We start from the raw sequence: 47012 nt of genomic DNA, 5'->3' as shown, positions 1-47012 counted from the left end.
CAAGGCTTCCTCCTAAAAGAAAGCCTTGAATCACGTTCAATCTGATTTGAGAATCCCAAGAGTCCACACGGCCTAGACCCCTTTTCCCGAAAGCAGGCCTTGCGGCCGGAATTTGATGAACACGATGGCAAGCACGAAGACGAGGATGTCGGCGATCACCGGCGCCATCACCCACGGCAGCGCCGCGCTCAGCGTGCCGATCACGGCCGCGCCCGCGACCGGGCCGATGAACGACCCGACGCCGCCGACCATGACCGCGACAAAGCCCTGGATCAAAAAGCGGATGCCGAGATCGGCGAACAGGCTGAACACCGGCACCAGCAGCGCGCCGGCGAGCCCTGCAAGCGCCGCACCGAAGGCAAAGGTGGTGCCGTACATCGCGGCGGTGGAAATGCCGGAGGCTCGCGCCAGCGCCGGATTCTCCAGCGTGGCACGCACCCGGAGGCCGAAAGTGGTGCGCGAGAGCAGGAGATAGCAGCCGATCATCACCAGGATCGTGATCACGACGATGGTGAAGCGCCATGCCGAGATGTGGACGGTGCCGAGATCGATCGAGCCACCGATCGGCTCCGGCACCGAGAGATAGAGCCCGCCAATCAGGCCGCGCACGCATTCGCGGATAATCAGGCCGAGCGCATAGGTGCCGAGCATCGCGACGATCGGGGCTGCGTAGAAGCGTCTGATGATCAGCGCCTCGAGCACGAAGCCGAGCGCGCCGACCAGAAACGGCGCGGCCGCCATGCCGACCCAGACCGGGAGGCCATGGCTATAGGCGAGATAGGTGATGTAGGCACCCAGCAGGACGAACTCGCCCTGCGCAAAGTTGAAGATGCCCATCATGCTGGCGATGATCCCGAGCCCCAGCACGACCAGGACGATGATCGCGCCGAAGCTCAGGATTTCGAAAGCGGCGACGAATGCACTACCCATGCATCGCGATCCGGCCGAAGTGCAACGCTAGCTCCCTCACATCTTCTTCCAGTCGCCGGACTGCTCGAAGGCATGCGCAGCGCGGTAGATGGTGGATTCCTCGAAGTGGCGACCGACCAGCATCAAGCCAACCGGCAGGCCATCGACCATGCCGCACGGCAGCGACATCGCGGGGTGGTGGCTGATGTCGAACGGCGCGGTGTTGGAGATCATCTCCAGCGCACGCGCCACATACTCCTCGCGGCTCGCGTTCGCCGGCGGCAGCGGCGTCGCCTTCATCGGCGTGGTCGGCAGCAGCAGGAGATCATAGTCCTTGAACACCGCGTCATAGGCGGCCGTCAGCCGGCGCGAGATGTTGACCGCCTTGCCGTAATAGCGCGGGCCGAAGGTGTTGTTGATGTAGGTGCCGAACAGCAGCAACAGCTTGGTGGTTTCCGAGAGCGAATCCGCCTGCCGCCGCCAGCCGCGGTGGAAATCCATCAGCGAGGTCGAGTAGAGGTCCGGACGGCTCAGGCCGTAGCCGTCGCCGTACATCATGGTCTGCGTCATGCCCTCGGTGCCGATCGGCATCCAGATCGCGGGGCCGAGCAGGTGCATCGGAATGGAGACGTCGCTGATCGATGCGCCGAGGTCCTTGAAGCGCTTCGCCGCCTCGCGGACGCTTTCGTTCACCGCAGGCTCCGCTCCGGCCTGCTCAAAACCTTGCTTCAGCACACCGATCTTCAACCCCTTCACGCCCTGGCCGAGCGCCTTGGTATATTCATCGACCTTCGGCGCCTTGATGCGGGGATCGTAGCCGTCGTCACCGGCGAGCACTTCGAGCAACAAGGCATTGTCTTCCACCGTCGCCGTCATCGGGCCGGTGTGATCGACGAAGACCTCGATCGGCATCACGCCCGTATAGGGCACGAGCCCCCAGGTCGGCTTCATGCCATAGGTGCCGCAGAACGAGGACGGCATGCGGATCGAGCCGCCCTGGTCGCCGCCGATCGCCATGTCGACCTCGCCAAGCGCCACCACGACGCCGCTGCCTGACGACGATCCGCCGGCCGAATAGCCCATCTTGTAGGGGTTATGCACCGGCCCGGTGGAATTGGTGTGGCTGCCGCCGGAGATGCAGAAGGATTCGCAATGCACCTTGCCGGCGATCTCCGCGCCGGCATCCAGCATGCGCGTCACGATCGTGGCATCGAAATCGGGGACATAGCCCTCGAGCGTTGCCGAGCCGTTCATCATGGGCACGCCGGCGAGCATGATGTTGTCCTTCAGCGCGACCTTCTTGCCCTTGAGCTTGCCGGAGTCTGCGCCCTTCACCGTCGCCTTGCGGTACCAGGCGTTGCGCGGATTCTCTTCCGGGCTCGGCCGATAGCCGGGCGTGCGCGGATATTTCACAGGCGGCACCTCGTCGGGCATCGCGGCGACAAGGTTGTAGGCGTCGACCGAGCTTTGCATCAGCCCGCGGAACGAAGCGACGTCTTCGTCGGAAAGCGCGAGGCCGCATTGCGCGGCGACCGCGCGAAGTTGCGTTGGGGTCGGAAGCACGACGGACAAGACACTCTCCCTGGAAGTTTGATGTTGCGCGCGGCCACGGAATGCATGCGAAGACGATGCGGTCCCACCCGAAGCCGCCGCAGTATTACTGACGGAAATATTTTCCTTTTCAAGGATTATTTTATAAGGCGGCGCGCGGGCGCAATTCCGTCCGTGCGTCAGATCGTCTTGATCAGCTTGAAATCGAGGCCGTCGGCTTCGGCGAGATACATCGGCATCTCGGCGCGGCCGCTCCGAATGGTCACCGGCCCGCGCGCGCCGGTATAGACGATGTTGCGCCCCGCGGTGAGCAGCGGCTTGAACGCCAGCGAGCCCGCGCGCTCGGCCGCGGTCTGCAGGAACCGCAGGCCCTCGTAATTGGACTGCGCAACCGAACCGATTGGCGGCGCGGTGGGGCCGAAGGTGGCGTGATACTGACTGAGGAAGTCGTCGTTGGCGCGCGAGCCGATGCCGATGAAATAGCCGGAAGCGCAGAACAGGTTCTCGGTGTTGTCGGCGCCGATGCCGAGCAGCACGGTCTCATCCATCGCGCCGGCCAGCCTGAGCGTCGTTGCCGCCAAGCCACTCTCGGCAAAGGCACGGTTGAAGGTGATGCTGTCGGTTCCGATTAGCGAGATCAGCACGACATCCGGACGCGCGGCACGGATGCGGTCGAGATGGGCGAAATGATTGTCCTCGCCAACGGGGACGAACTCCTCGCCGACCACCTGCCCGCCGGACTCGGCAATGTATTTCTTGACCGCGCGATGCGATTGCCACGGCCAGACATAGTCGCTGCCGATCAGATACCAGCGCGAGGCCTTCTTGACGTCGGCGAGCCAATGGATCGCGGGTCTGCTCTGCCAGCGCGGCGTCTCGCCGATCGCCATGACGCCCGGCGTGCGCTCGCCCCCTTCATAGACCGGCGTGTAGATATAGGGCACCCGGCCGCCGGTGACCTTGCGCAGCGCGACGCGGACCGCGCTGATATGCGAGCCCATGATCACATCGACCTCGTCGAAGGCGACCGCCTCTGCGGCACGGCGCACGACGTCCTCGATCGGGCCGCCCGCATCCAACATCGTCAATTCGATCTCGCGGCCCAGAATGCCGCCGCGACGATTAATCTCGGAGACTGCGAGCAACACCGCGTTGGTGGTGGCCGGCCCCCAGATTCCCGGCGAACCGGAGAAGGTGAGGAAGTTCGCGACCCTCAATTTGTTGTGCGCGCCACCTCGCTTGCTGAAGCCGACATCAGCGGGATGCCAGGACGGATCGGTCGTCGGCGCCGACAGGCCTTTGAACACGAAGGGCGGCATGGGGGCGCCGCCGCTGTTGACGCTGACTGTTGAGAGCACGCCCACTCCTGTCCGACACTTCGCCCGTCTTTTGTTCGAGCATGATCTTGTCGGAAAACCGGTATCCACTTTTCCGGATCATGCTTCGAGCACGACGCATCGATGCGCCCGCCGCCGGTTTCCACCCGTTCGACAAATATCCTAGGCGAAAATATTGAAACTTCAACAATTGCCATGCATATAGAACGGGCAATCAGCGCCAGTCATTCACTCATCAGGGTCAAAACAAAGTCTTCAATCGTGGCCAAACCGCCAAGCCAAGATACCCCTCTCACGGAACATCTCGCCTACCTGCTCGCGCAAGCCAACCGGGAAATCAACCGGCAGCTTGAATCGCGGCTGGCCAAGGAGGGTGTGCCGGTCGAGCAGTGGCGAATTTTGAAAGTCCTGTTCGACGGCAACGGACGTTCGATGGGCGAGCTCGCCGAAGCCGTGCTGCTCAACCACCCGACGCTGACCAAGATCATCGACCGCATGGTGTCCGACGCTCTCGTCTACCGCGTCCAGGATCCGAAGGACCGCCGCAAGGTGCTGATGTTCTGCTCCGAGCGCGGAAAAATTCTGTGCCAGCGATTGAACTCGCTCGCGATGAGCCAGGAAGCGCATATCGTCGAGAACTACGGCAACAAGTCCACCAACGAGTTGAAGCGGCTGCTCGAAAACCTGATCGACAGCGCGAATTGATGCGCGAACTTGTAGGGTGGGCAAAGGCGCGTCAGCGCCGTGCCCACCATCAAGCGCTCCGCTTGTAACGGTGGGCACGCTTCCGCCGTCAGGTGTTGATAGGTTTTAGCCAGAAGTCGCTTTGCCCACCCTACGAAACTACAAAACTCACGGCCGAAGATGCGGCGTCGTATTCGGCGCGGGTGCCTGCTCGAGTTCGCTCTCTTCCGGCAGCTTCTCGCCGTGCACGGTGAGTGGCCGGCCGATCCAGAGCGGATCAGCCAGATGGTCGCGGCGCGGATTGCTCGTGTTCGGATGCACGAGGATGCTGAGGCTGCCATGGTTGAGCATCAGCCACGGAACGAACTCGGCAAACACCTCCGTGGCGAAGGCGACCTGGTACATGGCCTGATCGTGCGGCCCGACCTTGACGTCGTGCCATCGGCCGAGCGTGACCGAAAAGCGCTCGCCAATCCATGTCCGCAAGCGCTCGGCCTCCGGCCGCGTCGTCGCCGGATCGTAGTAGACATGGGCGTGATAGCTCGCGATCCCACCGGCCGACCGCGGCGCCGCATCTTCCTGCAAATCGCTCATTCGATTCACCTCGCCTGTTCAGTCAGGGTTATCTAAGCGTTCTTCAGGTCCAGTGCCATGGGCCGCCCCGGCGCGGGTTCTGATGAGGCCAACGAGCATGGTCGATTCAATGATCAGAGGGTCGAGAGGACATGCGGACGCGCAGCCACGTCCACAGGCATATGATCACCGGCACGGCGACGGTCACCCATGAGAGGTAGCGGCCGAAATCGCCCCACATCAGTGCAGCCAGAAGCCCGATCAACGTCAACACGGCGACAAGGATCGGCGCGCCGAATACGCTGAGCCAACGGGGCGAGCGGTCAGTGCGACTAGTCATCGCGACGCGAGCGCCACGGAACCATCCGCCCGCGCGGTAGCGGCATGCGCCTTCCTGCTGCGTCGCGCGAGCCAGAGATAGAGACCGCTGCCGATCACCACGATCGTCAGCACGTCGAGCACCGCCCAGATGATCTTCAGCGGCATCCCGCCATAATCGCCGAAATGCAGCGGTTGCGAGACCAAGAGCGCCTGGAGATAGGTCGGCAGCGCGCGGGTATCGGCAACCGCTGCGGTCTCGCCGTCGAGCAGCACCGGCTTCAACAGGCGCGAGGTCAGCGGCGTGTCGCCGCGCATGAAGGCCGCAAAATGATGCGACGAGGTGAAGGGCGTGCCGGGATACGCGATGAACGCGATCTCCATGCCCGGCGCAGCCTTGGTCGCCTGCGCAACGACATCGTCCAACGACGCGAGACGCGCCGGCGGCGGCTTGCCGGCATAGGGCGCCACCATCGCGGCGAGCTCGGTCGACTTCCACTGCGCCAGCATCAGTTCCGCCCAGGTGTTGACGACGCCGGTCAAGCCGACCACGAGCGCCCAGGCGATGGTGACGACGCCGATCAGATTATGCCAGTCGAGCCAACTGACGCGACGCGAGCTGTTCTTGCGAATGGTCGCAAAGCTCAAACGACGCGTGAACGGCCAGTACAATACAACGCCCGAAATGATCGCGACCGCGAACAACAGCCCCATGCCGCCGAGGAACAGCTTGCCGGCCTGGCCCGCGAACATATCGGTGTGCAGCTTCAGCACGATCAGCATCGGGCCGGTGCCGACCGGGCCAAGCAGCTTGGTCGAGACCGCGTCGAAGGCGCGCACCGTCGCATTGTCCGGCTTGCCGTCAACGGCATCGTTGGTGAAAGCCATCACGAGCCCGGGGTCATCCTTGTCCCAGGAGACGTACTGCATCACCCGGCCGGCGTCGGCGCCGAGTGCAGCCTCAACGATCCGCTGCGGAGGCACTGGCCGCAGGCCGGCCGCGGCTTCTGGCTGCGGCGCGTAGCCCAGCACCTCGTCGATCTCGTGGTGAAAGATCAGCGGCAGGCCGGTAAGGCACAACAGCAGCAGGAACAGGGTCGAGACCAGGCTGGTCCAGGTGTGGACGAGCGACCAGAGCCTGACGGTGCGCGCCTTCAGCTTCGTACTCCTTTACCATTTGTAGGAAAGGCTTGCCGTGATCCGACGCCGGTCGCCGTAAAAGCAGGCGGTCGGCGACGAGCAGCTTGCAACGTAGATCTTGTCGGAGACATTGACGACATTCAAGGCGGCCCGCCAGTTCTGCCATTCATAGTGAACCGCCGCATCGCCAAGGAAGACGGCTGGCACAGTCAGCGTGTTGGCAGTGTCGGCAAAGGATTCGCCGATGTATCTCAGGCCGCCGCCAAAGCCAAACCCGCGCAGCGGCCCATCCTGGAACGTATAGTCCGCCCAGGTCGACGCCACATTCTGTGGCGTATTGGTCGGCGCCTTGCCGATCAAAGCGGGGTTCAGGTCCTTGCTGATGAATAGATTGTAGGTGGTGAAGGAGCCGGTCACCTTGAGGCCCGGCATGACATTGGCGACGACTTCGGCTTCGACGCCGCGCGAGGTGACCTCACCATTCTGGGTCTGCAGCCGAGTGTTGTTTGGATCTGTCGTCAGCGCATTCTGGCGTTTCAGATCGAACAAGGCGACGCCGAAATGGCCGTTGAAGCCGAGAGGCTGGACCTTCAAGCCGATCTCGGTCTGCTCGCCCGTTTCGGGCAAGAGCAACTGGTTCGCGGCGTTGAGGCCGACAATCGGATTGTAGCTGGTCGCATAAGCGACATAGGGTGCGAAGCCGCTGTCGAAATTATAGATCAAGCCGACACGGCCGCTGAACCGGCTGTCGTCACGATTCTGAGCCAGGCCAATATGATTGTCGTTGTTGGTTGCAACCCAATCGTTGCGGCCGCTCAGCACAAGCGTAAAGCGGTCGAGCTTGATCTGATCCTGTATATAGGTGCCAAGCTGCTTCTGAGTCAGCGCCGCATCCTGGTAAGGAGCTCCGTTGAAGGGTGCAGTCGGCGTGTAGACCGGGTTGACCAGGTTGAGCGGCATCGCGGCGCCAAAGCCCTGCCAATCATCCAGGCTGTAATGCTTCAGGTCGAGCCCGAACAGCATAGTATGGCGAAGCGGCCCGGTGGCGAAACGATATTCGAGCTGGCTGTCGAGATCAGCCTGGTTGGCGATGCCCCGGGTCACAAAGTTGCCGCGCGCGAGATTGGCTGCGGCAGGCGTGGTGGCATAGCCGAGGCCGTATAGCGTCGCCAGAGTGACGTCGACATGGGCGAAGCGTGCATTCTGCCGGAACGTGACGCTGTCGGAGAGATTGCGCTCGAACTGATAGCCGAGCATTTCCTGTTCCCGCTTGAAGGTATCCATGCTGGGATCGCTAGCGAACAGTTGTGTCGGAATGCGGCCGAACGGCGCGTCGACGACGGTGCCGACGTAAGGCAGAAAGTTCTGGCTGCGCGTCTGGTTATACGAGGCTGATGCGAGCACGGTGAAACTGGTGTCGGCATCGGGCCTCCACGTCACGGACGGCGCAATGAAGTAATTGTTGTTGGGGGTGAAGTCGACCTGCGTACCGCCATTTTGGACCTGGCCTACCACGCGATAGAGTAATTGGCCGTTACTGGCCTGCGTTTGCACCGGCCCACCGAAGTCGAAAGCAACATAGGCGTTGCCGAAATTGTTGACGCCGGTTTCAAGATAGCGGATCGGTTCGGCTGGCGGCATCTTGCTGACGGCATTCACGATGCCACTCGGACTTGAGCCGCCGTAAAGCACCGCCGAAGGCCCGCGCAGGACTTCGACCCGCTCCAGGTTGAACGGCTGCAGCTTCCAGCTCGCGTAAGATGTGTAGAACAGTTGCAAGCCATCGAGGAACAGGCCGATATCGTCGGACTTGAAGCCGCGGATCAGGAACCAGTCGTTGCGGTTATCCGCGCCGAAGGTACTGGCCACAACTCCCGGCGCGTAACGCAGAATCTCGTCGAGCTTGCCCGGCTTCTGGTCGCGGATCTGCTCGCTGCCGATCACCGAGATCGCCTGCGGCGTCTGCATGATCGGGGTGTTGGTCTTGGTGCCGGTCATGCTGCGCCCGGCAACATAGCCCTCGATCGGCCCGCGCGGATTCTCGACCACGGTCGCATTGCGACGTGGCGGCTGCACCTGGCGCGGCGGCGTGATCTGCGTGGCGCGCTGAACACGGCGCTGCGCCACGGGCGCCGCGCGGCGGCGCGTTTCTAGCGCCCGAACTTCGACCGGCGGTAGCGGCTGCGTAGTTTGCGAAGAACTCGACTGCGCGAACGTTACCTGGGGCACCAATGCAAGAGACGATACCGTCGCCGACGCGGCGACAGCCAACCCACGAAGAACCTTCAATCCACTACCCCGACTGCAGCTTGACCCCTACGCGCCGCAATGAGCACGGCGCGCCAGCGCGATCACGCTTAGGCGAGGAGTGGAGGCCGCCGCCAATAGAACACCTCTATAACTTTCAAGAATCGTTCCAAGAATGATTCTTAAAATGCAAGCATCGATTGCATCGAGAAACATCATCTCGTGAGCTGTGCGACATCGCGCATGTACGCGAGATCGATCATGCGTCCGTGGCTGACGACTGCGGCCGGAGGCGCGTGAAAGCGAAGCACATTCGTGACATCGGGATGATCAAGCACGACGAGGTTGGCGGGGTAGCCCGCCTCGATGCCATACTTGGCCAGATTGACCGCCGCTGCCGGGCGCGACGTGATCATGTCATGGAGCGTATCGATGTCCTGTTCCTTCGTCATCCACAGGAGATGCGCGGCGAGGAACGCCACTTCGGGCATGTTGTTCCGGCCGAATGGATAGTAGGCATCGGAGATATCGTCCTGCCCGAGGCAGACGTTGACGCCCTGTTGCAAGAGTTCCTTGACCCGCGCGTGCAATGGACCGGTGTGGGGATCGCTAACGATACTGACGCGCGCCTGCCGCAACAGCTCAGTCAATTCGCCGAAATAGGATTCTGGATAGAGCGCCATCGCCCGGCAATGATGCGCCAGCGCGCGTCCCTGATAGCCGCGCGCGATCGCCTGGCGCGCCATCGCTTCCAGCGTCTTCATGTTGGGATCGCCGACATCGTCCAGCAACATCGAAATATCAGCGTTGAACTCGGCGGCGAGATCGAAACAGAAATCGATGTGGGCCTGCATGTCGTCTGCGCTGGATTCGATCCAGGGAATCCCGCCGACGACGTCGGCGCCCATCGCCATCGCCTCCCGCATCAATCGGTCGGCACCCGGCTCGCGCGCAAGCCCGTCCTGCGCGAACGCCACGACCTGGAGATCGACAATGCCACGGAATTCCTCGCGGACCGCCACAAGCGCCTTGACGCCCTCGAGCCGCGCCTTGGTGTCGACATCGGCGAACGCACGGATATGCAAATTGCCATGCAGCGCCGCCAGCGCGACCGCACGCCTGGCGTTCGGAATGATCCAGGACGCGTCGTATTTCTCCTTCACCGCGGCGGCGAGATCGATCGCCTTCGCCGCCTCGCTCATGCCGCCGCCGTGATAGGCCTCAAGCGCCGCTTCCGACATCATCGGCAGCGTCCAGACTTTGCAGAGGTGCAGATGCGCGTTGACGTAAGGCGGCGTGACCAGGTTTCCACCGACATCCAGCGTCAGGCGGGCATCGCTGCCGAGGCGCGGTGCGATCTCGGCAATGACGCCATCCGAAATCGCGATGTCCACAAGCGCGTCGCCCTGTCGCAGCAAGCGGGCATTTCGGATCAGCAGGTCAGTCATCGGGAATTCCAGTCAGAAAGGAGAATCGGGAAGCCAGGCCTCGTTTCGAGGGCCGCAATGCACATCTGATGCAAGAAGGATACCGTTCTGGCGCGGCCGTTCACGCCTGCCCACCCGGGCAGTTTCCAACGGCGCGGGAGCATGCCCAGATTGGGGAAAATCCAACGGAGTTTTGCCAACGGAGTTTGCCATGTCCGATCCCTCAGTGCTTGCCACATTCTCCGGCGCGATGGCCGACGTCGTCGCACGCGCCGCACCTGCAGTCGTCTCCGTGCACTCGCACCGCTCGCGCGCCTCGGGCTTTGTCTGGAAAGCGGGTCTGGTCGTCACCGCCGATGAGGCGCTGGCCGAAGAGGGCGAGGTCATCGTCCGCTTTGCCGACGGAACGGAGCGGTCTGCGACCATCGCGGGACGCGATCACACCACCGATGTCGCGCTGTTGCGGGTCGAGACCTCCAACGTCGCGTCGATCAAGCTTTCATCGGCGGTGCCAGCGCTCGGATCGCTGGCGTTGGTCGTCGCCGCTGAGCGTGGCGTGCCCGCGGCGGCGCTCGGCCTGATATCGCTGGTCGGCGGCACCTGGCGCAGCCTGCGCGGCGGCGACATCGATGCGCGCATCGAGCTCGACGTTCGCCTGAGGCCCAGTCACGAGGGTGGGCTCGCGCTCAATGCCTCCGGCGATGCCATCGGCATGGCCGTGCTCGGCGCGCGGCGCGTTCTTGTCATTCCGGCCGCGACCATCGAGCGCGTGGCGAGCCGGCTGGAGACCCATGGCCGGATCGCGCGCGGCTATCTCGGGCTCGGCCTGCAGCCGGTCAAGCTCGACGACGGCATCGGCGCGATGGTGATGAGCGTCGACAAGACTGGTCCCTCCGCGGCCGCCGGCATCCGGCAAGGCGACGTGATCGTCGGCTGGAACGACGAGAAGATTTCCGGCGTACGGGCGCTGCTCAGGGCGCTCGGGCCCGACAGCGTCGGCGCCACCGTCGACGTCGCGGTGCAGCGTGGCGGCGAGCCGGTGCGGGTCAAGCTGACGGTCGGGGAAAGGCCGGAGACGTGAGCGAACAGACCTCGCCTCCCCTCGTCATCGCCATCGACGTCGGCGATCCCGCGCTGGCGGACCGGCTCGCGTCGCTGCTCGGCGGCGTCGCAGGCTTGCGCCTTGCCGCGCCGGGCGAAGCGGCGAGCCTCGCGCTGGTCTCGCGGGATCAGCCTGCGAGCGAACGATCCGAGATCGAGCTGACGCCGCGCGAGCGCGACGTGCTGGCGCTGATGGCCGAGGGCGCCTCGAACAAGGCGATTGCGCGGCAGCTCGGGATCTCCGTGCACACCGCCAAATTCCACGTCAGCTCGTTGCTCGACAAGCTCGATGCCACCGGCCGCACCGATGCGGTGGCGCATGCGGCGCGGCGCGGGGTGATCCATCTCTAGTGGCGCGAGGTGCCGCATCGCCAAGCGATGCTGGCGATGCTAGTGGTGCCGGCGAACTCCGCCGCGGGGCCCTATGCTCGACCGTATCAAGACCTGGGCGCGCACGCTCAAGCGCGACAGCCGCGCCGTCTATCTCGCCGCCCGCGACCCGCGGGTGCCGTGGTATGCGAAGCTGCTTGCCGTTGCGGTCGCCGGATATGCGCTCTCGCCCATCGACCTCATTCCCGACTTCATTCCGGTAATCGGCTATCTCGACGATCTCGTGCTGGTGCCGCTCGGCATCTGGCTCGTGATCTCGCTGGTTCCGAAGGAGATCGTGGTCGAGTGCCGCGACAAAGCGAGCGAAGCCTCGCCTCCGGCCAGCCGCACCGCGATGGCCGTCATCATCCTCGTCTGGGTCAGTGCGGCGCTTGCCCTTGGTTGGGTGGCCTGCAGGTATTGGGGTTAGAACGTCGCCCGCATTCCCGCATAGAAGGCGCGCGGACGCGCCGGGCTGACCGAGGCTGGATCCGTAAACGCTACGCCGCCAGCGGCGAAATTGGGCACATTGTCGGTCTGGAAGAAGGTGCCGTAGGTCGCATAGCGGCTGTCGAGCAGATTATCGATGCGGCCATAGATCTGGACGTTCTTAGTGAGCTGGTAGGAGGCGTGGGCATTGAACACAGCGTACGACGCGAGCTTCGGCGCTTGGTTGGAGTCGTCGCCGACAAAATACTGGCCACTGACGTAGATCGCGTCGGCGCCGACCTTGAACTGATCAGTGAGCGCATAGTCGAAGCCGGCCTTGATGCGATGGCGGGGAACTGCGGGAACCTGGTTGCCGGGCAGGATCTGGACGTTGCCGTTTTCATCGGCGAAGGGGCTATTGGAGCCGATCTGCAGCGCGTCCAGGAAGCGGGCGTCGACGAAGGCATAGCTCGCATACATCTGCAGTGCGGATGATTTCACCTGGATCTCGGCCTCGACGCCCTGGCGCCGCGTCGAGCCGACGTTCTGGAAGTAGCCGAAGCCCTGTATCACCGGGCTCGGGATCGCGAGAATGTCGTCGTTGTTGGTGGTGCGGAAGCCGCCGACCTTCCAGGAGAGCGTGCCGATGTTCAATTCCTTGGTGCCGCGCAGGCCGGCCTCGACGGTGCGTGACACCACCTGCTGCAGCGGTGGATCGGAGACCAGGAAGGCGCCGACGATGCAGGGGCGCGCGGGATCGGCGCAGCCAAGCTCCAGCGGTGTCGGCGCGCGGTTGGCTTCGGAATAGCCGGCATAGGCGGTCAGCTCCGGCGTGATCTTGTAGGTGCCGCCGATGAGCGGATTGAAGCGGTCATAGGTGCTGTAGCCGTTCAGCTCGGTGCCGATCTGGTCTTCAAGCCTGATGCGCGCATCGTTGAAGCGGCCGCCCGCGGTGATCGAGAATGCCTTCGTCACGTCGAAGGTGTCGAGCGCATAGATGCCGGTATATTGATTGGTGGTGCGCAGCGAGACCGGGCCGATCGAGACGGGATCGCCGGACTGGCCGAGAAAGATGCCGCTGCCGCTGACGACGTAGTTCGGGCCGATGGTGCCGAGCTCCGCACTCGCGGTGAAGTTCGTGACGCTGGTGTCGAAGCTGGCACCGATCGTGAAGCGGTTGTCATGGCCGAAGAGTTGATCTGCGTTCGTCGCCTGCAGTTGCATGCCGGCAGTGGTCGACTTCGTCGTGGTGCGGTCGTTCTCGCCAAGCACCGCGCCCGCTGGAAACGGATTGGCGAGCTGGGCGCCATTCAATCCGTTCGCGGGAACATCATCGCTGTTGAAGCACAGTAGCCCGGCATCGGCCTCGCAGGGCTGCGTCTCCGTCGGGTTGCCGTCTTGCGTCTTCTGTTTGTAGAACCGCAGATGCGCGGCGCCCTCGATGGTCCAGGTCGGGGTCGCCTCCACCTTTCCCGTCAGGTTGAAGTAGCCGACCTTGTTGGTGGAGGTTTGCGGTGTGGTGTAGGTCGCACCCCAATATCGCTGCAGCAATTCAACCGGCACCGTTGCCGCCGCGCCGAACTTGTTATCGGCGAGGCCGATATTGAGATGGAATTCGCTGACGTCGTTCTTGTGGGCGACATCGCCGTAGAAGCGGCGGACGTCGGAAGGAGAGAAGTTGCGAAAGCCGTTGTCGTGCAGACCTTCCAGCGCGCCATAGACGGCAAAATTGTCGATCTGCTTGCCCCATTGCGCCGCCCCCTGGATGCGGCCGAACGAGCCGCCCATGGTGTTGATCTCGGCGCCCTGATAGGAAAAACCATCCTTCATCTGTACGACGACCGCGCCGCCCAGCGCGTTGAGACCGAAGGCCGGATTGTTGGTCACGACATCGATGGACCTGACCGCGCTGGTCGGGATCAGGTCCCAGTTGACCGCGTCACCGAAGGCTTCATTGACCCGTACCCCGTTCTGGTAGACCGCAAGACCCTGCGGCGTGCCTGCCACCGGAGACGCCACGAAGCCGCGGAACTGGACGTCCGGCTGGAAGGGATTGCCGGCGACCTCGTTGACGATGATGCCCGGCACGCGCTGGTCGAGCGCAGTTGTGATATTGAGCGAATCGGTTCGTTGGATTTCCTTGGTGTCGACGACATTGACCGCCGCAGGAATCTTGTCCGCTTCGATCGCAGCGGCCGAATCCGAGGTCGGCGTCGGCGCGGTCGGGACATACACAACTCTTGGCGATCTTGCCCGCGCGCGTACAGGAGCCGCCGGAGGACGGCCGCGCCTGGCGCGGTCCGCAGGCGTCACCTCCACCGGCGGCAATGTCTCGACTTGCTGCCCCCCGCTCTGGGCGAATCCCGTTTCGTTCCCGACGACAACGACAACACCTGCCGCAATCGATGCGACAAGCAGCACCCGCACGCCCATTTGTCCACCCGTTCCACCCACCGTCCGGCCGTTGTCGCCGGTTCGAGCGATACTAGAGTGCAGGACGAGCAGTCCGCTACCTGCAAGTGTTCCCGAAAGTTCCGGGAAAATTCCCGACCCGCTTCGGCCGGCGCCATCGGCCATCGGCAATATCTGCTATACGCCGATCCTCTCGAAGTCCTCTCTGGATGCACCAATGAAGCCAATCCCCGGCACCCAGCCGAAGCCGTCCGATGCCGCGCCACTCGTTACGCCCACGGAATTGCGCCGGCGCTGGCGGGCCGGCGAGGAGGTGGCGCTGCTCGACGTGCGCGAGGAAGGCCCCTATTCGCTGGCGCATCCCTTCTTCGCCGTCTCCCTGCCGCTTTCGCAGATCGAGTTGCGTGTTCTCGATCTGATCCCCCGGCTCGGCGCCCCCATTGCCGTGTACGACGACGGCGAAGGATATGCCGAGCGGGCGGCGAAACGCATTTCGGCACTCGGCTATACCGATGTCTCGATCCTCGACGGCGGCCTGGGAGCCTACCGGACGGTCGGTGAAGTCTTTCGCGACGTCAACGTGCCGAGCAAGGCGTTCGGCGAACTGGTCGAGGCGATCCGCCACACGCCTTCCCTGTCGGCGAACGAGGTCAAGGCCCTGATCGAGACGGAGCCCGATCTGGTCGTGCTCGACGCCCGCCGGTTCGAGGAATACCGGACCATGAGCATTCCGCGCGGCGTCAGCGTTCCCGGCGGTGAGCTCGCGTTTCGCGCAAGGGAAATCGCACCCGCGCCGGGCACCACCATCATCGTCAATTGCGCCGGCCGGACGCGCAGCATCATCGGCGCGCAGTCGTTGATCAATGCGGGGCTCCCGAACAAAATCTTCGCGCTGCGAAACGGCACGATCGGCTGGACCTTGGCCGGGCACGCGGTCGAACGAGGCCGGACCGACCGGTTCCTTCAGCGCCCCGAAGCGACTTATTCCGCGACACGAGCCAGCGCGGCGCAATGGGCGGAGCGCGTCGGCGTTCCGGTGCTTGACCGCAGCACATTCGATCGCTTTCTCGCGCAAGCAAATGAACGTACGCTCTATTTGCTCGATGTGCGGACGCCTGAGGAATACGAGCGCGGACATCCGCCCGGCTTCGCCTCGGCACCGGGAGGGCAGCTCGTACAGGCCACGGATGAATGGATTGCCGTACGCGGATCGCGGCTCGTGCTGTTCGATGACGACGGCGTTCGCGCCCGCATGGCCGCATCCTGGTTGATCCAGATGGGCTGGGAGGCTCACGTCGTCGGGCCGGACGTGATTGAGGCGACCGAGGCCGGCACTCGACCACCGCGCCGTCCAGTGCCGCCAACCTCCGGCGGCGCGATCGACGTGGCGGAGCTGATCGCAAACCGCGACAACTGGACCGTCATCGATCTGGCGCGCAGCCCCGCCTATGCCGCGGGCCATATCCCTGGCGCACATTTCGTACTGGCCTCGCGCTTCAGCGAGGATTTGCCGCGGCTGCCCGGGGAGAGAGCGATCGTTCTCACCAGCGCCGACGGCGACGAAGCGATGTTCGCGCTTGCGGATGCGACCGCCTCGACCCAGCGCAAAGTGGTCGTGCTGAAAGGCGGAACGCGCGCCTGGACCGGCAGCAATCAGCCGCTGGAGCGGGACCGGCATTCCTGAATCTCGAAACCTGAGGATGTCTACAAGCGCCCGTATGAGGGAACAGACAATGCGGCGGCTGCAATGCAGGCCTATATCGATTGGGAACTGCACCTTGTCGCCCAGCTCGCAAACGATTCAGTGTCCAACTTTCACGTCGTGTAGAGCATGATCCGGAAAAGTGGAGACCGGTTTTCCGAAAAAGATCATGCTCAAACAAAGAGCTAGAGCGGGATGACGATTCGAAGAAAAGTCATCACGCTCTAGGAGCGCGCGCCCGTAGGGACCAGCGCTTCCACCGTCACGCCATCAGCGGACGAAACCGTCAGCGAGCCACCCAATGCCAACAGGCGTTCGCGCATGCCGGTCAGGCCGAAGCCGAACTGGTGATCGGCGCTCAAGCCGCGTCCGTTGTCGCGGACCCGCACCCGCACGCAGCCGCGATCTCCTCGCAGACTGTCCGGCTGCTCCGCCGGCTCGACGCTGACCTTGACCGCGGTCGCGCCAGCGTGGCGGAAGGCATTCGTTAGCGCCTCCTGGACGACGCGGTAGACCGTGAGATCGGCGGTCTCCCCGGTCTCGCCAAGTGCAGGCGAAATGCTGGTTTCGATCACCACCTCCGGATGCGATTCCTTCCACAGGCGGAACAGGGCAGAAAGCGCCTCGTGAAGTCCGAGCTCGGCGAGTCCGACCGGCCGTAGCTTCTCCAATATCCGGCGCGTGAACTGCTGCAGCGCATTGACCTGCTCCAGCATCGCTCCGCCGTGCTTTCGCACCTGGTCCGGACTTGCCTCGCGTGCATCAGGTAGCCGCATCAACGCACTTGCATGCGCCCGCAACGCGAACAAATGCGGGCCGAGCTCGTCGTGCAGTTCGCGCGCGATCTCCTTGCGCTCCCGGTCCTGCAGCGAAAACGCGCGTTCGGCGAGCTGCCGCTTGTCCTCGATCGCCTCGCCCAGCGTGGCCGCGAGGTGATTGAGCTTGGCGCAGATCGCAGCCAGTTCCGGCGCACCACCCGGCGTCACCCGAACATCGTATTGCCCGGCCTCGATCTTCGCCATGGCTTGCGAGAGCGACTCGAGCGGCGCCAGCGCGCGGCCGACAACGCTCCTGATGATCAGGAAGAGCACGACGACGATCGCGGAACCGACCGCGAGCTGGGTGATGATGCCGTCCCAGATCTCCGCCATCTCGTCATTCGGATGCGATGTGATCACGAGCGATTCCGATTTTCCGCGGATCGAGATCGGTACGCTAACGGAAGTTGTCTCCGGATGGACGAGCGCGACGAACCAGGCCGGCGGCGATCGCGCTTCGTCGCGGCTGTCAATCGCCTCGTCCTGCTCGGACTTTGCGGTCGCGCCATCCTGCCGCGCGATGCTGACGTGACGCAGCCGGCTCAGATCGCGAACGATCTGGTCGAGCCGGGCATCGGGATCCGGCGCCTCGTTCAACCCGGCAACGATCGTGGTGACGAATTCCCGCGCCAGGCGAATGACGCTCTGGTCTTCGGCCTGGACCCGGGGCCCGGCCTCGACGACGAGCCGGGCGATGTTGATGGCGAGACCGAGCGCGAGGACGAGCGCCAGCAGCAGGTTGATCCGCCCGCGCAAGGAAAGTTTCTGCCACATCGCCTTTGCCCACGATCACCCGCGTTCGGTTCCTCAATCAAGAGGAGCGTTGACAGACAAATACCGCGTCTGTCTAATCGAAGGGTACAGCAATCGCGCTGGAGATGCATGAGCGAGCCCGCGGGCGAGCCGCGCTCGTGTATTCTGATGCGGTGCAGCAACGGACTGACGCAGCTATCCAGGGCTTCAAGCATGCGCGTGCTGATCGTTGACGACCATCCGATCGTCGCTTCCGGCTGCCGCACCGTGTTCGCCGACGAACCGGAGATCGAATTGCTTGAAGCATGCGACGCCGAAAGCGGCGAACGCGTCTTTGTCGCCGAACGTCCCGATATCTCCGTGGTCGACATCAACTTGCCGACCGTTTCCGGCTTCGAACTGGCACGGCGGATGCTGGCGCGGGACGATTCCGCGCGCATCATCATGTTCAGCATGAACGACGATCCGGTGTTCGCCGCCCGCGCCATCGAGATTGGCGCCAAGGGCTATGTGGCGAAGACCGGCGATCCTAACGATCTCGTCGAGGCGATCCGCGAAGTCGGCAATGGCGGCGTCTATCTGCCGCCCGCGATCGCGCGGCGCGTGGCCTTTGCCGGCCCCGCCGCGGCGCAGAGCCCCCTATCGAAGCTCAATCCGCGCGAGATGGAGATCCTGCGCCTGCTCAGCGCCGGCAAGACGCTCTCCGAGATCGCCTGGCTGGTTCATTCCTCCTACAAGACCGTCGCCAACACCTCCTCGATCATGCGCCAGAAACTTGGTGTGCGCACCTCAGCCGAACTGGTGCGGTTGGCGATCGAGAGCGGCGTCGCCTGAAGATCGCGCACGCATGATCCGGACATGTAGGCAGCGGTTTTCCGAAAAGATCATGCGCCAACAAAGCACAGCGCCGGAGTTCAAGAGATGACGATTCAAACCGTTTCAACCAACAAATCCCATGGCGGCATCCAGGGCGTGTACAAGCATGCCAGCCGCGAAACCAAGACCGACATGACCTTTTCGGTCTATGTTCCCCCGCATCCGGCGGGCGCGAAGCTGCCGGTCGTGTACTATCTCTCCGGCCTGACTTGCACCCATGCCAATGTTACCGAGAAAGGCGAATACCGCGACACCTGCGCCGATCTCGGCCTGATCTTCGTCGCGCCCGACACCAGCCCGCGCGGCGAGGGCGTGCCCGGCGATCCTGCCGGCGCCTACGACTTCGGGCTTGGCGCCGGCTTCTATGTCGACGCCACGCAGGAGCCGTTTGCCGAGAACTACCGGATGTGGAGCTATGTGACCCAGGAATTGCCGCAGCTCGTCGCCGCGAATTTCCCGATCGATCCCGTGCGGCAGTCCATCATGGGCCATTCCATGGGCGGTCACGGTGCGCTGACGGTGGCGCTGCGCCATCCCAACCGCTATCGCGCGGCGAGCGCTTTTGCGCCGATCGTGGCGCCGTCACAGGTGCCCTGGGGCATCAAGGCCCTCGGCGGCTATCTCGGCGACGACAGAAACGCATGGCGCAAGCACGATACAGTGGCGCTGATCGAGGACGGCGCGCGGTTTTCCGACCTGCTGGTGGACGTTGGCGATGCCGACTCGTTCCTGGCTGAACAGCTTCGCCCGGAACTACTGCAACAGGCCTGCGCGCAGGCGCAGATCCCACTCCTGCTCCGACGCCAAGAAGGCTACGACCATGGTTATTATTTCATCTCTACCTTCATGGGCGATCACTTGCGCTGGCACGCCGCACGGCTGGCGGCCTGAACCCTTTCCATTGCGCTTGCGGGTACGCCGGCATTCGACATCATTGCCGCGACGGAAAACCGCGCTCTCATGATCGTGATCGGGCGGAATCGAGAGCGTCGCAACGACAAAATGCGGGGTTGCAAGCCAGGACAATTCAGTCATCTTGCAATCCAAGAGCAGCTCCATCGCCGGTCAAGGCGAGGAGGCGTCGGGAGGAAACATGGTCCGATGGCTGGTCGCCGCAATCGGTCTGATCGCGATGGCGACGCCCGTGCGTGCCGCCGAGCCGATCGAGATCGGCATCGGCTATCTCGGCCGCGCCGGCGTTCAGCAGAGGCTGTCGCTGGTCGAGCAGCCCGCCGAGAATGACGGCATCGCCGGTGTACGGCTTGCGGTCGAGGACAACAACACCACGGGAAAATTCCTCAACCAGCGTTTCAACCTGGAAGAGGTCCGGCTGAGGGAAGGCGAGGACGTGGCGAAGGCCGCGACTGCGCTTGCCGATCGCAATGGCTTCATCATCGCCGATCTTCCACCGGATGCGCTGCTGCAGGCGGCGGATGCGTTGCGCGATCGCGGTACGGTGCTGTTGAACGCCGGCGCGATCGACGACCGGTTGCGCGAGCAGGACTGCCGCGCCAACGTGATCCACGTCGCGCCGACGCGCTCGATGCTGGCGGACGCGCTGGCGCAATATCTGGTGTGGAAGCAATGGAAGCGCTGGTTCCTGGTGGTCGGCTCACATGACAAGGACAAGCTCTATGCCGACGCCCTGCGACGCGCCGCGACGCGATTCGGCGCCAAGATCGTGCAGGAAAAGACCTTCGAGGACACCGGCGGCGCCCGCCGCACCGATAGCGGGGTGACGCTGATCCAGCGGCAGATGCCGGTCTTCACCCAGCAGATCCCGGCCTATGACGTGCTGGTTGCCGCTGACGAAAGCGAGGTCTTCGCGTCCTATCTGCCTTACCGCACCTGGGACCCGCGGCCGGTTGCGGGCTCGGCCGGGCTCGTACCGACGAGTTGGGACGCAGCGCAGGATCAATGGGGCGCGGTCCAGATCCAGAACCGCTTCATGAAGCTGAATTCGCGGCGGATGACCGCGCTCGACATGCAGGCCTGGATTGCCGCACGCATGATCGGCGAAGCGGCCTCGCGCACGAACTCGGGTGACCCGAAAAAGCTGTTTGCGTTCCTCAAGGGACCGGATTTCTCGGTGGCTGCGTTCAAGGGCACGCGGCTGACACTGCGGGACTGGAACCAGCAGCTTCGCCAGCCGATTCTACTGGTCGACGGGCGCATGGTCGTCTCGGTGTCGCCGCAGGAAGGCTTCCTGCACCAGGTCTCCGAGCTCGACACGCTCGGCGTCGACCGCCCCGAGACAAAATGCAAGCTGCAATGAGGGAGAGATCGCGCATGTGGCGCCGCTGTCTGTTTTCCGGAACGGTCCTTTGGCTCGCGGCCGCCGCCCCCGCTTCCGCCTTCATGGCTTATGTCTCGAACGAGAAGGGCAACACAGTCTCCGTGATCGACACCGATAGTTGGACGGTGACAAAAACCATCAAGGTCGGCCAGCGGCCGCGCGGCATCGAGTTCAGCCGCGACGGCAAGTTCGTGATGGTCGCGGTCGGCGACGACGACACCATCCAGGTGATCGATGCCAAGAAGCAGGAGGTGGTGGACACCATGCCCTCCGGGCCCGATCCGGAACTGTTCACCCAGGATGCCGCGGGCAAGATCATGTACGTTGCCAACGAGAACGACAACACGGTGACCGTGATCGATCTCGAAAAACGCGCCCGCATCGGCGACGTCCAGGTCGGCGTCGAGCCGGAGGGCATGACGATCAGCCCGGACGGCAAGACCCTGATCAACACCTCCGAGACCACCAACATGGCGCATTTCATCGACACGTCGACGCGCCAGATCGTGGCCAACGTGCTGGTCGACGCCCGGCCGCGCTTCGCCGAGTTCAAGCATGACGGCTCCGAGTTGTGGGTATCCTCCGAGATCGGCGGCACGGTGTCGATCATCGATCCCGTCAAGCACGTGGTGACCGGCAAGGTCACCTTCAGCATTCCCGGCCTGCGCAGCGAGGCGATCCAGCCGGTCGGCATCGGCATGACCAAGGATGACAAGACCGCCTTCGTCGCACTCGGCCCCGCCAACCGCGTCGCGGTGGTCGACGCCGTCAATCACAAGGTGACCAAATATCTCCTGGTCGGGCAGCGCGTCTGGCACATGGCGTTCACGCCGGACGAGAAATACCTGCTGGTGACCAATGGCGTGTCCAACGATGTCTCCGTCATCGACGTCGCCGCGCAAAAAGTGATCAAGACCATCCAGGTTGGCGAACTTCCCTGGGGCGTTACGATTGCACCGCAATGACAGCAACCCAAAAACCCATCGCTGACAAACCATCGCCTGACATCTTGATGCGCCATGATCCCGCCGGCGTGGCCGCCTTGTCGATCGAAAGCGTCAGCCATTCCTATGGCGCACGCCGTGCGTTGATCGATGTGAGTTTTGACGTCGCGCCGGCGAGCTTTACGGCGCTGCTCGGCCTGAACGGCGCCGGCAAGAGCACGCTATTCTCGCTGATCACGCGATTGTTCGGCATCCAGGCTGGTCGCATCGGCATTTTCGGCCACGATATCACCCGCGCGCCGGGCGAGGCGCTGCGGCTGCTCGGTGTCGTGTTCCAGCCGCGCACGCTCGACCTCGATCTCTCGGTGACGCAGAACCTGCTCTATCACGCCGCCCTGCACGGCATCGGCCGGCGCGAGGCGCGGCTGCGCAGCGGCGAGGTGCTGGCGCGCATCGCGCTTTCCGACCGCGCCGGCAGCAAGGTGCGCGACCTCTCCGGCGGCCAGATGCGCCGGCTGGAGATCGCGCGTGCGCTGCTGCACCGGCCGCGCCTGTTGCTGCTGGACGAGGCGACGGTCGGCCTCGACGTCAAGGCGCGTTCAGATATCCTTAACCACGTCCGGCAGCTCGTCGCCGAACAAGGCATCGGCGTGCTCTGGGCCACGCATTTGTTCGACGAGATCACGGCAAGCGATGACCTCGTGGTGCTGCATCAGGGCAAGGTGCTGGCGCGCGGCCAGGTCTCGCGCGTAATCGCAGACACCGGCGCGCAGGACATCAACACCGCCTTCATGCGCCTGACCGGGGCCGTGGGCAAAGCCGGGAGCGAGGCATCATGAGCTCCACCACCGTCACGCCGTCGCGACGCGGCTTTTCCTTCGGCGAATACATCACCTGCCTCAACGGCATCGTATGGCGCGAGGCGCTGCGCTTCCTGCATCAGCGCGAACGCTTCGTCTCGGCACTGGTCAGGCCGCTGGTGTGGCTGTTCATCTTCGCTGCCGGCTTCCGCCAGGTGCTCGGCATCTCGATCATCCCGCCCTACGAGACCTACATCCTCTACGAGGTCTATATCGCGCCGGGACTGATGGCGATGATCCAGCTTTTCAACGGCATGCAATCCTCGCTCTCGATGGTCTATGACCGCGAGATGGGCAATATGCGCACGCTGTTGGTGAGCCCGCTGCCGCGCGGCTACCTGCTGTTTTGCAAACTGCTGGCGGGCACCGCGGTCTCGCTGTTGCAGGTCTATGCCTTCCTCGTCATCGCATGGCTCTGGGACATCACGCCGCCGCCGATCGGCTATCTCACCGCGCTGCCGGCGCTGGTGCTGTCAGGGCTGATGTTGGGGTCGCTCGGCATGCTGATCTCCTCAGGGATCAAGCAGCTCGAGAATTTTGCCGGCGTCATGAACTTCGTGATCTTTCCGATGTTCTTTGCCTCATCCGCGCTCTATCCGCTGTGGCGGGTGCAGGAGGGCAGCCCGATGCTTTACTATGTCTGCCAGTTCAATCCATTCACCCACGCGGTCGAATTGATCCGCTTCGCGCTGTATGGCCAGATCAACTGGATTTCGTTTTTCGTCGTCGTCGGCTGCACGGCGGTCTTCATGATCGGCGCGATCCTGGCCTACGATCCCTCGCGCGGATTGGCGCGGCGTGGGCCTGCCGGAGGGGAGACATGATCGGGCGGATTGCGATCGGAGCATTGCTTGTCATCGCGGCATCGACCGGGGTCGGTCGCGCCGCCGATCCGCGCTATCCGAACTGGCCCTGCGCGCAGGCCAAGGTGCCGGAGATTTCGCTCGCGGCGGTGTGGGCGGGACCGCCGCTCGACGACGTCCAGAACAAATGGAAGGAAGACCCCAAGATCAGCGCACTGGTGGAAAAATTAGCGGCGCGGCGCACGCCGCTTGATGACGCCCAAAAAGCGATCACGGATTTCCTCGCGGCTTCCGCGGCCGACAAGACCACCGCCGGCAAGCTGCTGTTCGCCGGCCTGTTCGATTCGCTCAATGCCCAGCGTTCCTCGGTCATGAGCGGCATCGAGCGGGTGACGCGCAAGCAACGCGAGGCCGCCGAGAAGATTCGCGCCGACACGCTCGCGCTGCAAGCGCTGCAGAACGCGTCCTCGCCCGATCAGGCCAAGGTCGACGAACTCAGCAACACCCTCCTGTGGGAAACTCGGATCTTCGAGGACCGCCAACGTGTGGTCAGATTTGTCTGCGAAGTACCGACAACGATCGACCAGCGCCTGTTCGCGCTTGGCCGCACGATCCAGCAAGAGATGGAGTAGCGCCGCCGGCGCAAAAAGGTCAGTATAGCTTACCTTTATGTCCGGTTCCGCCGACTTGATTCCGGAACCAAACGTGATTCCAGCGTCTTGTCGCTCAAGCCATCTCGAAACCCGGAGAGTTTTGATGAGAACAACGACGATCATCTTGGCGGGCGCGACGGCCCTCGGAATCTTTGCAACCGCGGCTTCGGCTCAACAAAACATGACGGGAACCATCACCAAGATCGACCGGCTGAATAGCACTATCTCGATCCAGCAAACGCAGAGCGGCACGGTCGGCGCAGGCAGTGGCGCGATCCAGGAGTTCAAGGTGACGGATACCAACAAGCTTGAACCCTTCCACGCCGGCGACAAGGTGAACTTCTCCGCCTCCGAAGGCGGCAGCACCAAGACCATCACCGATCTGAAGAAGCAATAATGTGATCACACTGAACCTCGGCCCCCGCGACCGAGGTTCAGCTTCGTCTGAGTGAAGTAGTCGCAGGGCTTATTTCTCTTCACCCGTCCGCGGCTCCGGCTTGGCTTCGACGAGTGGTAAGCCTGCGTGCTCCCATCCATCGGACCCCAGGGGATACCAGGCGATGTTGGAATAGCCGTAGGTCAGCGCGCGCTTGGCTGCGTTCCACGACATCCAGCAATTTTCCTGACAATAGATCACGAGCAGCGCCGCCTTGTTGCCATCAGAGGCACGCTCAAGGCCGCGGCGAAGATAGTCTTCAGTGATATCGGCGATTTTTCCATAGCCGGTGTCGGGCAGCCAGATGCTGCCGGGGATGTTGTGTCGCGGCTTGTCGCGCCACACCGTGCCTTCCGGCAGGTTGGCGGGCTTAGGTGGACGCGGCAGCACGTCGACGAAGGCGCCGGTCTTGTCGCGCCAGATCGCCTCGGCTTCCGCGGTCGAGAGCACGCGGGCGCCGGCAAGCGTTGCCGGCACCAGCGCGCGGTAATTCTCGGTGCGGTATTCTTGCGGCTCGGGGACCTGCTGCTGCGCATGGGCGGCTACGGCGAGCGACGCTGCGACAACGACCAGGCTCGTGAGCCAGCGCCTCATGGCGATTTCGCCGCCGTGTCCGGGCCGATTGGTCGGTCGTTCTCGTCCAGAAGCGGCACGCCGAAGTCGAGCAGGATCTTGTTGATCTCGCCCTGGTTCTCCTGGATCAGGCGATTGAGCTGGCGTTTCCAGTTCTGGTCCGCCGGGCGCACGCCCATGCCGATGCGATAGACGAGTTTCGGACCCGTCGTTTCCTTCACCAGCGGCGTGACGTGCAGCGGCGGATTGGCTTTTTTGGCATAGAAGCCGGCCATGGGCCCCCACAACACGCCGGCATCGATCTCGCCCTTGGCAAGATCACTGATCATCGCCTCCGCCGAGGAATCGATGCGCGTGTCGATCATCAATGGATACGGTTTTGCATTCGCCATCAGGCCGGCCGCGGCCATATTGGTGCCGGGCGGTGTGCCGGCGACCACGCCGATATGCTTGCCCTTCAGCCGCTCGTCCTCGAGCGTAGTCACATCGTCGAGGCCGCTGCCTTGCTTCGCGATCAGCGCATAGGCCGTGCGATAATAGGGATTGGTGCCCTGGGCCAGCTCGTCGCCCTGTGGAAAGCCCATGATGACGTCGCAGCGGTGCGAGCCGAGCGTCATGCGTACGAAGCCGGTCGCCTGCGGAAAATAGGTGAACTCAAGCTTCTTTTGCAGCTTCTGGGCAAAGAGTTCGGCGAGCTTGTTCTCAAAGCCTTCGCCCTTGTCGTTGGAGAACGGCAGATTCCGCGGGTCGGCACAGACGCGCAGGACCTTGGGATCGATCAATTCGATCGAGAGATCGCCGCTTTCGTTGGTCTGCGCGCGAGCGGCACCATGCCCGATCGCCATCGCGGCAATCGCAAGCAGCGCCGGCAACCAGCGGCGATATCGTCCGGCACCCGCCATCGCGTTTCCTCCTCTTTCTTGTTTGGGGCTAGAGCGTGATGACTTTTCTTCGAATCGTCATCCCGCTCTAGCTCTTTGTTTGAGCATGATCTTTTTCGGAAAACCGGTGTCCACTTTTCCGGATCATGCTGTAGCCATAGATTGCCCGGCACGTCACGGCGTGCAACAGCTTCGTGATGATCTCGCCCGGCGTGCTGCAGCGCAAACAGGCGCGATGTGAATGCGAAACGGCCGATGCCGCTTCGCGCATGGACTTGGGCGGAAACATGGCTCGTATCGTCTCGCTGATCACGCTCATCGCTGCAGTCTGCCTATCGACCCTAGCGCGGGCGCAGGAACAAGAATTGCCTGTGAGCGAAGTCGCGCCCGGAATATTGGTGCATATCGGCGAGATCGCCCTGATGACCGGCGACAATGAAGGCGCCATTGCCAACATCGGATTTGTCGTCGGCGACAGCGCCGTTGCCGTGATCGATACCGGCGGCAGCGTCCGCGAAGGACGGCGATTATTGGCCGCCATCCGCGCCCGCACCGACAAGCCGATCCGCTATGTCATCAACACCCACGCCCATCCCGATCATGCCTTCGGCAACGCCGCGTTTGCGGGTGCTGGAACCGTTTTCGTCGGCCACAAGAAGCTTCCCGACGCGCTGACCGCACGAGGCCAGTTCTATCTCGACGCCTTCCGCCGGACGATGGGCGCGGAACTGATGGATGACGTGCGCATCGTGCCGCCAACGATACTGGTCGACGGCAGCCTCGCCCTCGATCTCGGTGGACGATCGCTCACGCTGCGAGCATGGCCGACTGCGCATAGCGATAACGATCTCACCGTGTTCGATGAGAAGACCCGGACCTTGTTCGCCGGCGACCTCGTATTCGTCACGCACATCCCGGTCGTGGACGGCAGCATCAAGGGCTGGCTCGCCATCCTCGGCCAGCTTGCCGCCCTGCCCGCGCAGCGCGTGGTTCCCGGTCACGGGCCTGTGAGCGAATGGCCCGCGGGGCTGGCCGATGAACGTCGCTACCTCGAGACGCTGGCAGCCGACGTGCGCGCGCTGATCGCCAAGGGCAAGCCGATCACCGCTGCCGCCGAAACCGCCGCGGCATCGGAGCGGCCGCGCTGGAAACTGTTCGACGACTACAACGCCCGCAACGCAACTGCAGCATTTTCGCAATTGGAGTGGGAATAGGTTTGGCGAGGCCGTATAGTGGAGGCGTTGCTTCCATCGTCGCCGCGGGGAGAACGACCATGTTCGGAGCACCTTTCCGTCTGCTCTGCGTCGCCGGCCTGCTCAGCAGCATCGCGTTTGGCGCACGCCTTGCGCCCGCGGTGAGCGCCGAGGCCTATGATCCCTGGCCGGGCCTGGTCCAGGACATCTTCTACAATCGCCCGATGAGCGACGGCAGCAACGTGATCGCGATCGAGATGCCGGCCCGTGCGGAAGATGCCGCAATCGTGCCGGTGACGCTGCGCAGCAAGCTCGCGCCCGACGACACCCGCCGCGTGCGGGCGATCACCCTCGTCATCGACCAGAATCCGGCGCCAATGGCGGCCAAGTTCGAGCTTGGGCCGGACGCCAACGTCACGGAAATCTCGACCCGCGTGCGCATCAACAACTACACCGACGTCCATGCCGTGGCCGAACTCACCGACGGCAAGCTTTATATGGTGAAGACTTACGTGAAGGCGTCGGGTGGCTGCGCTGCGCCTGCACTGAAGAACGCCGAGGAGGCCAAGGCCAGGCTCGGCCGGATACGATACCGGCAGCTTTCGAAACCTGGTGAAGGTTCCACGAGCGGAGCCCGGGAGGCGCAGGTCATGATCGGCCATCCCAACAATTCCGGCCTGCAGATGGACCAGGTGACCCAGCTCTATATTCCCGCCTTCTATGTCGACCGGCTGCAGCTCTGGCAGGACGACAGCCTGGTGCTGAAGATGGAAGGCGGAATCTCGATCTCCGAGGATCCCAATATCCGCTTCACCTATGTCTCGAATGGCGCCAAGCGTTTCCGCGCCGAGGCCAAGGACACCGACGGTCACGTATTCGAGCACGAATGGAAGATCGATTCGGATAGTTGAACGGCCGGGCTCCGCCCTTATTTTGTTTTGACGCGTTTTCTTCACGCGAACCGGTGTCCATCCACGGATCGAGTCCGAGGGCAAGCTTCGCTCGAAAACGCTCTGGCCGGTCTCAGAAGCACCTGACTTCAGCTTCGGCCTGGGCCCGCCGGAGATCGTTGAGGGCATTGGTCGCCTGTTCGGACGTGCGGAACGGCGAACCCATATCGCCCCTCACCTGGGACAGGCTCAGCACCGTCTCGGCGGTGACATAGCGGTCATAGGGAATCAGCGACGCGACCACGTCGATCGAGCACGAGCATTGCTCGATGGCGTGCCGTGTCTCACCATTCGCCTTCAGGCAGCCGAACACGTATTCCGCGCGGGCGGCCGTCGGATAATCGTTGACCTCCTCGCCGCGCGCGATCGCCGCGGTTGCCGCGAATACGATCAAAGCGGCGACAATAGGTCGTACCGGTCCCGCACGCGTCATAGCCATCCTCCCGCTTTCAACGGCGCAAGCTATGCTATGACTACGCGATAGAAAAGAGAACACGTTCGAGGAAACGGCTCAACAAAATGAGTGCCATCATTCGCACGCTGCTGGCTGCCGCGGTTCTTGCGGTGACGCCCCTCGCCGCCTGCTTCGGCGCTGACACGATCCGCATTGCAGTGCAGAAAACCGGCACCTTTGCCTGGGAACTGGCGGTCATCCGCGCGCATGGCCTCGACAAGAAGGCCAATCTCACGATCGAGGCCACCGAGCTCGCAAGCCCCGAGGCGGGCAAGATCGCGCTCCGCGCCGGCAATGCCGACGTCATGGTCTCCGACTGGCTGTGGGTGTCGCGCGAGCGCATGCTCGGCGCCAAGCTCGCTTTCTATCCCTATTCGAGTGCGCTCGGCGCGGTGATGGTGCCGACCTCATCGCCGATCCGTTCGCTCACCGATCTCCGGGGTCGCAAGCTCGCCGTTGCCGGCGGGCCGATCGACAAGAGCTGGCTCCTGCTGCAGGCGTCCTTGAAGCAGGAAGGCCTCGACCTGAAGTCGGCGGCGACCATCGTCTATGGCGCGCCGCCGCTGCTCGCGGCCAAGGCCGTAGGCGGTGAGGTCGACGCCGTCGTCAATTACTGGAATTTCTGCGCCGCGTTGGAAGCCAAGGGCTTTCGCCGCCTTGCCGGCATCGAGGATATCCTGCCGAAACTCGGCGCCAAGGGCCGCATCGCGATGGTCGGCTATGTCTTCGACGAAAGCTGGGCCAATGCGAACCGCGACGCGGTCGAGCGCTTCATCACGATGACCCGCGCGGCCAAGGAGATCCTTACGAAGTCCGACGACGAATGGGAGAGGATCGCGCCGTTGACCGGCGCGGCGGACGCTGCAACGCTGCATGCCTATCGCGACCGCTATCGTGAAGGAATTCCACGCCGCCCGATCGCGGACGAAGAGGCCGACGCACAGGTGCTCTACCGGGTGCTCGCCAAGATCGGCGGCCGCGAACTGGTGGGATCGGCAACGGAGCTTGATCCCGGCACGTTCTATCACGCGATATCAGGAGATTGAGCCGTGGTGCGCCTTCTGTCCTTCCTCCTGTTCCTTGCGACGTGGTGGATTGCGGCGCTCCTGATCGGTGACGTGAAGCTGCCGGCGCCGCCGGCAGTGCTGGCGGTGATGCTGAGAGAAGCAGCATCCGGCGCGCTGTTCATCAATCTCGGCGTGACCCTGGCGCGGGTGGCACTGTCCTTCACGCTCGCGATGGCGCTGGGCGCCGCCATCGGCTACCTGATGGGCCGGGTCAAGCTCGCCGACCGGATCGGCGATCCTTGGCTGATCCTGCTGCTCAATCTGCCCGCGCTCGTCGTCATCGTGCTCGCCTATATCTGGGCGGGGCTCACCGAGGTCGCCGCGATCGCGGCCATCGCCGTCAACAAGCTGCCGACCGCGGTCGTCACGCTGCGCGAGGGCGCGCGGGCGCTGGACCGCTCGCTGGACGAGATGGCAAGCGTGTTCGCGATCCCGCGCGGGAGAGCATTCCGGCACGTGATCCTGCCGCAGCTTAGCCCCTATATCGCAGCCGCCGCGCGATCGGGGCTCTCGCTGGTATGGAAGATCGTGCTGGTTGCGGAATATCTCGGACGTCCGAACGGCGTCGGCTTCGAAATCGGCGTCGCCTTCCAATTGTTCGACATTCCGCTGCTGCTCGCCTATTCGCTGACCTTTGCCGCGGTCGTGCTGGTGATCGAGACGGTGCTGGTGCAACCATTCGAACTACGCTCATCCCGGTGGCGGCCCCGTGCAGCTTGAGGTCGATATCACCGGTAAGCATTTCGAGAATGCGGCGGGCGAGCGGCACCACGTGCTCGCCGGCATCAAGTTCTCGCTTCCGGCCGGCGAAGTCGGCGTGTTCGTCGGCCCTTCCGGATGCGGCAAGAGCACTATGCTCAAGATCCTGACTGGCCTCGACCACGATTATCAGGGAAAGGTCTCGCGGCCGGCCACAGCAAGGCTCGGGATGGTATTCCAGGAGCCGCGGCTTCTGCCGTGGCGATCGGTCGAGGACAATATCCGGCTTGCCGCGCCGCACATTGACGAGAAGCGGCTCTCAGAACTCTTCTCCGTCCTGGAATTGACAGAGCATCGCAGCCATTTCCCCGGCGAGCTCTCGCTTGGCCTTGCGCGCCGCGTCGCGCTCGCGCGGGCCTTCGCGATCGAGCCGGATTTCCTCGTTCTCGACGAGCCCCTGGCTTCGCTCGACGACGCCCTCGCCGCCCACCTGCGCGAGCAGATCGCAACGCTGGTGGAAAGCCGTGTGATGATAACGCTGCTGGTGACGCATAATCTCGACGATGCCGTTTATCTTGGCGACCGGCTGTTCCTGCTGTCGGCACGGCCGGCCAGGATTCTGCAGGAAGTGCCGATCCCGACACCGCGCGCGGGACGGAGCGCTGCCGAGATCAACCACATCAAGGCCGACCTGGTGCGGCGGCGGCTTGCAAAGATATGAGACGTGGTCTTCATATTGAGAAAAACTTGGGAGGTCACGATGCCGCGCCGATTGATTGCTGTCGCCATTCTGCTGGTCGCACTGCCCAGCGAACTCAGCGCGCAGGGCAAAGGTAAAGGCATCAGGCTCTGGAATCTCACGACGTCGACCATCTCCGGCTTCCAGCTTTCGCCGGCCGGCAAGAACGATTGGGGTCCCAACCAGACCTTGAATGACAAGGACAAGGAGGTCGACCACGACGAACGGCTGCGCATCGTCGGCGTCGAGCCCGGACGTTACGACGCCAAGGTGAGTTATGCCGGCGCCAGGCAGTGCTTCGTCCGCGACATCGAGATCAAGGCCGACGCGGTGTTCTCGATCTCTGACAAGGATCTGAAGGACTGCAACAAATAGGGTCAGCCCGCGATCGGGGCCGCCCCCTTCTCCGCTCGATCATGGCTGTGCGGATATTCGCAGCGCCATTTGACGGCAGTCCATTTCGGATGCTCGCCGACCCATTGCGCAATATAGGGCGGCGCTGCCATCGCGCATTGCTGCGGCGAACCGTTGAAGGAGAACACGAGATGGGTCTCCTCGCAGGTGGCGGGCGACAGCACGGCACAGACGGTCACGATGAGATCAATCGGATTCATGCCTCAAATCCCTGGTGCTCGGGTAAAGCAATAGCACTACGAGCTACGTCGGCGGCAAGGCCAGGTTTCGCCTCACCGTGAAAGCCAGAACCACCGCCGGAGATTCCTAGAAATTCATGCCAAATACAAGCCGGGCCTGATGACGCTCGAAATTGACCAGATCGAGCGCCGCAGCCGATCCGGACGGACGGCCCCAGGCCTGCACGCTCCAGGCCGCGGTCAGCCGCGAACGCTCCGAGAGCTGGAGATAGGCGACCGGACCGATGAACAGGGCCTGCCCCTCGAACTCGTTCAGCCCGATCCCATCATAGCGGCGGAAATAGCGCGCCTCGCCGCCAACGAAAACGCCGGGCTTGATCTGCGCCATCAGGCCGACGGCCGCGCCCACTGTCGCCTCCTGCTCCGCGGCGCGCGAGGCAAGAAAACGCGTCCATTCAGGCTGGTAGATGAAATTGAGTGCCGCGATCAGGAAGTTCGGTACCAACTCGCGATCGAAGGCCAACCGCAATTCAGTGCCGAAATTGCGGATGCGATCGGCCGTGGTCTCGTCGATCCGGTCAGAGTGGCTTTCCACTGCGAAGGTCAGGCCGAACGGCGCCGTCTCACGGTCGAGAAATCGGTAACGGACGTCCAACGAGAGACCCTGCCAGGTCAATTGGCGCCGATCTTCAAGGCCGGGAATGCCGTAGATCTGGTGCGCCACAAAGGCACCGCCGAGCTCGATGCGGATGTCGCGGGCCGGCACGAATTCCACTTCGAACTCCTGGGCAACCGCACGATAGCCGCCGCCATTCCTGGAAAAGCGTCCCGTGGTCTCGGTCTGGAATTCGCGCTCGCCGACATGCCCGATGTCGGTGCCGATCAGGAAGCCGAACAGATGCTCGGTATCGATTTCCTCGGCACGCGCGACGACGGCAGCAAGCAGTGTGAAAAAGCACACGGCAGCCGTCCGGAGCATCGTTGCGCGAAAAGACATTCCAGTCCCGAGAGCGAATCGAAAGCGTCAGCAGCGCTGACAAGAACATCCCTACCACAACGTCCAGTCGAGCGGCAGCGATTGGAAGCTTGATTGCAAGGACCATTTCGGCTGCAATGCAAGACCCGGGAAGGGCCCGCGGAAGAACAATCGCTTCAGGGAGAATAAACCGAATGGCACGAGTTCTGGTACTTTATAAGACGCCGAAAAGCGCCGAGGCATTCGACAAATATTATGCATCGGTGCACATTCCGCTGGCCAAGAATATCCCGGGACTGAAGAAATACGACATCAGCACGGCTCCGCTCAGGACGCCAGCGGGCGAGAGCAACGTCCACCTTGCTGCAACGCTGTATTTCGACTCGCTCGACGCGCTGAAGGCAGGCATGGGATCAGCGGAAGGAAAGGCCGCAGGCGCGGACCTCGCCAACTTTGCCGATGGCGGCGCCGATCTCTACATTTTCGATACGAAGGAAGTTTGAGAGCGTCTCACATAGAGCCAAACGAATGTGAGCCCAACGAATTCGCCTGCCGCGGCTTGCGCAGATATCGCTGCGCGAGCCGGGCAGGCGCTCGACACTTACTTGCGCGATGCGCAGGCGTACATGTTGATTTCCATGCCGACCTGCACTTCGACGATCTTCGGAGTCTTCCAGCTCATTCGATCCTCCCAAATGGCTTGGCGCGAGTTTCACGCCAAGGTCGAACCTATGGCCAGCTCGCGCGTGGCGCAAGTGGACAAGATCGACCAGCGAGCGCATCTGCGCCGCAGTTGAGCGCCGATAGTTCCCTCGTGGGCAAACCAGTTCCCTCTTGGGCCAAATCTGTCAGTTGGGCACACACTCACACACGGACGCCTCCGCGCTCAATCGCACGATGAAGCGTGAGGCGTGACGCTTTTCAAGGGCCCCGCGTTTAGCAATCGTTGTCCTTGCTCGCCATTTGGCCTTCGGGCTTCTTACCTTCAGCTTGTTGTGCTGCCGTCGGCTCGCCCTGCATCTGCCGTTGCACGTCCTGCGAGGACGCGGCCACATCTCCGGTGGCCCTATTCATCGTGCTGGTCGGCGGATGCTCCTTGTCGCTCGCCATGCCTGTTGTGGTCTGGCTGCTGGTCGATGCCGGGCCAGAACCTGCATCCTTATTGGCGCTTTGGCCTTGGGTATTGCAGGGACCTGCCAGCGCGGCGCCGGCGCTCAACACCAGGACGGAGCAACCCGCGAAAATGATGCGTCTTGTGCTCATGTCTCATCTCCTTCTCGAATCGGCGCGCGCCCCTGCGCGCCGGTATCACGGAAGAACCGAAGCACGCGTCCCAGGTTCCGGGTGGCGAGGTGAAATCCGATGCTGTTCAATGCCGCCGTTCACGCCGCATTAATTGCAAGCGCTTTTTGAGGCCTCGCATGAGAACATTGTTCCGCGTTTTGCTCGTTCCATTCATCATGATCGCTGTTGCGTCGCCAGCCGCCGCCGAAAAACGGCCTCAGTCCGGGCGGACGCAGGTGCCGGCAACGCTGACCGGCAAGGAACGGCTCGGCAGGAAATGGATGGACGAGCAGCGGATCGATAATTGCAACGTTCCGCCCGACAAGCGTGGCTCCAGGCCGCGGCCCGCAGCCTGCTCGCACGGGCCTGCCAGCTAGTAAAACCTTATCGCAATAGCTGTAGCAGAGCGCGACCGGCGGGCGACTGCAATTCCTTGGCGTCAAGTGTTCCATCCTTGTCCGGATTCGCCGCGTTGAAGCGCTGCTCCACGACCGCAAGATATTCATCAAGCGTCAGCGTTCCGTCGTGGTCAGGATCGGCAGCCGCCAGCTCCTTGGCGCTTAAGCGGCCGCGCAGTTCTCGCGCATCGAGCGTGCCGTCATGATCCCGGTCCAGTTTGGCAAACAGCGCCGATGCCGCCTTCTTCACCTCGGCCAGATCGAGGGTGCCATCGTTATCGGTGTCGAACATCTTGATCGGATCGGCGCGTTTCGGCGCGGCCAGAGCCGGCGCCGAAAACACTGCAGCGGCCAACATCAAGACAACAAGACCACGCAATTTCATCTCTCATCTCCCTTGGCAGAGCCTGCACGGCAAGGGCGGCAGAGAAGCTTGCATAGATAGCGGAGCGCACGCCGGCCGCCCACGGCGCGCCTTACGATCTAGTCCGAGGTTGCGGAAAATTCTGCGGTGGAGCCGAGCTGCTGCTGCCGGTGGACGGCTGATGGCACGATGCCGAAATACTTCCGGAACACGCGGCTGAAATGCGAGGAGCTGGAAAAGCCCCAGGAGAATGCGACGTCCGTGATCGTCTTGCCGGGCTGCGCTTCCAGTTCCTCGCGGCAATGCTGCAGCCGGGCACGCCAGATATAGTCGCTCACGGTCATGCCGCGCTCGCTGAACAGCATGTGCAGGTAGCGTTTGGTGCAACCTAGCGCGGTCGAGATCTGGTCGATGGAGAGATCCGGATCGCGCAGGTGTTCGCGGATGAAGAACTGCGCACGGATATAGGTCGCCTCCGCACCGCCATGATTGAACGTCGTCTCGGCTTCACGCAGCGGCAACAGCAACAGATCGATCAACGAATCGGCGACGCCCATCGCATTGTAGGGGGACAATCGACTCGCCTCGGAAAAAGCCGCATGCACGAAATCGTAGGCGATGCGGCCGGTGCCGCTGCGGGCCGAGAGCTTGCAGGCCGGCATCCGCGCCGAACGGAAACCGCGCTCCTGCAACAGCGCCTTCGGTACGATCACGACCTCATGCCGCGTCAGCGACGGGCTGATGATGGTGTGTGGGCTGGAAACGTCGTAGGCGAGGCAATCGCCGGGAACGAGCTCGAAATGGCGGCCATCCTGCTCGAAATAGGAGATGCCGTGGGTCTGGAACAGGATCTTGATATAGGGATGGTCGCTCAGTTTCGAGCGCGCGTTCACATGTGCGATACGGTGCTGACTCACCTCGATTTGGCAGAGTTTCAGCCGCGAGACTGTGGTGTAGTTGACCCGTGCCTCGAGCGACGAGGCGTCCATCGGATCGACATCAAACCGGCCGCATAGATCGGTCAGTGCGTCTGTCCAACATTGAACCTGCTTCTTCGGCGTCAATCCGGAGGTAGTGAGCGAACGGACGGTATCGGGCATATCCAGCCACCGATTCGAGATGAAAGCGTGACTGCTCGCCGCAAGAGGCTTTGGTCACCGTGAAGTACCGTTACCTCAATCTTAATGCGGTCTTTGACCCCTGAGCAGCGTTCCTCCTGACAACCTAGAGGGTTAATCCTCGACTTTACTTCAAGTGCCGTCAAGGAAAATCAGTCTCGTGCGCCCGCGGCCGGCGTCACGCCGGCGCGCCACCGCACTGCACTGCAAGCAAAAAAGTTCTTCGAGTTTCACTTCTGAGCAAGCCGCCCTTCTCTCTTGGGCAAGTCGCGCGTCAACGAAGGGGATAGGAGGAGGAACCAAAAAAATGGGCCGTTTCGATGGAAAGCGGAAGGTCATCATTGGGAGGAAATCACTATGCGCAAGGTGCTAATCGCGACCTCTCTCGGCGCCGTGGCGGCGTTAGGCGGAGGTATTGCCAGTGCCAATGAAGAACTCAGCAAGATGGCGCAAAACCCGAAGGACTGGGTTATGCCGACGGGCGACTATGCCAATACGCGCTACTCGAAGCTGAATCAAATCAACGCCTCGAACGTCGGAAAGTTGCAGGTCGCCTGGACATTTTCGACCGGCGTGCTGCGTGGCCACGAGGGCGGGCCGCTGATCATCGGCAACATGATGTACGTGCACACGCCCTTCCCGAACAAGGTCTACGCGCTTGACCTGTCGCAGGACAACAAGATCGTCTGGAGGTACGAGCCGAAGCAGGATCCGAACGTGATCCCGGTCATGTGCTGCGATACGGTGAATCGCGGCCTGGCCTATGGCGACGGCAAGATCTTCCTGCACCAGGCCGACACCACGCTGGTGGCGCTCGATGCCAAGACCGGCAAGGTGGACTGGACCGCCAAGAACGGCGATCCCGGCAAGGGGCAGACGGGCACCTCCGCCCCAATGGTCGTGAAGGACAAGGTCCTGGTCGGCATCTCCGGCGGCGAGTTCGGCGTGCAGTGCCACCTCACCGCCTACGACACCAAGAGCGGCAAGCAAGTCTGGCGTGCCTTCTCCGAAGGACCTGACGACCAGATCATGGTCGATCCCGAGAAGACCACCGCTCTCGGCAAGCCGGTCGGCAAGGACTCGAGCCTCAAGACCTGGCAGGGCGACCAGTGGAAAGTCGGCGGCGGCTGCACCTGGGGCTGGCTAGCCTACGATCCGTCGCTCGACCTCGTCTATTACGGCTCGGGCAATCCATCGACCTGGAACCCGAAGCAGCGTCCCGGCGACAACAAATGGTCAATGACCATCTTCGCGCGCAACCCGGATAACGGCACGGCCAAATGGGTCTATCAGATGACCCCCCATGACGAATGGGACTATGACGGCGTCAACGAGATGATCCTGACCGACCAGCCCTTCAACGGCCAGGAGCGCAAGCTGTTGACGCATTTCGATCGTAACGGCATTGGTTATACGCTCGATCGCACCAACGGCGAATTGCTCGTCGCCGAGAAGTTCGACCCGAAGGTCAACTGGACCAGCGGCGTCGATATGAACAAGAGCTCGCCGACCTATGGCCGGCCGAAGGTCCTCGACCAATATTCGACCGACAAGCAGGGCGAGGATGTCAACGTCAAGGGCATCTGCCCGGCCGCGCTCGGCACCAAGGACGAGCAGCCGGCAGCCTACTCGCCGGAGACGCAACTGTTCTACGTGCCGACCAACCACGTCTGCATGGACTATGAGCCGTTCAAGGTGAGCTACACCGCGGGTCAGCCCTATGTCGGCGCGACGCTCTCGATGTATCCGCCTCCCGGCGAGTCCCACATGGGCAACTTCATCGCCTGGGACAACAAGACCGGAAAGATCGTCTGGTCGAACAAGGAGCAGTTCTCGGTCTGGTCAGGCGCGCTTGCGACCGCCGGCGGCGTGGTGTTCTACGGCACGCTCGAAGGCTATCTCAAGGCGGTCGACGCCAAGACCGGAAAGGAGCTCTACAAGTTCAAGACTCCCTCCGGCATCATCGGCAACGTCACGACCTATGAGCAGGGTGGCAAGCAGTACGTGGCCGTGCTGTCCGGTGTTGGCGGCTGGGCGGGCATCGGCCTTGCTGCCGGCCTGACCGATCCGACTGCCGGTCTGGGCGCAGTCGGCGGCTACGCGGCGCTGAGCAACTATACCGCCCTCGGCGGAACGCTCACCGTGTTCTCCCTCCCGCAGTGAGCCGAACGTCGTTCCGGCGCGTGGACCATCCACGCGCCGGTTTTGCCTGTATCTGATCTTGAGGACATGCTCTTGCGTAAAAGCTGGTTTGTAGTTGCGGCGATGATCATCGCCGTATCTGGAGGATTCGCCTTTGCCGACGATGCGGTCGATCCGACCGCCGTGAAGGAAGAGAACGGCAAATATCTGGACAAGGAAGGTAACCCGACCTTCAAGGTCGCAGCCGACGGAGCGGTAGATTGGTACACCTACTCCGGATACCGGCGCTATCATTCGGAGTGCCATGTCTGCCATGGCCCGGACGGCATGGGTTCGACCTATGCACCGGCACTGGCGAGTTCGCTGAAGACTATGAGTTATGCCGATTTCCTCGGCGTCGTCGCCAGCGGCCGCAAGAACATCAGTACCGCACAGGAAAATGTCATGCCGGCGTTCGGTGACAATCCAAACGTCGCCTGCTACATGGACGACCTCTATGTCTACCTGCGCGCCCGCGCGAATGACGCGGCGGGGCGCGTACGCCCCGCAAAGCATGAAGAGAAGCCCGCCGCCTATAAGCAGGCGGAAGAGTCCTGCATGGGCAAGAACTGAAGCTGCGGAGCGCGGGCGACAACACGCTTTACGGAGAGATCAACATGAAGACACGCGCTGCCGTCGCATTCGAAGCCAAGAAGCCGCTTGAGATCGTCGAGCTCGACCTGGAAGGCCCGAAGGCCGGTGAAGTCCTGGTCGAGATCAAGGCGACCGGCATCTGTCATACCGATGCCTACACGCTTGACGGCTTCGACAGTGAGGGAATCTTCCCTTCCATCCTCGGCCATGAGGGCGCCGGCATCGTCCGCGAGGTCGGTGCGGGCGTGACCTCGGTGAAGCCGGGCGATCACGTGATCCCGCTCTACACGCCCGAATGCCGGCAGTGCAAAAGCTGCCTGAGCCAGAAGACCAACCTCTGCACCGCGATCCGCGCCACCCAGGGCAAGGGCGTGATGCCGGACGGTACTTCGCGCTTCAGCTACAAGGGCAAGACCATCTACCACTATATGGGCTGCTCGACCTTCTCGAACTACACGGTGCTGCCGGAGATCGCGGTGGCGAAGATCCGCGAGGACGCCCCGTTCGACAAGAGCTGCTATGTCGGCTGCGGCGTGACCACCGGCGTCGGCGCCGTGGTCAACACCGCCAAGGTCACGCCAGGCTCCAACGTCGTGGTGTTCGGCCTCGGCGGCATCGGGCTCAATGTGATCCAGGGCGCCAAGATGGTTGGCGCGGACAAGATCATCGGCGTCGACATCAACGACTCCAAGGAAGATTGGGGCCGCCGCTTCGGCATGACGCATTTCGTCAATCCGACGAAAGTCGGCGGCGATATCGTCCAGCACCTGGTCGGACTCACCGAAGGCGGCGCCGATTACACCTTCGACTGCACCGGCAACACCAATGTGATGCGCCAGGCGCTGGAAGCCTGCCACCGCGGCTGGGGCGTCTCCGTGATCATCGGCGTTGCGGAATCCGGCAAGGAGATCGCCACCCGGCCGTTCCAGCTCGTCACTGGACGGGTCTGGAAGGGCACGGCCTTCGGCGGCGCGCGCGGCCGCACCGACACGCCGAAAGTCGTCGACTGGTACATGAACGGAAAGATCCAGATCGATCCAATGATCACCCACGTGCTCAAGCTCGAGGAAATCAACAAGGGATTCGACTTGATGCACGAGGGCAAGTCGATCCGTTCGGTCGTCGTCTACTAGGGCGTGATCCGAATCCGGAGGGCCGCGTCGGCGGAAGCGGACCCGGCTCCCCGGAAGGGTCATGCTCCAGCAAAAGGTGGAACGGGATCACGATGTCCCGTTCCAGAATCAACGTGTCAAACACTAGGAGGATTGACCCATGACTGTTCATCTCCACCCGTCGATTGACAACGGCGTCCAGAAGGGCTCCGGCAGCTTTGCCGGCGGCACGCTGGTCTGCGAGTGCACGGACCGACCGGTGAAAGTGGCGATCAAGGGCGACGTCGCCCATAACCACGCCTGTGGCTGCACCAAATGCTGGAAGCCGGAAGGAGCGATGTTCTCGGTCGTTGCGGTGGTGCCGAGACAGAATCTGACGGTCCTGGAAAATGGCGACAAGCTGCAGGTCGTCGACCCCGCGGCCGTGATCCAGCGCTATGCCTGCAAGGACTGCGGCACGCATATGTACGGGCGGATCGAAAACAAGGCGCATCCGTTCTATGGCCTCGACTTCATCCATCCCGAGCTGTTCGAGGAAAGCGGCTCGGCGGCGCCGGGATTTGCTGCGTTCGTCTCGTCGGTGATCGAGTCCGGCGCCAAGCCGGAGGACATGCCGGCGATCCGCGGCCGGCTAAAGGAATTGGGACTCGAGCCCTATGACTGCCTGTCGCCGGCATTGATGGATGCGATCGCGACCCACGTGGCGAAATCCAAGGCCGCTTAACAAGGCTGCCTGATTTGCCCGCGCTCCCGCTGGCGGTGCTCGACCGCCAGCGGTGCCATTCGCGCCCGCACCGCAGCATTTAGCCGCACGCGCCTATCCTTCATATTGCTTCCGTGAATAGGTCAATTCCGCCTTTTCCCGATCCGCGCCTGCCCGGCGGCGGTGCATTTTCGCCGGCCGCGTTTGCAAAAATATCCTGACGATCTCATATCATCGACGGTCGGCCCCGCTTTTGACAAACGGCAAATGCAGAACACCGGGGTGTGAAGTCACTGTCGCATCGGTTTCTGGTAGCATTTGTTTTTCCCGATGCGCGCGGGCGGCGCATTTCATTTGAACATAGCAAAGGAGCAGCCGGACACGGACTACCGAGCGTGCAACGGGCTCCCCTTAAGCATCTCCAAAGGACCGGCCCGCCGTACGAGACCCAGGAGTGGTCGCGAGCGTAGGGAGAAATATGTTCTCGTTCGTGGCCTGGAAACATCAACAGCTTAAGAAGAGCGAGGGACGATCATGGTCAAGTTGAAGATTAATGGTCAGGAACAGAATTGGGATGGCGATCCCGATCTTCCGCTACTCTGGTTCATCCGTGACGAAATAGGGCTCACCGGCACCAAATTCGGTTGTGGTCAGGCGCTGTGCGGCTCCTGCACCGTGATCATCGATAAGCAGGCGGTGCGCGCCTGCATCACCTCGGTTTCGGATGCGGCCGGACGCGAGGTCACCACCATCGAGGGCCTGCATCCGACCGGTGATCACCCGGTGCAGAAGGCTTGGCGCCAGGTCAACGTGCCGCAATGCGGCTATTGCCAGGCCGGCCAGATCATGCAGGCCGCCGCGCTGTTGACGGACAATCCAAAACCGTCGCACGACCAGATCCGCGAGGCCATGTCCGGCAACATCTGCCGCTGCGGCTGCTACCAGCGGATCGAGAACGCGGTTCATCTCGCATCGACGGGGGTGTGACATGAATATCCTCACCAATCCCAGCAGGCTTCGTGGTTTCGAGAAGCACATCAAGATCGAGAACGTTTCGCGGCGCAGTATCCTGAAGACCTTGGGGCTGGCCGGCGGGTTCGTGCTCGCTGCGCCCGTGATGATACGTCCGAGCTTTGCCTACGAGACCGGCGCGGGGAAGATGCCGCACGGTACTGTGGTCGACCCGCGCGTCTTCGTCTCGATCGCGCCGGATGGCATGGTCACGATCGTCGCGCACCGTGCCGAGATGGGAACCGGCGTGCGCACCAGCCTGCCCATGATCGTCGCCGAAGAGCTGGAAGCCGACTGGTCGCGCGTTCGCGTCCAGCAGGCGCACGGCGACGAAGTCAACTTCGGCAACCAGGATACCGACGGCTCGCGTAGCACGCGGCACTATCTGATCCCGATGCGCCAGATCGGCGCCTCGGCCCGCACTATGCTCGAGCAGGCCGCCGCAAAACGTTGGGGCGTGCCGGCAGCCGAGGTAAAGGCCGTCAATCACGAAGTCGTCCATAGCGCGAGCGGACGCAAGCTCGGCTTTGGCGAATTGGCCGCCGATGCGGCCAAGGAGTCGGTGCCGAGCGTTGAAGGCCTGAAGCTGAAGAACCCGAAGGACTTCCGCTATCTCGGCAAGGGCGAGATTGGCATCGTCGACCTCCACGACATCACGACCGGTGCCGCTCATTATGGCGGCGACGTACGGCTGCCCGGCATGAAATATGCGATCATCGCGCGTCCGCCGGTGACCGGCGGCAAGCTCGTCTCCTTCGATCCCGCCGACGCGCTGAAGGTCTCCGGCGTCGAGAAGGTGATGGAAGTGAAGGGATGGCCGTGGCCGTCGAAATTCCAGCCGCTCGGCGGCGTGGCCGTGATCGCACGCAACACCGGCGCGGCGATCAAGGGCTGCAACGCGCTGAAGGTGACCTGGGACGACGGCGCCAATGCCAAATACGACTCGGTCGCCTATCGCGCCGAGCTCGAGGCGGCCGCGCGCAAGCCAGGCCTCATCGTGCGCAAGGAGGGCGATGTCGAGGCGGCGTTGAAGAGCGCCGACAAGGTCATCGTCGGCGAGTACTACCTGCCGCATTTCGCCCATGCCAGCATGGAGCCGCCGGTCGCGGTCGCCAACGTCAAAGGTGACAAGGCGGAGGTCTGGGCTCCCGTGCAGAGCCCGGGCGGAACGCGCGAGGACGTCGCCAAGACGCTCGGCATCCCCGAGGAGAACGTGACCGTCAACGTCACGCTGCTCGGCGGCGGTTTCGGGCGGAAGTCGAAATGCGACTTCGCGCTTGAGGCCGCGCTGCTCTCGAAAGAGCTCGGGGTGCCCGTGAAGGTGCAGTGGACGCGCGAAGACGACGTGCGCCACGACTTCCTGCACACGGTGTCCGTCGAGCGGATCGAGGCGGGCCTCGACAAGAGTGGCAAGGTGATCGCCTGGCGCCATCGCAGCGTGGCCCCGTCCATCGCCTCCACGTTCGCCGCCGGGACCGTCCACCAGGCGCCGTTCGAGCTCGGCATGGGATTGATCGACAACCCGTTCGAGATCGCCAACCTGCAGTGCGAGAATCCGGAAGCGGCCGCGCATACCCGCATCGGCTGGTTCCGGTCGGTGTCGAACATCCCGCGCGCCTTCGCGGTGCAGTCCATGGTCGCCGAAATTGCCCAAGCCACCAACCGCGATCCGAAGGATATGCTGCTGGAGCTGATCGGTTCGCCGCGGATCGTCAATCTTTCCTCGGTGAAGGATCCCTGGAACTATGGCGAGCCCTATGACAGCTACCCGATCGACACCGCGCGGCTGCGCAAGGTGGTCGAACTGGTTGCCGACAAGGGCGGCTGGGGACGCTCGGTGCCCAAGGGCCATGGCCTCGGCATCGCGGTGCACAGGAGCTTCGTCAGCTACATCGCGACCATCGTCGAGGTGGCTGTCGACGACAAGGGCAAGCTGACGGTGCCGCGGGTCGACACCGCGATCGACTGCGGCACCTACGTCAACCCCGAGCGCATCCAGTCGCAGATCGAGGGCGCGGCGATCATGGGCCTGAGCCTCGCCAAGTACGGCGAGGTCACCTTCAAGGACGGCAAGGTGCAGCAGGGCAATTTCGACGATTACCCGGTGATCCGGATCGACGAATCCCCTGCCGTGACCAATGTCTACATCGTGCCGCCCGCCAGCCCCGATACGCCGCCGAGCGGTGTCGGTGAACCCGGCGTGCCGCCATTCGCGCCGGCGCTGATCAACGCGATCTTCGCCGCGACCGGAAAACGCATCCGCGCGATGCCGATCGGCAAGCAACTGGAGGCGTAAGGCCGAACGCAAGCAGTTCATCGATCAACTGATCCCTAAAGAAGAGCGGCGGACCTTTCGGTCCGCCGCTCTTTTTTGCTGGCTGTCCTGCGCGTCGCTATTTCTTGACCGCAAACACCCAGACGACGCCGCCCTGGGGCACGTTGTTCTCCACGCCGACATTCTGGGTGGCCAAGGCATCCTGGATGCGCTGCGCATCGACGCCCCAGCCCGACTGGATCGCGATATATTGCGTGCCGTCGACCTCATAGGACATCGGCATGCCCATGATGCCGGAATTGGTCTTCTGCTCCCACAGCAGTTCGCCGCTCTTGGCATCGAAGGCGCGGAAGTTACGATCGTTGGTCCCGCCGGCAAAGACCAGATCGCCCGCGGTCGCCAACACCGAACCGAACAGTTGCGATTTCGGGAAGGTGTGCGACCAGGCCTTCTTGCCGGTGGCCGGATCCCAGGCCTGCAACTCGCCCATGTGAGTGGCGCCCGGGCGCACCGTCAGACCGATGTCCTCCGGCTTGGTGCCGAGCCAGAGCTGGCCGGGAACCAGCGGTGTTTTCTCGCCGGAGAAGCCGCCGCAGAAATTCTCGTTGGCGGGAACGTAGACGAGCTTGGTCTTCTGGCTATAGGCCGCCGACGGCCAATCCTTGCCGCCCCACAGTGACGGACAGAATTCGACCCGCTTGCCGAGCACCGGCTTGTGCTCGGGATCGACGATCGGCCTGCCGGTCTCCTTCTCGATGCCTTTCCAGACATTGGTGTACACGAACGGCCAGCCGCTGACGTAATTGATCTGTTCGGGCTTCGCTTCCAGGATCCAGAAGATCGCATCGCGTCCGGGATGAATGAGCGCCTTGAACGGACGGCCTTCCCGTTCCAGGTTGACCAGGATCGGCGCCTCGACCTCGTCCCAGTCCCAGGAATCGTTCTGGTGATACTGGAAGTGGGTCTTGATTTTGCCGGTGTCCGGGTCGAGCGCCAGCACGGAGCTGGTGTAGAGATTGTCGCCGGCATGCGCCGAGCCGGGCCATGGCGCGGCGTTGCCGACGCCCCAATAGACCGTCTTGGTGTCCTTGTCGTAATTGCCGGTCATCCGGGCCGATCCGCCGCCGGTCTTCCAGTCGTCGCCGCTCCACGTCTCGCTGCCGGGCTCGCCGGGTGCGGGAATGGTGAAGGTGCGCCACAATTCCTTGCCGTTGTTGGCGTCGTAGGCGACGACATAACCGCGAACGCCGAACTCGCCGCCAGAACCGCCGACGATAACCTTACCGTCGACACCAACGGCATCAGGGTCATGTACTGGCCCTTCTTGTAGTCCTGCACCTTCGTATCCCAGACCACCTTGCCGCTCTTGGCATCGAGCGCGACCACATGGTCATCCGTCGTGGCGAGATAGAGCTTGTCCTGCCACAGGCCGACGCCGCGGCTGGTCGGATGCAACTGGAACAGGTCTTCCGGAAGCTGCCGCTTGTAGCGCCAATATTCGTCGCCGGTCTTGGCGTTGAGCGCGATCACCTGCCCCATCGGGGTTGCAACGAACATCACGCCGTTGTTGACGATCGGCGGCGCCTCGTGGCCTTCGATCACGCCGGTGGAGAAGGTCCATACCGGGGTCAGGCTCTTGACGTTCGAGGCGTTGATCTGCTCGAGCGGGCTATAGCCCTGCCCGTCATAGGTCCGCCGATACAGCATCCAGTTGCCCGGCTCGGGATTTTCGAGACGCGCCGAGGTCACCGGGCTGTAATTCTCGATCGGGCCGGCCACTGCGGCGGTTGAGACAAGGCACGCGAACGCCGCTGCACTCGTGAGAAGCCATTGTTTCCTGCTCATTAGATGCTACCTCCCTGCTCTGTTTTTCATTTACGATCTTCACCACTTTTGGTTGTATAAACCCAATTCGATCGCGTTGCCTGATCCTTCCTCAAACACCTACCTTTCCTACGAACGCCGCAGACACGGCGAGCGAACCGTCAGTGAGAGCCAACGGAAGCGCCGCCAGACGACGGGTTGCCGGCCCGAACACGACGTCCGCGCTGTGCCGCGGGTCATATTCGGAATTGTGGCAAAAACACTTGAGGACCTTCTCGTCGCTTTCGGCCGCCTTCACCCAGCCGGTGATCGGACATCCGGCATGCGCGCAGATCACTGAATAGGCGACGATGCCGTCGGCCGAACGCGCGCGCGTGTCATCATCGAGTTCATCGGGATTTAGCCTGATGACAAGCACTTCATTCAAACGCGAACCTTTGCGGACCACCGAGGTGGCGGGATCCTTCGGCCAGGCGCGTACCGGCGGGCCGCCTGGCTTGAGATCGTCGGACTTGATGACTTGGCCGGCGCGGTCTCCTTCGGAGAGAACGAGGAGATCGCCTTTCTTCGGCCGCTCGTTGCTGCCGGGCTGATCCTCTTGCGCCGCAGCAGGCCCGGTGGCCGCAACGCAGGCGCCGGTGGCAAGAACCTTCAGAAGCGAACGACGTGTCTGGTCTGGATGGTGCATCTCGAGTTCCATCTTGGGTTGAGGTGTAACACCGAGCTTGAATTCAGACCCGGTGCAAATGAGCGCCGGAACTCTGCCGAAAAGAAGGCAATCAACGACTCCGTCGAAGCGAGTCATTCTTTCTCTCGCTGCTCGTTGTTGACAGCAGCCGCGATGCTCAAGCTCTCATCACATCACGCGCGGGCAGCAATGCGTCAATGATGAATTGCGCGTCAGCTTGGACGTTCCTGAATTTGTGCGGCGCGCCAAGCAAAGTGTGCAGCGCGTGCAGATGACAGCGCCAATTGTAATAGCCCGCTAACACATCCTCGCTCGTGCCCGGCGCGAGGGGAAATTCCGATTCAGATTGTAGGGTGGGCAAAGCGCAGCGTGCCCACCATCAGCACTCCGCTCGTAATGGTGGGCACGCTTCGCTTTGCCCACCCTACGACGCCGGCGCAGGATCGTAGGATGGGTAGAGCGGGAGCGAAACCCATCATTCACGCCGCTTGCTTCATCGCGATGGGTTTCGCTTCGCTCTACCCATCCTACGTTTGATTCAAACAGCGTGAGGGATGTGAGTCCGCATTCTCGCGGCGCATTGCGTCCGAGCTTTGCATCACTTTCCGCCCTCTCATCGAATAGAGGGCGCAGGGAAAGCCGGGTGCCGGTTGCACCCATGGGTCCCGTGCAACAAAAAGCACGGGGGTAGGACCAC

48 protein-coding genes and 1 pseudogene are annotated in these 47012 nt (G+C 62.9%); 27 read left to right on the top strand and 22 right to left on the bottom strand.

Annotated elements, in window-relative coordinates; all coding sequences use genetic code 11:
- Positions 1-72: 72 nt before the first annotated feature.
- The 3 genes from AAFX91_RS10705 to AAFX91_RS10695 form a co-directional block, all read right to left on the bottom strand.
- Positions 73-930 carry a branched-chain amino acid ABC transporter permease gene (locus AAFX91_RS10705; RefSeq protein WP_394566422.1) on the bottom strand — a complete coding sequence of 286 codons (858 nt, stop codon included), beginning with the start codon at positions 928-930 and terminating at the stop codon, positions 73-75.
- A 36-nt stretch (positions 931-966) separates the two neighbouring features.
- On the bottom strand, positions 967-2481 hold the full coding sequence (locus tag AAFX91_RS10700; RefSeq protein ID WP_130576797.1) for an amidase: 1515 nt from the start codon (positions 2479-2481) through the stop codon (positions 967-969).
- Between the two features lie 158 nt (positions 2482-2639).
- Positions 2640-3818 carry a substrate-binding domain-containing protein gene (locus AAFX91_RS10695; protein WP_165420938.1) on the bottom strand — a complete coding sequence of 393 codons (1179 nt, stop codon included), beginning with the start codon at positions 3816-3818 and terminating at the stop codon, positions 2640-2642.
- A gap of 240 nt (positions 3819-4058) precedes the next feature.
- On the opposite strand from AAFX91_RS10695, the gene AAFX91_RS10690 reads away from it, so the two are divergent.
- Entirely contained in the window at positions 4059-4502 is a 444-nt protein-coding gene (locus AAFX91_RS10690) for a MarR family winged helix-turn-helix transcriptional regulator (RefSeq protein WP_130576851.1), read from the top strand.
- 147 nt (positions 4503-4649) lie between these two features.
- On the opposite strand, the gene AAFX91_RS10685 is transcribed toward AAFX91_RS10690, so the two are convergent.
- From AAFX91_RS10685 to AAFX91_RS10665, 5 genes are all read right to left on the bottom strand, one after another.
- Positions 4650-5075 carry a DOPA 4,5-dioxygenase family protein gene (locus tag AAFX91_RS10685; RefSeq protein ID WP_130576796.1) on the bottom strand — a complete coding sequence of 142 codons (426 nt, stop codon included), beginning with the start codon at positions 5073-5075 and terminating at the stop codon, positions 4650-4652.
- Positions 5076-5181: 106 nt separating this feature from the next.
- Positions 5182-5394, bottom strand: coding sequence for a hypothetical protein (locus tag AAFX91_RS10680; RefSeq protein ID WP_130576795.1), 213 nt, complete (start codon positions 5392-5394; stop codon positions 5182-5184).
- Complete coding sequence (locus AAFX91_RS10675; protein WP_394566424.1) at positions 5391-6530, bottom strand: PepSY-associated TM helix domain-containing protein; 1140 nt, start codon at positions 6528-6530, stop codon at positions 5391-5393. The genes AAFX91_RS10680 and AAFX91_RS10675 overlap by 4 nt, the downstream gene beginning before the upstream one ends.
- A 12-nt stretch (positions 6531-6542) precedes the next feature.
- On the bottom strand, positions 6543-8801 hold the full coding sequence (locus AAFX91_RS10670) for a TonB-dependent siderophore receptor (protein ID WP_394566421.1): 2259 nt from the start codon (positions 8799-8801) through the stop codon (positions 6543-6545).
- Between the two features lie 173 nt (positions 8802-8974).
- On the bottom strand, positions 8975-10207 hold the full coding sequence (locus AAFX91_RS10665) for an amidohydrolase family protein (protein ID WP_130576793.1): 1233 nt from the start codon (positions 10205-10207) through the stop codon (positions 8975-8977).
- Between the two features lie 190 nt (positions 10208-10397).
- On the opposite strand from AAFX91_RS10665, the gene AAFX91_RS10660 reads away from it, so the two are divergent.
- The 3 genes from AAFX91_RS10660 to AAFX91_RS10650 all read left to right on the top strand — a co-directional run bounded on the left by AAFX91_RS10660 (position 10398) and on the right by AAFX91_RS10650 (position 12086).
- On the top strand, positions 10398-11267 hold the full coding sequence (locus AAFX91_RS10660; RefSeq protein ID WP_130576792.1) for a S1C family serine protease: 870 nt from the start codon (positions 10398-10400) through the stop codon (positions 11265-11267).
- Complete coding sequence (locus tag AAFX91_RS10655) at positions 11264-11638, top strand: response regulator transcription factor (RefSeq protein WP_130576791.1); 375 nt, start codon at positions 11264-11266, stop codon at positions 11636-11638. The genes AAFX91_RS10660 and AAFX91_RS10655 overlap by 4 nt, the downstream gene beginning before the upstream one ends.
- A gap of 73 nt (positions 11639-11711) precedes the next feature.
- Entirely contained in the window at positions 11712-12086 is a 375-nt protein-coding gene (locus AAFX91_RS10650; RefSeq protein WP_394566420.1) for a YkvA family protein, read from the top strand.
- On the opposite strand, the gene AAFX91_RS10645 is transcribed toward AAFX91_RS10650, so the two are convergent.
- A complete protein-coding gene (locus AAFX91_RS10645; protein WP_394566419.1) occupies positions 12083-14518 on the bottom strand; it encodes a TonB-dependent receptor in 2436 nt (811 codons plus the stop codon). The two genes, AAFX91_RS10650 and AAFX91_RS10645, sit on opposite strands and share 4 nt — an antisense overlap.
- A 196-nt stretch (positions 14519-14714) precedes the next feature.
- Here AAFX91_RS10645 and AAFX91_RS10640 point away from each other — a divergent pair, with 196 nt between their 5' ends.
- A complete protein-coding gene (locus AAFX91_RS10640) occupies positions 14715-16181 on the top strand; it encodes a rhodanese-like domain-containing protein (protein ID WP_394566418.1) in 1467 nt (488 codons plus the stop codon).
- Positions 16182-16423: 242 nt separating this feature from the next.
- Here AAFX91_RS10640 and AAFX91_RS10635 read toward each other — a convergent pair whose 3' ends face one another.
- Complete coding sequence (locus tag AAFX91_RS10635) at positions 16424-17791, bottom strand: histidine kinase (RefSeq protein WP_130576788.1); 1368 nt, start codon at positions 17789-17791, stop codon at positions 16424-16426.
- Positions 17792-17983: 192 nt separating this feature from the next.
- On the opposite strand from AAFX91_RS10635, the gene AAFX91_RS10630 reads away from it, so the two are divergent.
- The 8 genes from AAFX91_RS10630 to AAFX91_RS10595 all read left to right on the top strand — a co-directional run bounded on the left by AAFX91_RS10630 (position 17984) and on the right by AAFX91_RS10595 (position 24599).
- The gene (locus tag AAFX91_RS10630; RefSeq protein ID WP_028162622.1) at positions 17984-18604 is read left to right on the top strand and encodes a response regulator transcription factor; all 621 of its coding nucleotides are present in this window, start codon (positions 17984-17986) and stop codon (positions 18602-18604) included.
- Positions 18605-18691: 87 nt separating this feature from the next.
- Positions 18692-19537 carry an S-formylglutathione hydrolase gene (gene fghA, locus AAFX91_RS10625; RefSeq protein ID WP_394566417.1) on the top strand — a complete coding sequence of 282 codons (846 nt, stop codon included), beginning with the start codon at positions 18692-18694 and terminating at the stop codon, positions 19535-19537.
- Between the two features lie 202 nt (positions 19538-19739).
- Positions 19740-20921 (top strand): ABC transporter substrate-binding protein, encoded by a 1182-nt coding sequence (locus AAFX91_RS10620; RefSeq protein WP_394566416.1) that lies wholly within the window; start codon positions 19740-19742, stop codon positions 20919-20921.
- A gap of 14 nt (positions 20922-20935) precedes the next feature.
- On the top strand, positions 20936-21907 hold the full coding sequence (locus AAFX91_RS10615) for a YVTN family beta-propeller repeat protein (protein ID WP_394566415.1): 972 nt from the start codon (positions 20936-20938) through the stop codon (positions 21905-21907).
- A gap of 47 nt (positions 21908-21954) precedes the next feature.
- Entirely contained in the window at positions 21955-22725 is a 771-nt protein-coding gene (locus AAFX91_RS10610) for an ABC transporter ATP-binding protein (RefSeq protein ID WP_394566414.1), read from the top strand.
- Positions 22722-23570 carry an ABC transporter permease gene (locus tag AAFX91_RS10605; RefSeq protein WP_130576782.1) on the top strand — a complete coding sequence of 283 codons (849 nt, stop codon included), beginning with the start codon at positions 22722-22724 and terminating at the stop codon, positions 23568-23570. The genes AAFX91_RS10610 and AAFX91_RS10605 overlap by 4 nt, the downstream gene beginning before the upstream one ends.
- Complete coding sequence (locus tag AAFX91_RS10600) at positions 23567-24181, top strand: hypothetical protein (protein ID WP_282529962.1); 615 nt, start codon at positions 23567-23569, stop codon at positions 24179-24181. Before AAFX91_RS10605 ends, AAFX91_RS10600 begins: the two co-directional genes overlap by 4 nt.
- A 124-nt stretch (positions 24182-24305) precedes the next feature.
- Complete coding sequence (locus AAFX91_RS10595) at positions 24306-24599, top strand: copper-binding protein (RefSeq protein WP_028162629.1); 294 nt, start codon at positions 24306-24308, stop codon at positions 24597-24599.
- Between the two features lie 69 nt (positions 24600-24668).
- Here AAFX91_RS10595 and AAFX91_RS10590 read toward each other — a convergent pair whose 3' ends face one another.
- The 3 genes from AAFX91_RS10590 to AAFX91_RS10580 all read right to left on the bottom strand — a co-directional run bounded on the left by AAFX91_RS10590 (position 24669) and on the right by AAFX91_RS10580 (position 26411).
- On the bottom strand, positions 24669-25232 hold the full coding sequence (locus AAFX91_RS10590; protein WP_394566413.1) for a PQQ-dependent catabolism-associated CXXCW motif protein: 564 nt from the start codon (positions 25230-25232) through the stop codon (positions 24669-24671).
- Positions 25229-26113 (bottom strand): substrate-binding domain-containing protein, encoded by an 885-nt coding sequence (locus AAFX91_RS10585; RefSeq protein ID WP_394566412.1) that lies wholly within the window; start codon positions 26111-26113, stop codon positions 25229-25231. Before AAFX91_RS10585 ends, AAFX91_RS10590 begins: the two co-directional genes overlap by 4 nt.
- A 67-nt stretch (positions 26114-26180) precedes the next feature.
- The gene (locus AAFX91_RS10580) at positions 26181-26411 is read right to left on the bottom strand and encodes a hypothetical protein (RefSeq protein WP_165421262.1); all 231 of its coding nucleotides are present in this window, start codon (positions 26409-26411) and stop codon (positions 26181-26183) included.
- On the opposite strand from AAFX91_RS10580, the gene AAFX91_RS10575 reads away from it, so the two are divergent.
- Positions 26380-27306, top strand: coding sequence for a quinoprotein relay system zinc metallohydrolase 2 (locus AAFX91_RS10575; RefSeq protein WP_282529958.1), 927 nt, complete (start codon positions 26380-26382; stop codon positions 27304-27306). The two genes, AAFX91_RS10580 and AAFX91_RS10575, sit on opposite strands and share 32 nt — an antisense overlap.
- A 59-nt stretch (positions 27307-27365) precedes the next feature.
- Positions 27366-28196, top strand: a complete 831-nt coding sequence (locus tag AAFX91_RS10570) for a quinoprotein dehydrogenase-associated SoxYZ-like carrier (RefSeq protein WP_394566411.1) — start codon at positions 27366-27368, stop codon at positions 28194-28196.
- A 112-nt stretch (positions 28197-28308) separates the two neighbouring features.
- On the opposite strand, the gene AAFX91_RS10565 is transcribed toward AAFX91_RS10570, so the two are convergent.
- Entirely contained in the window at positions 28309-28668 is a 360-nt protein-coding gene (locus tag AAFX91_RS10565; RefSeq protein ID WP_394566410.1) for a hypothetical protein, read from the bottom strand.
- A gap of 86 nt (positions 28669-28754) precedes the next feature.
- Between AAFX91_RS10565 and AAFX91_RS10560 the strand changes: the two genes are divergently transcribed.
- Genes AAFX91_RS10560 through AAFX91_RS10545 form a run of 4 tightly spaced genes read left to right on the top strand, consistent with a single transcriptional unit; the run spans position 28755 to position 31569 of the window.
- On the top strand, positions 28755-29735 hold the full coding sequence (locus AAFX91_RS10560) for an ABC transporter substrate-binding protein (protein WP_394566409.1): 981 nt from the start codon (positions 28755-28757) through the stop codon (positions 29733-29735).
- Between the two features lie 3 nt (positions 29736-29738).
- Positions 29739-30476, top strand: a complete 738-nt coding sequence (locus AAFX91_RS10555; RefSeq protein WP_394566408.1) for an ABC transporter permease — start codon at positions 29739-29741, stop codon at positions 30474-30476.
- Entirely contained in the window at positions 30466-31176 is a 711-nt protein-coding gene (locus tag AAFX91_RS10550) for an ABC transporter ATP-binding protein (RefSeq protein WP_394566407.1), read from the top strand. Before AAFX91_RS10555 ends, AAFX91_RS10550 begins: the two co-directional genes overlap by 11 nt.
- A 39-nt stretch (positions 31177-31215) precedes the next feature.
- Positions 31216-31569 carry a hypothetical protein gene (locus AAFX91_RS10545; RefSeq protein WP_130580683.1) on the top strand — a complete coding sequence of 118 codons (354 nt, stop codon included), beginning with the start codon at positions 31216-31218 and terminating at the stop codon, positions 31567-31569.
- A 2-nt stretch (positions 31570-31571) separates the two neighbouring features.
- Here the strand turns inward: AAFX91_RS10545 and AAFX91_RS10540 are convergent, their stop codons facing one another.
- Both AAFX91_RS10540 and AAFX91_RS10535 read right to left on the bottom strand, forming a co-directional pair.
- Entirely contained in the window at positions 31572-31808 is a 237-nt protein-coding gene (locus AAFX91_RS10540; protein WP_130580682.1) for a hypothetical protein, read from the bottom strand.
- 106 nt (positions 31809-31914) lie between these two features.
- Entirely contained in the window at positions 31915-32748 is an 834-nt protein-coding gene (locus AAFX91_RS10535) for a hypothetical protein (RefSeq protein ID WP_394566406.1), read from the bottom strand.
- A gap of 209 nt (positions 32749-32957) precedes the next feature.
- On the opposite strand from AAFX91_RS10535, the gene AAFX91_RS10530 reads away from it, so the two are divergent.
- A complete protein-coding gene (locus AAFX91_RS10530) occupies positions 32958-33266 on the top strand; it encodes an EthD family reductase (protein WP_394566405.1) in 309 nt (102 codons plus the stop codon).
- A 98-nt stretch (positions 33267-33364) separates the two neighbouring features.
- Here AAFX91_RS10530 and pqqA read toward each other — a convergent pair whose 3' ends face one another.
- Entirely contained in the window at positions 33365-33445 is an 81-nt protein-coding gene (gene pqqA / locus AAFX91_RS10525; protein ID WP_035689484.1) for a pyrroloquinoline quinone precursor peptide PqqA, read from the bottom strand.
- 254 nt (positions 33446-33699) lie between these two features.
- Positions 33700-34026 (bottom strand): hypothetical protein, encoded by a 327-nt coding sequence (locus AAFX91_RS10520; RefSeq protein ID WP_394566404.1) that lies wholly within the window; start codon positions 34024-34026, stop codon positions 33700-33702.
- A 158-nt stretch (positions 34027-34184) separates the two neighbouring features.
- Between AAFX91_RS10520 and AAFX91_RS10515 the strand changes: the two genes are divergently transcribed.
- Positions 34185-34424: a hypothetical protein gene (locus AAFX91_RS10515; protein ID WP_394566403.1), complete on the top strand. Its 240-nt coding sequence runs from the start codon at positions 34185-34187 to the stop codon at positions 34422-34424.
- A 7-nt stretch (positions 34425-34431) separates the two neighbouring features.
- Here AAFX91_RS10515 and AAFX91_RS10510 read toward each other — a convergent pair whose 3' ends face one another.
- Both AAFX91_RS10510 and AAFX91_RS10505 read right to left on the bottom strand, forming a co-directional pair.
- Entirely contained in the window at positions 34432-34830 is a 399-nt protein-coding gene (locus tag AAFX91_RS10510; RefSeq protein WP_394566402.1) for an EF-hand domain-containing protein, read from the bottom strand.
- A gap of 98 nt (positions 34831-34928) precedes the next feature.
- Entirely contained in the window at positions 34929-35909 is a 981-nt protein-coding gene (locus tag AAFX91_RS10505; protein WP_282529948.1) for a helix-turn-helix domain-containing protein, read from the bottom strand.
- Positions 35910-36284: 375 nt separating this feature from the next.
- Here AAFX91_RS10505 and xoxF5 point away from each other — a divergent pair, with 375 nt between their 5' ends.
- From xoxF5 to AAFX91_RS10475, 6 genes are all read left to right on the top strand, one after another.
- Entirely contained in the window at positions 36285-38090 is a 1806-nt protein-coding gene (gene xoxF5, locus AAFX91_RS10500; protein ID WP_282529947.1) for a lanthanide-dependent methanol dehydrogenase XoxF5, read from the top strand.
- Between the two features lie 102 nt (positions 38091-38192).
- Positions 38193-38681: a c-type cytochrome, methanol metabolism-related gene (locus AAFX91_RS10495; RefSeq protein WP_394566423.1), complete on the top strand. Its 489-nt coding sequence runs from the start codon at positions 38193-38195 to the stop codon at positions 38679-38681.
- Between the two features lie 44 nt (positions 38682-38725).
- Positions 38726-39835 carry an S-(hydroxymethyl)glutathione dehydrogenase/class III alcohol dehydrogenase gene (locus AAFX91_RS10490; protein ID WP_130580675.1) on the top strand — a complete coding sequence of 370 codons (1110 nt, stop codon included), beginning with the start codon at positions 38726-38728 and terminating at the stop codon, positions 39833-39835.
- Positions 39836-39974: 139 nt separating this feature from the next.
- The gene (gene gfa, locus AAFX91_RS10485) at positions 39975-40538 is read left to right on the top strand and encodes an S-(hydroxymethyl)glutathione synthase (protein WP_130580674.1); all 564 of its coding nucleotides are present in this window, start codon (positions 39975-39977) and stop codon (positions 40536-40538) included.
- A gap of 513 nt (positions 40539-41051) precedes the next feature.
- Complete coding sequence (locus tag AAFX91_RS10480) at positions 41052-41504, top strand: (2Fe-2S)-binding protein (protein WP_130580673.1); 453 nt, start codon at positions 41052-41054, stop codon at positions 41502-41504.
- A 1-nt stretch (position 41505) separates the two neighbouring features.
- Positions 41506-43824 (top strand): molybdopterin cofactor-binding domain-containing protein, encoded by a 2319-nt coding sequence (locus AAFX91_RS10475; RefSeq protein ID WP_394566401.1) that lies wholly within the window; start codon positions 41506-41508, stop codon positions 43822-43824.
- 97 nt (positions 43825-43921) lie between these two features.
- Here the strand turns inward: AAFX91_RS10475 and AAFX91_RS10470 are convergent.
- Positions 43922-45648, bottom strand: a pseudogene (locus AAFX91_RS10470) (methanol/ethanol family PQQ-dependent dehydrogenase).
- A gap of 91 nt (positions 45649-45739) precedes the next feature.
- Positions 45740-46315 (bottom strand): Rieske 2Fe-2S domain-containing protein, encoded by a 576-nt coding sequence (locus AAFX91_RS10465; protein WP_349644894.1) that lies wholly within the window; start codon positions 46313-46315, stop codon positions 45740-45742.
- Between the last annotated feature and the right edge of the window lie 697 nt (positions 46316-47012).

Source organism: Bradyrhizobium sp. 31Argb, assembly GCF_043638955.1.
GTDB lineage: Bacteria > Pseudomonadota > Alphaproteobacteria > Rhizobiales > Xanthobacteraceae > Bradyrhizobium.
The sequence above is the reverse complement of the archived record's forward strand: the minus strand, read 5'-3'. Positions and strand labels throughout refer to the sequence as shown.

Excerpts from the sequence above, each read along its gene's own strand:
- AAFX91_RS10465 (WP_349644894.1), bottom strand. The coding sequence starts at position 46,315 with ATGCACCATCCAGACCAGACACGTCGTTCGCTTCTGAAGGTTCTTGCC.
- AAFX91_RS10480 (WP_130580673.1), top strand. The coding sequence starts at position 41,052 with ATGGTCAAGTTGAAGATTAATGGTCAGGAACAGAATTGGGATGGCGAT.
- AAFX91_RS10505 (WP_282529948.1), bottom strand. The coding sequence starts at position 35,909 with ATGCCCGATACCGTCCGTTCGCTCACTACCTCCGGATTGACGCCGAAG.
- AAFX91_RS10515 (WP_394566403.1), top strand. The coding sequence starts at position 34,185 with ATGAGAACATTGTTCCGCGTTTTGCTCGTTCCATTCATCATGATCGCT.
- pqqA (WP_035689484.1), bottom strand. The coding sequence starts at position 33,445 with ATGAGCTGGAAGACTCCGAAGATCGTCGAAGTGCAGGTCGGCATGGAA.
- xoxF5 (WP_282529947.1), top strand. The coding sequence starts at position 36,285 with ATGCGCAAGGTGCTAATCGCGACCTCTCTCGGCGCCGTGGCGGCGTTA.
- AAFX91_RS10585 (WP_394566412.1), bottom strand. The coding sequence starts at position 26,113 with ATGGCGGGTGCCGGACGATATCGCCGCTGGTTGCCGGCGCTGCTTGCG.
- AAFX91_RS10520 (WP_394566404.1), bottom strand. The coding sequence starts at position 34,026 with ATGAGCACAAGACGCATCATTTTCGCGGGTTGCTCCGTCCTGGTGTTG.
- AAFX91_RS10475 (WP_394566401.1), top strand. The coding sequence starts at position 41,506 with ATGAATATCCTCACCAATCCCAGCAGGCTTCGTGGTTTCGAGAAGCAC.
- AAFX91_RS10680 (WP_130576795.1), bottom strand. The coding sequence starts at position 5,394 with ATGACTAGTCGCACTGACCGCTCGCCCCGTTGGCTCAGCGTATTCGGC.
- AAFX91_RS10630 (WP_028162622.1), top strand. The coding sequence starts at position 17,984 with ATGCGCGTGCTGATCGTTGACGACCATCCGATCGTCGCTTCCGGCTGC.
- AAFX91_RS10510 (WP_394566402.1), bottom strand. The coding sequence starts at position 34,830 with ATGAAATTGCGTGGTCTTGTTGTCTTGATGTTGGCCGCTGCAGTGTTT.
- AAFX91_RS10590 (WP_394566413.1), bottom strand. The coding sequence starts at position 25,232 with ATGAGGCGCTGGCTCACGAGCCTGGTCGTTGTCGCAGCGTCGCTCGCC.
- AAFX91_RS10685 (WP_130576796.1), bottom strand. The coding sequence starts at position 5,075 with ATGAGCGATTTGCAGGAAGATGCGGCGCCGCGGTCGGCCGGTGGGATC.
- AAFX91_RS10580 (WP_165421262.1), bottom strand. The coding sequence starts at position 26,411 with ATGAGCGTGATCAGCGAGACGATACGAGCCATGTTTCCGCCCAAGTCC.
- AAFX91_RS10600 (WP_282529962.1), top strand. The coding sequence starts at position 23,567 with ATGATCGGGCGGATTGCGATCGGAGCATTGCTTGTCATCGCGGCATCG.
- AAFX91_RS10560 (WP_394566409.1), top strand. The coding sequence starts at position 28,755 with ATGAGTGCCATCATTCGCACGCTGCTGGCTGCCGCGGTTCTTGCGGTG.
- fghA (WP_394566417.1), top strand. The coding sequence starts at position 18,692 with ATGACGATTCAAACCGTTTCAACCAACAAATCCCATGGCGGCATCCAG.
- AAFX91_RS10490 (WP_130580675.1), top strand. The coding sequence starts at position 38,726 with ATGAAGACACGCGCTGCCGTCGCATTCGAAGCCAAGAAGCCGCTTGAG.
- AAFX91_RS10665 (WP_130576793.1), bottom strand. The coding sequence starts at position 10,207 with ATGACTGACCTGCTGATCCGAAATGCCCGCTTGCTGCGACAGGGCGAC.
- gfa (WP_130580674.1), top strand. The coding sequence starts at position 39,975 with ATGACTGTTCATCTCCACCCGTCGATTGACAACGGCGTCCAGAAGGGC.
- AAFX91_RS10605 (WP_130576782.1), top strand. The coding sequence starts at position 22,722 with ATGAGCTCCACCACCGTCACGCCGTCGCGACGCGGCTTTTCCTTCGGC.
- AAFX91_RS10565 (WP_394566410.1), bottom strand. The coding sequence starts at position 28,668 with ATGACGCGTGCGGGACCGGTACGACCTATTGTCGCCGCTTTGATCGTA.
- AAFX91_RS10640 (WP_394566418.1), top strand. The coding sequence starts at position 14,715 with ATGAAGCCAATCCCCGGCACCCAGCCGAAGCCGTCCGATGCCGCGCCA.
- AAFX91_RS10570 (WP_394566411.1), top strand. The coding sequence starts at position 27,366 with ATGTTCGGAGCACCTTTCCGTCTGCTCTGCGTCGCCGGCCTGCTCAGC.
- AAFX91_RS10495 (WP_394566423.1), top strand. The coding sequence starts at position 38,193 with ATGATCATCGCCGTATCTGGAGGATTCGCCTTTGCCGACGATGCGGTC.
- AAFX91_RS10530 (WP_394566405.1), top strand. The coding sequence starts at position 32,958 with ATGGCACGAGTTCTGGTACTTTATAAGACGCCGAAAAGCGCCGAGGCA.
- AAFX91_RS10620 (WP_394566416.1), top strand. The coding sequence starts at position 19,740 with ATGGTCCGATGGCTGGTCGCCGCAATCGGTCTGATCGCGATGGCGACG.
- AAFX91_RS10545 (WP_130580683.1), top strand. The coding sequence starts at position 31,216 with ATGCCGCGCCGATTGATTGCTGTCGCCATTCTGCTGGTCGCACTGCCC.
- AAFX91_RS10660 (WP_130576792.1), top strand. The coding sequence starts at position 10,398 with ATGTCCGATCCCTCAGTGCTTGCCACATTCTCCGGCGCGATGGCCGAC.
- AAFX91_RS10705 (WP_394566422.1), bottom strand. The coding sequence starts at position 930 with ATGGGTAGTGCATTCGTCGCCGCTTTCGAAATCCTGAGCTTCGGCGCG.
- AAFX91_RS10575 (WP_282529958.1), top strand. The coding sequence starts at position 26,380 with ATGGCTCGTATCGTCTCGCTGATCACGCTCATCGCTGCAGTCTGCCTA.
- AAFX91_RS10540 (WP_130580682.1), bottom strand. The coding sequence starts at position 31,808 with ATGAATCCGATTGATCTCATCGTGACCGTCTGTGCCGTGCTGTCGCCC.
- AAFX91_RS10595 (WP_028162629.1), top strand. The coding sequence starts at position 24,306 with ATGAGAACAACGACGATCATCTTGGCGGGCGCGACGGCCCTCGGAATC.
- AAFX91_RS10650 (WP_394566420.1), top strand. The coding sequence starts at position 11,712 with ATGCTCGACCGTATCAAGACCTGGGCGCGCACGCTCAAGCGCGACAGC.
- AAFX91_RS10635 (WP_130576788.1), bottom strand. The coding sequence starts at position 17,791 with ATGTGGCAGAAACTTTCCTTGCGCGGGCGGATCAACCTGCTGCTGGCG.
- AAFX91_RS10645 (WP_394566419.1), bottom strand. The coding sequence starts at position 14,518 with ATGGGCGTGCGGGTGCTGCTTGTCGCATCGATTGCGGCAGGTGTTGTC.
- AAFX91_RS10615 (WP_394566415.1), top strand. The coding sequence starts at position 20,936 with ATGTGGCGCCGCTGTCTGTTTTCCGGAACGGTCCTTTGGCTCGCGGCC.
- AAFX91_RS10610 (WP_394566414.1), top strand. The coding sequence starts at position 21,955 with ATGCGCCATGATCCCGCCGGCGTGGCCGCCTTGTCGATCGAAAGCGTC.